Below are 57671 nucleotides of genomic sequence, written 5' to 3'. Positions count from 1 at the left end.
ACCACATCCAATTTGGACTTACAAAAACGGTAAGTACTACACTTAGTAATACCATGACACCAACAATGACTCTAAAATATGTATTTAACATGTTTTCTTTTTTTTAAGTTTAAATAGATTTTTCAATAGGAACCACAACCGCTTTAATAGGATTATTAGTTTCTACATTAGTATTAAATTCTTTTAATAAATCGAATAACGCATCAATATTCTCATCTTCTGCAAATGAGAAAAACAACCGCGATTCATTGCCAAATTGCTCTCCTGGAAACCAACTAGAAGCCATAGTTACAGATGGTCCGGTTTTATAACCATCAATATCGGAACTACTTAGATTCTGAATATTGGCTTTTTTGAATAATTTCAAAACCTCTTTTTGAAATTCTTCTACTGCTGTAACTATGACTAATTTCATGTTGTTTTTGTATTATGTTATTACCGTCACTTCAAGTGATTTTCGATAGAAAATTGTATCGAGAAGTCTTGATTAACATATTCTCGATACAATTTTTTCGTACCTCAAAAACCACTCGAAATGACGACCTGTTATTTATAATTCTTCTTCTCTATCATGTAATACACTAATGGCACCACTAATAATGTCAACACTGTAGAAACAATCGTTCCTCCCATTAATGAAATGGCTAATCCTTGAAAAATCGGATCAAATAGAATAACGAATGCTCCGATGACTACGGTTCCTGCGGTTAGTAGAATTGGTGTTGTTCTCACAGCTCCTGCTTCAATTGCAGCTTGTTTTAATGGTACACCTTCTGCTGTTCTTAGGTTTATAAAATCAATCAGTAAAACAGAGTTTCTAACCATAATTCCTGCTAAAGCAATCATACCAATAAAAGAAGTTGCAGTAAAAAATGCGCCCATAATCCAATGCCCGAGAATAATTCCAATTAACGATAATGGAATTGCAACCATCATTACAATTGGTGCTTTAAAGTTTTGAAACCAACCTACAATTAAGATATAGATTAAGATGATGGCTCCTAAAAAGGCAATTCCTAAATCTCTAAATACTTCCAAAGTAATTTGCCATTCTCCATCCCATTTTACGGTATAATCATCTTCAAATTCTGGCTGACCTAAGTACATTTCGTTAATAGCAAAACCTGGTGGCAATGGAATTTCTTTTAACTTTTCTTCCATTCCTAAAATAGCATACGCCGGACTCTCTAACTCCCCTGCCATGTCTGCCATCACATAAACGACACGTTTTTGATTTTTACGATAAATACTTTTCGCTGCAGATGCTTCTGTAATAGTTACTAAATCCGCGATTGGTACTAAATTCCCTTGCTTAGACTTCACTTTTAATTGTGAAATATCAGTAATCGTCGATTTCTCTTTTTCATCTAAAGCTAACACCAAGCCTATTTGGCTCACCGCATCCTCATCATATAAATTAGTAATCGCTCTGTTAGATAAAGCCATATTCATGGTATAAGCAATTTGCTGTGGTGCTACGCCATATAACATTGCTTTTTCTTTATTAATCTCAAATTGATATTCAGTTTGGTCTGCTTCTACCATCCAATCTACATCGACAACATCAGCTGTATTATTAAGAATATTTTCTACATGCTTAGCCACTTTAATTTGCTCATCGTAATCAGGTCCATAAACCTCAGCAACAATTGTAGACATTACCGGTGGTCCTGGTGGTACTTCTACCAATTTCACATTCGCATTGTATTTAGATGCTATTTTCTGAATATCTGGTCGTAATAACTTAGCAATATCATGACTCTGTGCTGTACGCTCTTCTTTATCAATTAAATTCACTTGAATATCTGCCATGTTAGATCCACCACGTAAATCGTAATGACGTACCAAACCGTTAAAGGTTATTGGTGCAGAAGTCCCAACATAGTTTTGATAATTCACTACTTCTGGTCGTGTAGATAAATATTGTGAAATTTCTTGAGCCACAACACCTGTACGTTCTAGCGTAGATCCTTCTGGCATATCAATCACAATCTGAAATTCATTCTTATTATCAAACGGTAACATTTTTACGGCTACAGAATTGGTGAAAAATAATACCATAGTTCCCATTAGTACCGCAAAAGTTCCTAATAAAAACAACCAACGCATTCCTTTCTTTTCTAAAAGCGGTCTTTCAAATTTGTTATAAATCTTATAAATATGTGTCTCTTCAATCGCAACTTCCGGTTTATTTTCAGCGCCTTTTTTCTCTTTTTCTCTTAAGAAAATATAACCTAAATACGGTGTAATAGTTAAAGCTACAAATAGTGATAAAATCATAGCAATAGATGCTCCTATTGGCATTGGCGCCATATAGGGCCCCATTAATCCTGAAACAAAAGCCATTGGTAAAACCGAAGCAATTACTGTAAATGTGGCTAATATAGTTGGGTTCCCTACTTCATTAATCGCATATAAAGCCGCTTGCTTAAATGGCAAGCGTTTCATTTTAAAATGCCTATGCATGTTTTCTGCAATAATAATCGAGTCATCCACCACAATTCCTGTTACAAACACCAAAGCAAAAAGTGTAATTCGGTTTAATGTGTAGTCCATCATGTAATAACTCAACAGCGTTAAAGCAAACGTAATTGGTACTGATAAAAACACGACCAATCCTCCTCTCCAGCCCATGGCTAACATTACCACAATAGTAACCGCAAAGATAGAACCGATAAGGTGCCACAGTAATTCCGATACTTTATGAGATGCTGTTTCTCCGTAGTTTCTAGTAATTTCTACATGAACATCATCGGGGATCAAAGTGCTTCTTAAATGATCTACTTTATCAATAATCACCTCTGAAATTTTCATTGCATCCGCACCTTTTCGCTTCGCTACAGAAATAGTAACTGCGGGATATTCTGATTTATAATCTGCTGATTTTACACTCCCTTTACCGAAGCCTAAACTCACATAATTTTGTGGCACTTCTGGTCCATCTATAATTTTAGCGACTTGTTTTAAATAAATCGGTTGATTTTGTTGTACACCAACCACTAAATTTTCAACATCCGTAACCGTTTCTAAAAACTTCCCTGTGTTAATTAAAAACTCCGTATCATTTTTATCAAAACTCCCTGAACTCAATTGGCTATTATTAGCCTTAATCATTTCTGAAACTGATAAGAAATCTAAACCGCTTGATGCTAATTTATCTTTATCTAAAACCACACGTAACTGACGGTTTCGACCTCCAATTTTATGGGTAATAGCAACGTCATTCACCTTTTTAATTTCCGCCTCAAGCTCTTGTGCCATTTGGCTTAATTGGTAATCGTCGTAATTCTCACTCCATAGGGTTAATCCCAACATCGGCACATCGTCAATAGCACGTGTTTTTACTAAAGGAAACGTTACACCTGCTGGCATTTGATCCATGTGTTTATTGATTTCGTTGTATAATTTTACAAACGAACGCTCAATATCTTCACCCACATAAAACTGAACAATCACCATCCCTTGTTCTTTCATCGATGTAGAATACACATATTCCACCCCTTTGATATTCGAGATTAATTGCTCTAATGGTTTAATGACTCTTGATTCTACTTCCGTAGGACTTGCGCCTGGATAACCAACAAAAATGTCTGCCATGGGCACATCAATTTGTGGTTCCTCTTCACGCGGAATTAAAAACGAACTATACACGCCAACAACCATAAATACAATCATTAACAATACGGTTAACTTAGATTGTATAAAGATCTTGGCAATTTTCCCTGCGATACCTTCTTTCATTTGACTTTTATTATTTTGAAAAGTTGACAAATGGAACTCGTATATAAGACTTCTTTTTAAACTTTAAAATCCGTTTTACTCGTTTCATTATTTTATCTTTTTTGGGCGTTTTAACAGGCTATTCGTTACAATCTTTTTTCGCCATTTATGGCAGCAAAAAAAGGATTTCTACTTCTATCCTTAACGCGCTTACTCTTATGTGATTTACTCTTATTTATACCTACAAGGTTTCAGAAACCTTGCAGGATACTGCAAACTGCGACTAAAAACTATCTACTGAACATTTATTTTTACTCCATTATAAAGCTTTCCTTCAGCTGAAACGATATAAGTTTCTCCTGCATTTAAACCCGCTAACACTTCTACCTGATCTCCGTAAGTTCTTCCTAAACGCAACCAACGTAATAGTGCTGTATTGCTTTGATTTACCGTATATAAACCGGTTAACTGCCCATTGGTAATAATGCTTTCACTAGGTACTAATACCAGTTCTGATTTCGATTTTCTTTCTACAGGAAATTGAACCGTAGTAAACATTCCCGATAAAATATTTACTTCAGTTTTATCTAAAGCTATTTTTACGAGATATTGACCTCCTGTATTTTTAGCAGAAGTACTTACTTCTGTAACTTTACCTTTAATGGTTTGGTTAATAGATTTTACCAAAACATCTACAGTCGTTCCTTTTTTAATTTCTGAAATTTCTGTTTCAGGCACCATTGCCATCACTTCAAAATTCCCAGGGGTTTCAATACTTATTAAAGGCACACCTGGATTTGCCATATTACCAGCTTCTACATTTTTACTTGTCACTATTCCGCTAAATGGTGCTGTAATATTACTGTAAGTGAATTGTGCATTGACTTCATTTTTCATCTGATTAGCAGATTCTAAACGTGCTTTTGCCATTTCAAAATTAGCCGTCATATCATCCATTTCTTTTTGTGAAGCACTATTTTCTGCAAACAAATTTTTAAAACGGTTATAATCTTTTTGTGCATTATTAAAAGCTGCTGCTGCTTCTGTTATCCCAGCATTAACTTGTGCTTTTTTAGCTTGTAAATCGGCATTATTTATAGACACTAATAACTGCCCTTTATTTACTTTATCACCTACATTAACATGTACTTTATTAACGTATCCCATCATTCTAGTACTTAAATCCGCACTATTTGAAGCTTGAATTTTTCCACTTACACTTAAAAATGGACTATTTCCATTAGTATCTACCTGGCTTATCTTTACAACAATTGCAGGTGAATTATCTACAACGGCTTTTTTGTCTTCGCTGCCACAACTTGTTACAAAAAAGGCTGTTGCTGCTAGCGTTAATACGTAAATATATTTTTTCATTTTGTAATTTGTTTATTAATTAGGTTTCGACTGCGCTCAACCAGACAACATTCTGTCTCCTCGAGCGCAGTCGAGAGGTTTTATTCCTTGGTTAAAAATTGTAAATAAGCTTGTGCGTAATTGTATTCAAAAATGGTTTGATAATATTCGAGTTGCTTCTGTGAATACTGTGTTTCGGCAATTAATAAATCTGATGTTTTTTCTAAACCCTCTTTAAATCTATTGGTTCTTATTCTTAAAGATTCATCAGATTGTTCTAAAGCTAAGGCGGTTAATTTCAATTTGTTTTCAGCATCTACAAAAGCACGTTTCGCTTTGTTAAGTTCTAGGTTACTCTGCGATACGTATTGTTTGTATTCTAGTTTTGACTTTTCAAATTCCGATTTACTTTTTTGAGCTTTACCAAAACGTTTAGACCCTTGAAAGATATCCCAACTCAATTGTGCTCCAAATAAATAACCGCTAGCATCGGCTTGAAAAATTTGATCGTCGTACAACTCATAACTTCCAAAGGCATTTAGTCGTGGTAAAAAAGCCATTTTATCTGCTTTACTCATAGCTTCATAAGCATTTGAAGCCAATTGCATCGCTTTAATATCTGAACGGTTTTCAGAAATTGACTTATCCTCTATTGTTGTTGTAGTTACCTTTAATTCATCTGTTGGTGTGTAAATCACATAGGTGTCATCATTCATTAAAAATGACAAATAATTTGAGGCATTTTGAACATTACTTTTTGCGGATTGTAATTGATTTTGAACTTCCGTAACACGTACTTCTACGTTTAAGACATCTGCACGTTGTAAATACCCTTGTTTAAAACTATTATCTGCTAATTGTTTATTGGCATTTGCAGCTTCTAATGCTGTTTCTAAAACATCGACTGCTTTATAAGCCAACTGTAATTGCATGTAGGCTTTTTCAACCTCAAACGCTAAATAATCTTGTGTACGTTCCGTCTTTAAGGACATCGCTTCCATTTTAGATTTAGCCGCTTTTCGTTGAAACATACCATCGACATTAATTAATGGTTGCTGAATTTCGAATTTTGTAGCGTAGTTTTCTATTTGTGAAGGATCGTTTAATAACGCTGGACTAAAATCGTTTGAGGTCAAAATTTCCTGATTCAATTTAGAGCCAAAAGCCATTAATGGATTTGTTGTTGCCATAGCAGTATGACTTGCTGTAATGTTTGGCAAAAACACCGCATTGGTTTGTCTGTAATCTGCTTTAGCTTGATTGAATTCTTCTTCAGAAATCTTAATAGAAGTATTATTCTCTGAAACTTTAGATAAGACCTCTGTTTTAGTTATAGGTACTAATTGTTGGGCTTGCACCATCAGGTTTAAAGCAAAGCATAACAGTAATATAGAAACAGTTTTTTTCATTGATTGTTAATTTATATGACAAAATTAGCACAATGTATTTGTTAAGTCTGTAACCAATGTTACTTGGCGTTTTTTCCTTTTTTAATTCGTTCTATTTTTTACTTTATTATTTCACTATTAAAAAGTATACTCATAATAAAAAATAGAACTTTCTTAACACTACGTTTTTTGAGTGACAAAATATTCTTAAATTTATTCACTCTATTTTTATGAATATTGTGATTGCTTACACTAAGCGATTTTAATGCAAATTTGCCCAAGTTAATTTTAACTAAACCTGTACAAAAATTCTACTAATGAAAACGTTACTGATAATTGATGTACAAAACGACTTTATGCCAAATGGGTCACTTCCTGTTCCTAATGGACATCAAATTGTACCTATAATTAATAAAATACAACCAAAATTTAATTTGATAATTGGCACACAAGACTGGCATCCTAGTAATCATGTAAGTTTTGCTAGCAATCATAAAGGAAAATCTAATTTTGATGAGATTGAAATTCACGGTAAGCCACAAACCCTGTGGCCAGATCATTGTGTGCAAGGCACAAAAGGCGCTGAATTTCATCCTGATTTAAATACAGAAAGTTTTGAAGCTATTTTTAAAAAAGGAACAAATAAAAATATTGATAGTTACAGTGCGTTTTATGACAATAGACATTTAAAGTCAACTGGATTGGCAAATTATTTAAAAGAAAAAGGAACTACCGAACTCTTTTTATGCGGTTTAGCCTCAGATATTTGTGTTTATTTTTCAATCTACGATGCTTTTAAAGAAGGTTTTAACTGTACTTTTATTGAAGATGCCTCTAAAGCATTAGATAATGAAGGATTTGAAAAACTTAAAACGAAAATGGTCGCTATGGGAATTAATATGGTAACATCAGAATTTTAAATTTAATAAAAATTACGATATCAATCACATAGAATTGGTTAATTATAACTTTTTAAATTCACAAAACACTACAGCATAAATCTTATGCCTAACGCCTTTTATAAAAAAAACTTTATCAACACTCACACACTATCGCTCATATAAATTCATAATATTTATATGTTTTTTATCATGTTTTAAAAAAAAGGAAGACTCTATTTTTGCAAAAGACGTATGCTTTATTTTAAACTATTCATTGATTCCTATTAGAAATGATAACATTAGAATCCGCCAAATTAAACCTGAAACAAAAAGGGTATTTAGATATTGAAACACCAAATATTGATTACGTAAAAGAAATAAAGCGATTAAAAAAAGAGAAAAATGCCATTCTTCTTGCACATTATTATCAGAGAGACGAAATTCAAGAAATTGCCGATTTTGTTGGTGACAGCTTAGCTTTAGCGCAACAAGCAGCAAAAACGGATGCGGATATGATTATTTTTGCAGGTGTACATTTTATGGCAGAAACTGCAAAAATTTTAAATCCAACTAAAAAAGTATTACTTCCTGATTTATTTGCTGGTTGTTCTTTAGCCGATTCTTGTCCGCCAGATAAGTTTTCAGAATTTAAAAAACGATATCCAAACCATGTCGTAGTAACTTATATTAATTGTTCCGCAGAAATAAAAGCCTTAAGCGATTATGTCTGTACGTCATCTAATGCTAAAAAAATAGTGGATTCTATACCTAAAGAACAGCCCATTATTTTTGCACCCGATAGAAATCTGGGTGCTTATTTAAATAAAGAAACAGGACGTAATATGGTTTTATGGGATGGGTCTTGCCTTGTCCATGAAGCTTTTTCTATGGAAAAATTAATAGAACTACATAAAGCACATCCTGATGCTGAGATTATAGCGCATCCCGAATCGGAAGCTCATTTATTAAGAGTAGCTAAATATATTGGTTCTACCGCTGGCTTATTAAACTATGTAAAAAACAGTAATAAAACAAAATTTATAGTAGCGACTGAAGCCGGAATCTTATTTCAAATGCTTCAAGAAAATCCTGACAAAGAAATCATTCCTGCTCCTGCAAAAGAAGATAACACTTGTGCCTGCAGTGAATGTGCTTATATGAAAATGAATACCTTAAAAAAGCTTTACTTGTGTATTAAACACGAATTGCCCAACATTGAGGTTGATGCTGAATTAGCTAAAAAGGCGATTGTTTCGATTGAAAGAATGTTAGAACTTTCAAAATAAGTATATAAAATGGTAAGTGAAAAAAAAATAATAGAATGCGATTTTTTAGTTATTGGCTCTGGAGTTTCAGGCTTAACTTTTGCTTTAAAAATTGCAATTCAATATAAAGATTCTAAGATCATTATTATTACCAAAGATGAAAAAACAGAATCGAATACTAAATACGCTCAAGGTGGTATTGCAACGGTTTATGATAAAACGGTTGATAGCTTTGAACAGCATATACAAGATACTTTAATTGCTGGTGATGGTTTGTGTGATGAAAAAGTGGTGAGAATGGTGGTAAAACATGCTCCTGACCGCTTGCGAGAATTAATAGATTGGGGAACAAAATTTGATAAAAATGATGCAGGCGAATACGATTTAGGTCGTGAAGGTGGCCATTCTCAAAACCGCATTTTACATCATACTGATGTTACTGGTGCAGAAATTGAACGGGCTTTAATTGCTCAAGTTAATGCGCAACCGAATATTGAGTTTTTAGAGCATCATTACGCTATTGATTTTATTACAGAACATCAGGCTAAAAAAACAAAGACCAAGCGCCACTCTAAAATATCTTGTTTTGGGGCTTATGTTTTAGATGAAAAAAAAGCGGTTGTAAAAACCTTTGTAAGTAAATTTACCATGTTGGCTTCTGGCGGTAGCGGACAAGTTTATGAAACAACAACCAACCCAAAAGTAGCAACAGGTGATGGATTAGCCATGGCGTATAGAGCCAAAGCAGAAATTGCTGATGTAGAGTTTATTCAGTTTCACCCAACGGCATTGTATAATCCAGGCGAATACCCAGCTTTTTTAATTTCTGAAGCCGTAAGAGGTTTTGGTGCAAAATTAAGAACCATTGATGGTAAAGCGTTTATGCACAATTATGATGATCGCGAAGAGTTAGCATCGAGAGATATTGTAGCCAGAGCTATTGATAATGAATTAAAGAAAAGTGGTTGGCCACATGTGTACTTAGATTGTACCCATTTAGATTTTGAAAAATTTAAAGCTCATTTCCCTAATATTACCGAAAAATGTGCTTCACTTGGTATCGATATTAGAACAGATTACATTCCTGTTTTACCGGCTTCTCATTACATCTGTGGTGGTGTTAAAGTTAATAAAAGTGCAAGAACTTCTATTAAAAACTTATATGCGTGTGGTGAAGTTACCCGAACCGGGTTACATGGTGGCAACCGATTGGCTTCGAATTCTTTATTAGAAGGTTTGGTTTACGCACATCGAGCTTATCTTCATGTTCATAAAAAATTTAAAAACGTGACGATGCCAAAAGGAATTCCCGAATGGAATGATAGCGGCGTGATTAAAAACATGGAAAACATTTTAATTACACACGATAAAAATGAAGTTAAAACTATAATGAGTAATTATGTGGGTATTGTAAGATCTAACGAGCGTTTATTACGTGCCGAAAAGCGTTTGAGTGTGCTTCATAAAGACAACAAACGTTTATATGACCACTCGGAATTATCTTCTGATTTGTGTGAATTACGAAACTTAATTATCACCGCTTATTTAATCACTAAATTTTCTAAAAAACGAAAGAAAAACTGTGGTGGATTTTATAATATGGATTTGGTTTAAAATTAAAAAAGCACGCATTATAAAAATGAGTGCTTTTAAAAACAACTAAAAAAATCAGATAATCTATCTGTTAATATTTCTTGTGCCTCCATGTCCTCCTGCTACAATAACCATAATTTTTATACTCAAAATTATAAACTTAAAAAACTGGAGAAAAGGATTCATCATTCTAAATCGCATTCTTGGTGATATTCTTTTCATGATATTTTTTTTAATACTTAATTTATTGTTTACTAAATACGGGACTTTATAATTGTTTATTCAGGAATCAACCACCAAAATGGTCTCATTTTAGCTTTGTAAATAAAAGCATAGTGCAACATTAGCTTAAGCCAATGACCTGCTAAACCAATTGCTCCAAATGTTTTTCCTAAATGTCTACCATGAGAATCTGGATATTTTTCAAAATCTGGAACTATTGGAAACGTTGTAATACTTACACCACTTCCTTTCCAGAAACCAAATCCTGCTGAAGCAATACAAGCAGCTCCCATATTCCCCATAGAACCTTTATGATTTAAAGACTCATTACCATTTTTAATGGTATCAATGATATTTTCTGCGACTAATTTTGCGGTGATACCAGACGGCATTCCTGTTCTTGGTGGTGCAGGAAAAATATCAGTTCCGTTTTTACTTTTACGAGGTTTAGAAATGGTATGTGGTGGTGCAAAAGCAATACCTGGTGCAAAAATATTTTTATAACTTGGGTTTTGGTAGGTTTCTGGCCAATCTTTTACACTCCATTCTTCGTAAGGTTTTGGTGTATAATCGGCATCTACAATCATAAATCCTTTGAAGAGTTTTTCTGTAATATCATTTTCATTTTTATCGTAAGCTTTAAAACCATGACCTGAAAATGCAGGAATTAACATCGCAAAATCATAAGATTCTGTTTTATAATCGCCTTCTAAAGTTTCGTAATGTGCTAAGCCATCTTCAATTTTATTAACGGCTGCTCCAATAATCCATTTGATGTCTCTGTCTTCAAAAATCATTTCGACCAATTCACTCGATTTCATAATCATATCACCATAACTCATCAAAACACCATCCATTCCAAAATCACCCAATTCATGCTCATTAGCAATCCAAGTAATTTCAGCCATGTCTCTTACTTTATGCTTTCTAAGTTCTTCTTCAACATTTAAAATATATTCAAAAGCGGCACCCTGACAAGTTGATTTAGCATGCCCCGTACCGATTAATATTTTCGCTTTTTTACCAGCTTTCATTTGTTGAATAACATCGCTTAAACCTTGCCATGCATGATCTGCGTGAGTATAAGTACAAACAGAATAGGTTTTATTCTTTCCAGGAATTAAACCCTCAGTAGCTTCAAAATTTAATTTTGGTCCTGTAGCATTGATTAAATAATCGTAAGTTATTTTTTCTTGTTGACCTTTGTTATCACCAACAACATATTCTGATAACACATAAGGTTTCTGTTCTGTATTATCGCCTTCAGGATGAAACGAAATGGCTTTTGCTTGTTTAAAACCAATCCCTTTCTTTTTATATAAAGGTGCTAATGGGAATAATATTTTTTCAGATTTCATTCTACCAATTCCGACCCAAATATTAGATGGAACCCATTGATAATTACTGTTAGGTGATACAACAACAACGTCGTGCTTTTTAGACAATTTTCTTCGTAAATGTGTCGCTGCCACATGCCCAGAAATTCCTGCCCCTAATATGACTATTTTAGACATTACTTTTAATTTTTATTAAAGGTAATTCTCTAAATAAAAATAAACCGTAACTAAAGTTACATAGCAAAAAAACAACGAATTAGTTATTTTTTATTCATTTTGTTATAAATAAATTTAGTCATAACAAGTCCTAAAACACCACCTAAAGCAGACACTAATAAATTAATAATTAAGCGCACACCATCAAAGTCTCCATCATTCATAATAGACCAAGGATCGAAGCCTAATCTGCCAAATGATTTGATAAGAAAAACACTTCCAAAAACACCAATTAAGGTATTGCCTATAACTCCGAATGAATATTTTTTATAAACATATCCGGTTACGTTTGCTGCGACTATTCCTATTACAATACTTATTAATGCGATTAGTGTTCCTGTCATAATATTATGAATATTCTAATGGCCATAATCCATGTTGTCAATTTTTCCGCTCATTAATCTTTTTTGAATAATAAAGTAAACAACAATCAAGGCAAAGCCTATAATCCCCCAAATTAAAGCTACAGACAACCCATATTCTGATGCAGACGTATTATAAATGGTTAAATCCTCATGCTTATTATTAATTGAAGGTAATATTACTGGAAATAAAGATGCCAATGAAGAGGTAATTCCACCTAAAATCAACAAAGTTGACAACAAAAAAGCATGACTATTCTTTTTAATTTTTTTAACAAAAAATAATCCTATCAATCCTGTTAAATAAATGACAGGAAATAACATTAAATAAGGCTTATGAATAAAATTATCTAATGAATTGGGGTTCACGTTTTGCCATACAACTAAAGAAAAAATGGTAAGAGCTGCCAAAGCGATGTTTAATTTAAAAATAACACCTTTGAGTTTCTTATTTATAGAGGAATTGGTTTTTAGAATGATCCAATTAGCACCATGGATTGCTAAAGTAACTACAGCTATTAAACCAATTATTATAGTAAACCAATCGATAACTCCTGGATGGTCTGTTAATGGACTAAAGCTACTGTCCCATAACGGTAAGAAGAAATAATGCCCTTCGTGAGCAGACACGCCATTTTCTACACTTCCTAGGTTTACTCCTCTAACGATATTACCTAAAGCGATTCCGAAAAACAACGCTAATAACAAACTAGAAACACCAAAGGATTTATCCCAAATATCTTTCCACATTTGATATTTAAATTGCCCTCTAAACTCTAATCCGATGGCTCTAAAAATAATTAACCATAACACAATTATTAGTGGCAAATAAAATCCACTAAAAACAGAGGCATAAAATGTTGGGAACGCCATAAAAAGCATACCTCCTACAGCCACTAACCAAACTTCGTTAGAATCCCAAAATAAGCCTGCAGATTTTGTAATGACTTCTTTATCTTTTTCTTCCTTCGCAAAAAATAAATGAATAATTCCCGCACCAAAATCATAACCGTCTAAAATAAAAAACACGGTTAGGACAATTCCTATTGCTATGTACCAAAATATTTCCATAATTAATGTTTTTGAGGTGTTGGACCGTGGTTAATAGTTTTACCAACTAAGACTAAAAATAACAATCCTAAAAGCATATATAAAGCAACAAAACCGAGTAAAGTAAATAAGGTATTCCCAGATGAAACCGTTGGTGAAATACCATCGCTTGTTTTTAACAAGCCATAAACTAAATAAGGCTGTCTTCCTAATTCTGCAGTGTACCAACCGGTAATATTTGCGATGTACGGAAATGGTACCAAAAACATGATAGTCCAAAGTAAGGCCTTTAAGTTGTATAGTTTTTTACGCCATAAAAAGAAAAGTGATAAAGCCATAACCCCTATAAAAATAGTACCCAAACCGACCATAATATGATAAGAATAATACAGCGCCGGAATATTATCTGGCAATTCATCTTCTTCAAATTGATCCATTCCTGGAATCTGTCTATGCCATTCTTGATAGGTTAAAAAACTTAAGATATTAGGAACGGCAATTTTATTGTCTAACTTTTTTTCTACCATATTGGGTTGACCAATAAGGACTATTTCTGCACCAGCATCTTCTGTTTCAAAAATACCTTCCATTGCTGCAAAAGCTCCTGGCTGATGTTTAGCAACATTTTTTGCATTCCAATCTCCTGTAGGAAAAGCTACTAAAACACTAGATATTAATCCAAAAACAACACCTGTTTTTAAAAATAATCTTCCGTATTCAGAATGCTTATCTCTTAAAATATAAAAAGCTCCGATACTTGCCATCACAAAAGCCGACGTTACAACAGATGCCATTTGATTATGCAAGAAAGCTGGTAATAACCAAGGGTTAGTGAAAAGTGCTGAGAAATTGTCTAATACAAATTTTCCATTATCTAAGATCTCATAACCTACAGGATGTTGCATCCAAGCATTGGTGGCTAAAATAAACCAACCACTTGCCCAAGAACCTAAAAAGACTAAAAAACCAGTTAAGAAATGTAGTTTTTGTCCCATTAATTTCTCACCAAAAATAAATAGTACTAAAAATGAGGATTCTAAAAAGAAAGAAAACATACCTTCCATGGCTAAGGTCTGACCGATAATACCACCTGTTAATTCAGAGAACTTTGCCCAATTGGTACCAAATTGAAATTCCATTGGAATCCCTGTAACGACACCCATTGTAAAATTAATGGCAAAGATTTTCATAAAAAACTTTGCTGCATTGTTATATTTTTCAATTTTATTTCTGAGGTATTTCCATTTGAAATAGACTATCATTAAGGATAATCCCATGGTTAATTGTGGAAATATGTAGTGAAATGTGATAGTAAATGCAAATTGCAATCTATCGTAAAAAATCATGTCTTCCATAAACTTTATTTTGGATAATACAAAGTTATGCTTTTTGAAAGTTTTGCTACGTTACATTTGTTACAATTTTTAAGTTCTATTTAGTTAAAATTACAACGGAAAGATATTTGGTATTAAGTCTAATAACTAAATCTAAAACACAATAATATAAAGCACTCATCACAGTATAAATACATTTATAGTTTTACACCTATAAACCGAATAACGTCTGCGTTTCCTTTATGAAATTCACCTTCTGAGAGTTCTACTATTTTTTCTTCCAAAAATTTAAATTCTAAACCTTTAAACTCTTGTTTTATCTCTTCTATAGAAAATAACATTGCTTCGTTTTTAGGACCACCAGAATTATTTTTTAATTGCGCTTTAGAGAAAGCTTCAAAAATAACTATACCTCCTTTTTTAAGAAATTTTAATAGGTGTTGGTTTGCTTGTTTACGAATATCTATAGGGAAATGCGTATAACATAAACCTATAACATCAAATTGTTTATCGCTTGTATAATCTAATACGCCAACGACATCATAAGCTATTGAAACATTATTTTGTTTAGACAAAAGCAATGCTTTTTCTTTTCCGCTTTTACTGATATCAAAAGCAGAAACATTCCAATTATTTGTAGCGGCATAAACAGCGTTACGACCTTCTCCTTCTGCTGGCAAAAGAAGCGTTCCTGCTTTTAACTTATCTAGCGCTTCTTTAAAAAAGACATTAGGTTGTGTACCATAAACAAATTCTTCGTTATTAAAACGATCGTTCCAAAAATCTGCTGGGTTGTTTTTCATATTGACATCAATTATCTTGTCTTTATGATCTTAATTTTTAGAACGAATAACATCAATTATCTCATTCTTTTGAAGTACTCCAGATTGTCTCCAAACTTGTTTTCCATTTTTAAACAACAGTAGTGTTGGCACACCTCTAACTTGATATTTAGCTGCTAAAGCTTGGTTTTTATCGACATCTATTTTTATAATGGAAACACCATCACTTAAATCGTCTTTAACTTGCTTTAAAATAGGACTCATCATTTTGCAAGGGCCGCACCATTCTGCAAAAAAGTCGACTAAAACAGCTTTATCTTGATTTATTATTTCTGAAAATTTACTCATACCTGACTTGAATTTATTTATCGAAATTAATACTCCAAATTCCTCTAACTTCATTTACATTATAACCAATAGCTTTATCCGTAGGGTATAAACTCTTGATTTTTGTTAATGTTGATTTTTCTATGGTTTCATTTGGTTTTCCGTGACATTGCAGACACATGGCATTTGTCGTAATTGGGTAGTAAACCCTTACTTTATTTTCTAATTCTTTTACAATTGGTTCTACTTCTTTGTTACTAGCAACCATGCTTTTAAAGGTGTTAATATAAACTAATTCTTCTGCATTTGCTTTATTCTTTGGATTTCTTGGTTGATCTGTCACACGTTTAATACTTGCATTATGCACAACCGCCATGCTATCTGTTAAAGGGTATGCTTGTGCATTACAAAAAGCTAATGCTTCTAACACTCCTTTTTTCTGAATGGTTCCCATTAAGTTTTTACCTAAAACAGCCTTTGTTGCTAAAGCATATTTTAAACCACGTTCGCCATATGGTAAATCTTCAAAATTAGATTGAGCTTGTTGCATTCCCTTCTTATTTCCTTGTCCATTACTCATTCCTCTCCCCTTTTGATTTCTATTTCCTTTATTGTAATGTTCTTCAAACCATTCGGGTTGATCTATTTCAAAATCAAACATATATTCTGAAATTTCAGCGATAGTTTCTTCAGGAAAATGCTGTTTAGGCATAACCCCATATCTTTTAACTGCACCTAGCATTTTTGCGTTTTCTTCTAAAGGATTTTTAATCCAAGCTTGCATTGAAGCTGTAAATTGTTCCTTAGTCATTTCATTTCTTAAATAACGTCTTTTTATGGCTATCATCGGTGGTCCTATTCTATCTGTTTCACTAGCTGTAGAACTGTGACAGACATAACAATTGGTCTCCATTAATTTTTTACCTGGGTGATCTGATTCAATTTTATTAACCTTGCTATATGAATTTTCTTCTTTTTTATTAGAATTACAACTCACAGAAACAAGGACTAAAACAAGTATTAAAATACTATTTTTCATTTTACGAAGAAATTTAAATAAAGTTACAAACTTTAAACTTTAAGTTAAGCAACTTATGTTACAGTAATTACCCTCTCTAAAAAGCTACATTTTATACATCTGCTTACATTTTATTGGATAATTACAAATGACCACTTTAATACAATCTTAACTATATAACAAACTTCTATAGCATACTTTAATACTAAAGATTATCTTTGAAAACATTATGGATTCACTCACACAAATCGTATTAGGAGCAGCTGTAGGAGAAGTTGTTTTAGGAAGAAAAGTAGGTAATAAAGCCATTTTATATGGAGCTATTGCAGGTACAATTCCAGATTTAGATGTATTTGCTTCTCACTTTACAGATACAGTTTCTGCTTTGGCAATACACCGTGGATTTACACATTCAATTTTATTTTCTGTGATTTTTGCTCCAATATTTGGTTGGATCGTTTCACGCTATGAAAAATATAAAGATTTTAAAGGTTGGTCTTGGTTATTCTTTTGGGCTTTAATAACACACCCAATGCTAGATGCACATACCACTTGGGGAACACAATTCTTTTGGCCTTTAGATTTAAGACTCGCATTTAAAACTATTTTTGTAATTGATCCTTTGTATACTGTCCCGTTTTTAGTGTTCTTAATTCTAACAATGTTTCAAAAACGAACTTCAGAAAAAAGGCGTTTATACAACGGAATTGGTCTTACTTTAAGTACGGCATATTTAGCATTCACTTTTATTTTAAAAGACTTGGCTATAAATCAGTTTGAAGATGCATTATTAAATCAAAATATCAATTATAAACAAATAGACACCAGACCATCTGCACTAAATACCATTCTATGGAATGCGAATGTTGAAACCGAAAACAACTATTTATTAGGAACTTATTCCTTTTTTGACACTAAACCTATCTCCTTTGAAACCTATCCTAAAAATCACGAATTATTAGGAGATTTAATCAATAATGAAAAGGTAAAACGCATGATTGCGATTTCTGAAGGTTGGTATACGATTACTAAATCTGAAAATAAATTATATTATAATGATCTACGATTTGGGTTATTAAGTACGGAACCTCAATCTCAAAATTTTGTTTTTAAATATTTGATTGATACAGATACCGCAGGAAATATTAACTTTATTGAACAGGAAAAAACACAACGAGACGGCAAAAAATTAATATCAGATTTATGGAAACGGGTTAAAGGAAATTAATTTATAGTCTTTTTACTTTTACCGTTAAACCACTTAAATTCATTGGTTCTAATCACATAACCAACCCTAATCATACTTTGTGATTGTTCATAATTTAACAACCCTTCAGCTTGCCCAACATACCATTCTAACATTAAGTATTGATTAGAGATATTGTTACCAAATGGATTATAATAAACTCTTGCTCTAACCGAACCTTTGGCTTTAAAATTTAAACCTTTTCGCAATCTTAAATCAAAAATTAACTTATCGGGCTGATAAGTATGCGAGATATTTACTTCTCCTAATCCAACATATTCTAAAAGGTCTGGGTTTCCTTCTTTATGAGAAAATGGCACCCATGCTTTAAAACTAGCGACTGTATTTTTAGAAATTCCTGTGGTATATTCTAAACTTATACGATTCCAACTTCGAGAAGCTAAGCTATCTCTACCATTAGATTCGTGCTCAAAAGCTAAAGTACCTATTCCTTTTAAGCGTTCATTTTTATCGTAAAAAACTTTACCTAAAGCAATCGATGGATTAAAATTTATATCATTAAACGGAAATGATTCTTTATAAATATTCCAAAATGCTTTTTGAGTATATGTCATATACAAATAGGTATCTAACGGCAATTTACTTCGAGTTAATATCTGTTTAAAACTAATTTGATATTTAGCATTCGCCGTAGAACTATTTATTGTCTTATTTGTAGGAACACCAGTAACAAAGAAATTATCCTTGTGTATTGAAAAATAAGGTTGTGTAGCCAAGGAATCTTCTAATTCTTGCTTGGTATATGCTTGTGATTGTACTGTAGATATTGTAAAAAATGAAAGAACAATGAAAGCCATTGTTTTAATTAGTCGGTGGTTAAAACTCAATTTAGTCATACGAAATCGAAAATTTTAGATGGTTTAGATTAAAAAACAAAGATCTCTAATTGAACCGAGCTTCATTAACTCATATACGGCTTAAACTAATCTAAAAAGAATTAAAAATGTTCGATTTGTAATCAAAGCAATTAAATATCTTAATGAGCACCTCTTCTATTTCTTCTGTCACTAAATTTAAATTCTGGCATTAAAATCTATGGAGCTTTCAATAATTTTAGTCTTTATTATAATAGGGATAAGTATTATCTTATTTATCACGGAGTTTTTTCCTGTAGATAAAATTGCCTTTTTTATAATAGTTGCTTTGGTATTGCTTCAATTAACAACTCCAGAAGAAGCTATCAGCGGCTTTGCAAACCCTGCAACAGTTACCGTTTTAGCTTTAATGATACTTGCTGTTGGTCTTGAAGAAAATGGAGTGATTCAATTACTTTCTGATGGTATTAAAAAACTAAAGATATTACCTCTCATTTTATTAACTCCAACATTTATGCTTATTTCAGCGAGTATATCTGCTTTTATTAGCACTACAGCTGTCGTTATTATTTTTATTAAAATAATTACAAGACTATCCGAAAAATGTGGATTCTCTTCTTCTCGATTATTAATGCCAATATCTTTTGCTGGAATTTTAGGAGGTAGTTGCACACTTATGGGAACATCAACCAACCTTATCGTTAACGCAATTGCGAAAAAACAAGGTGTTGAATCTTTTACCTTTTTTGAATTCTCATGGTACGGTCTTATATTTTTAGCTATTGGCCTGGTTATAATGACCATTGCCTCTCGCTTCTTACCAAAGAATAAAAAGAACAATCTAAACACGGATTATCATATAGATTCTTATGTTTTTACTATTAAAGTAACTGAAGATTCTCCTTTACTTGGAGAAAAATTTGGAGACATAGAATTTCTAAATCAAGAAGATTCTAAAATCCTTAAATTAATTAGAGATCAGCAAGTGATTAATGATCCTGGTAAATACATAAAATTAAAAGCTAAAGATAATTTAGTGTTAATGAGTAATTTGGAGAACTTTCAATCTATTCTTAAAAAAAATGGATTTGTCCTGAATGAAAAACGACAAAAGCAACAATTAGAAAACGTTAATACAATAGATAATGACACAGAAAAAAATGATGTAACCTACATAGAAACACTTATTCTACCTGGCTCTAACCTAATTGGTAAAACCTTAAAAGACTTGAGAAGGATTTCTTTTGAAGGAGCATTCCCTATTGCCATTAAAAAGCGAAGAAATTTAAGAAATACAAAAGAGCGTTTATTACGAAAAAACATAGAAGACATCAACCTAAAGCCTGGTGATCGTGTTTTATTAGAGATGCAAGAACATAAGATTTCTGATCTATATAATATTGAAAATATAGCGATATTAAATGAACATGAATTTAAACCCAATATTGCTAAGTCTAAAACAACTGTAGCCTTATTAATACTACTTGGAGTGATTGCATTAGCAGCAACAAGTGTACTAACCATATTAACAGCTTCTTTAGCTGGTGTTGCTATGATGCTTTTAACTAATAGTATTAAACTTGAAAGCGTTTATCAAAAAGTAAATTGGCAGATTATATTCTTACTTGCTGGCATGATTCCTCTAGGAACTGCCATGACTAATAGTGGTGCAGATATTTGGTTATCAGAACATTTATTAACCTTAATGAGTAATCAAAATCCAATAGTAGTTTTAGGATTACTTTTTGGAATCACAATACTATTATCAGGAGTTATATCTAACAATGCAACTGCAATTATTATGGCACCTATTGCTATTGCAGTCGCAAGCGGATTAAATTTAGACGTAAAATCTTTCTTACTCGCCGTAATGTTTGGTGCAAATTTTAGTTTTTTCACACCTGTAGGTTATCAAACTAATACACTTATATATGGAACTGGAGCTTATAAATTTAAACACTTCCTAATTATTGGAGGTATCTTATCTACTACATTATGGGTTGTAGGAACTCTACTTCTATCAATAAACTTATAACATAGATTTAGGCACTTTGTATATTTCCCTTTTTAGCTTCTTCAGCAAGCTCTTTTCTCATTTGCTTTACTGTTAACGTGCTTCCATCATGGCTCCAACCTGGAGGTCCAAAGACATACATTAATTTATGATACCAATTTTTAGATTTCTTAGTATCATCCCAAATGTTCTTATACTCATGGGTTAAAATTATAAACACATTATAAGAATCTGGAGGTGTTGAAACACCATATTCAATATCAATAGATTCATCTAATTCTTTCCAAGTTCCAAAAATTCGATCAAAAACATTTAGAAAACCACCATGATTTTTATCCATATACTCCAAATTACGAGCATGATGTACTTGGTGCATTGTGTGGGTATTTAATATCTTTTCTATAAAGCCCATTTTCTTAATGTATTGCGTATGTAATTGAAATTGCCACAGCGCCTCAATTCCTAAACAAACAACAAGCATTTCTGGCGGAAAACCAATCATTATAATCCAAACATAAAAGAAAGGTTTATAAAAAAGAGTAAACCAACCGTTACGAACAGCGGTTCCTAAATTAAAATTATCTGAAGAGTGATGTACAATGTGTGCTGCCCAGAAAAAACGGACCATATGGTTTTGTCTATGAAACCAGTAGTAGCTAAAATCATCTAATAGCATACATAACAACCATACATACCAAGCATAGCCAAACGATTCATATCCAAAAATATTAGTTCTAACACCATTTACTAATGGGTTAAATAATTCATCTGCATAATAAAAAATAGTAATTATAGAAAGTGTCTTTATTAGTGCTGCAAGTACTGCAGATCCTAAACCTAATAATACACTAGATGTTAAATCTTTCCAATCGTAAAGGTTTTTCTTATCATCTGAAGTCTTACTGTATGTAAGCTCTAAGGCAATAAGACCTAAAAAACACGGAACTCCGTATACTAAAGGGTTAGTAAAATCCATTTATTTTAATTTTAAAAAAAGCTATTTATTTAGAAGCATATCCTTTCTGATTCATGTAACCTGAAAATATTTTATAATATTTCAGGGCTTCTAAATTATTGTTAGGGCGTGAATATACAGTATCACTAATAGAAATCCGAATTTTAAATCTAGGTTTTGATTTATTTAATACTTAATCCACTTTATTACTCTCATAATATTTAAACTGATAAGAACAACTTTTATTTCAAAGTAGCATACTTTAAAATAAAAGATAAGAAACTAAAGTCTAAAAACCATAAAAAATACTCTTAAAAAAAGCTTAATGCTTAAACGATATAGCACAGTTTAAAACACTTTATATCTACAATATTAACCCAAATATTTGTAGGATTAACCTTAAACTTCATTATCATGTTAAAAAAAACTTAATAGATTTAAACTCATCTTTGTTCACTTTTAGTATTGTTACCTTAGAAGCTCATCGAAAACCTAAACACATGAAAAGTAAGTATCCAGTTTCAAGACGCGATTTTATAAGACTATCAAGTATGGCCACTGCCGGTGCATTGTTTTTACCTTTAGGAACTAGTTTCTCTGATAAAGCACCTGCACCTATGATGAGACCATTTGGCCGTATGAAAAACAAAGTAACTACTTTAGGTTTAGGCGGACAAGCATCTATACAATGGACAGCAGATGATATCGATCCCGTTAAAATTATTACCAAAGCCTTTGATTTAGGAATAAATTATTATGACACATCAAATGTTTACGATCTAAGTCAAATGCATTATCACTCTGCTTTTGAAAAAATGAACCTAATTCCAGGGAAATCGAATTACGATAAAAAACTTAGAGAATCTATTACCATTACAAGTAAAACATTAATGAGATGGGGAAAACCAGGATGGAAAGAAGTTGAAAATGTAAGAAACAAATCTAATGGTGAAGATGTGCAAACAGCTGCAGACGATATAAGAAGAACTATGACTCAACTTTTTGGTGATGGAAAAGGCTACTATCCAGAAGGTTCTTATGTAGATATCGTTATGGTTCATGCTTTACAAGCTATCGAGGAAAACGATATATTATACAAAGGTATTGAAACACCAATTAAACCAGATGAAAATTTTGGAGCTCTAGTGGTATTAAGAGATTTTAGAGATGGCACCAATCTTACAGGAACAAATCCTAAAAACGAAAAATTATTGAAACACATCGGGTTTTCAGGACATAATAATCCTGAAGCCATGATTGACTTTATGCAACGTGATAAATATGGATTACTAGATGCTTTATTAGTGTCAGTTAATTCGAATGATCACTTGTATTTTAATATGAAACACAATGTAATTCCACTAGCTAAAGCAAAAGGAATAGGTGTTATTGGTATGAAAGTTTTTGGAGCAGGAACCATGTATAAAGAAGTGCCAGGTTTCTCTAGAAAACCAAGTCAAATTTATCGTAAAGTAGGTTCTGCAGAATTGCCAAGTAGCGATCTTATAGAATATGTATTAACCACACCTGGTGTAGATACTTTAATTATAGGAATTGGTAAAATAGATGAAGATCCTCTTAAATGTCAGTTAACTCAAAATTATTATGCATCTCAAGTAAAACCTGATGCAATGTCTAAAGAAAGAAGACTTGAAATAGAAGCTAAAACAGCAAAGGCAGCAGGAGAACGAACAAATTTCTTTCAGCTTGATAAAATAGATATGACAGGACCTAGAGACCTTAAGCAAGAAGTTGTTAATGGAAGAACAAAACTTACTTGGCAAACCGCTTATGCTGCAGAAAACCCTATATCTCATTACGAAATTGTTTCTAATGGAAATATTTTAGGGACTGTTAAGCATCAACCACAAGTTTTAAAAGATAAGCCTTTCACTTTTGAGATAGAACAATCAAATGCTGATGGTTTTAAAGTCTATACTGTTGACGAAAAAGGTAATAAAGCTTAATAATTTAATCATTCAGTAAAAACAAAAATCAATATATGTCAAAATTAGCATTGCTAAAACAATGGTTTAAAGACCATAAAGGAACCGTTACAGCATTTTCTGGAGGTGTAGATTCTTCCCTTGTGTTGTATGTTTCAAAATTAGTGCTTGGTGATGCTGCTATTGGATTAATCTCTAATTCAGAAAGTCTAAAATCTAAGGATTTTAAAATCGCAACGGACTTTTGTAAGACACACAACATAAACTTAGAGGTTATTAAAACTACCGAATTAGAAGATCCTAATTATACAGCAAATCCGACAAATCGTTGTTTTTTCTGTAAAACGCATCTTTACGAAGCTATGGTAGATATTATTCAGGAACGCTATCCTGAATACACCATTTTAAACGGCACTAATTTAGATGATTTAGGAGATTATCGTCCCGGTTTAGAAGCCGCTAAAAATCACCAAATAAAGTCTCCTTTAGCCGAACTTAATATTACAAAAGCAGAAGTTATAGAAATGGCCAACTCCTTAGGTTTAGAAACCGCTTTTAAGCCACCAAGTCCGTGTCTAAGTTCTAGAATTCCTTATGGAACTGCTGTAAATAATGAAAGACTGAAACAAATTGAGCATGCTGAATATGTTTTAAACAGATTTGGCTTCAATAATGTTAGAGTCAGATATAAAGGAGAAGAAGCTTCCATAGAAGTTCCTGTAACAGAATTAGAAGTATTAAAAAGTCAATTTAACCAAATCACTAAAGAAATAAAAGCCTTAGGTTTCTCTAAAGTCACAATAGATGAAGAAGGATTTGTTTCTGGTAAATTAAATAGAGTATTAAATGGATAAAGCCTTTATCATAGATGAAGACAGAAAACGCCGTTTAGGTTTTGAAGAAGTCATCTTCGGAGCCTCAAAAAGCGTGGCATTACTTTCTGATTTATTGAAAGATTATGTTGAAAAAAATAAAAACGTACTCGTAACAAAGCTGCAAGCTAAAAAAGCAAAAGTGTTATTAAAAACATTTAAAACAGCCTTTTATGATGAGGAATCTGAAATTTTTATGCTTTCTCACATAGAAATATCAAAAGACACATCTGCTAAAATAGGAATTGTTTCCGCAGGAAGTTCAGATATTGGTGTTGCCAATGAAGCCTTTTATACTTTAGAATATATGGGAATTAAATCTCGTGTAATTCATGATGTAGGCGTTGCAGGTTTACACCGCTTGTTAGACAAATTAGAAATCTTAAAAACATTCGATATTTTAATTATCGTTGCAGGTTTTGAAGGCGCATTACCAACCGTTGTTGGTGGACTTCTCCCCCAGCCTATTATTGCTGTACCAACTTCTGTAGGTTACGGAACTGCAAAAGATGGAGAAACGGCATTACGTGCCATGCTTGCCAGTTGTGCAAACGGAATTACCGTAGTCAATATTGATAATGGTTATGGAGCCGCCATGAGTGCTTTTAGAATGTTAAAACTAATAGAAAAATGAAAACAATATATATAGAAGCTTTTTCGGGACTCTCAGGGAACATGTTTTTGAGTGCTTTTAGTGAATTGCTCGGTGATTACGACAAATTACTAAATTTACCTAAAGATTTACATTTACCTGATGGTAAAATAGAAATCCAAGAGGCCGATAAAAATGGGATTACATGCAAGTATGTTGAAGTCTTAGATTTAAATGTAGAGGGAGGCACAGCGCATAGCCATGAACATGATGATCATGGACACTCTCATTCTCATGATCATTCACATAGTCACGGTCATGCAGATAGCCATGATCATTCGCATAGTCATGATCACTCGCACAGCCATGACGACCATTCACATTCACATGAACATGAACATGAGCATGAGCATGAGCATTCTCACGATCACCATCATGGAGCACATCGTCATTTAAGTGATATTAAAAAAATAATTGACAATGCACATATCAGCGCTAATGCAAAGAAAATAGCACACGAGATTTTTCTAATGATAGGAGAAGCCGAGTCTAAAATTCACAATATGCCATTAGAAACCATTCACTTTCATGAAATAAGTGGAGTCGATTCTATTATAGATATTGTTGGAAATGCTGTGTTAATTGATAAGTTGAATATTTCAAAAGTATATTGCACACCTATTTGTACCGGTTTTGGAATTGTAAAAACACAACACGGTATGTTACCGGTTCCCGCTCCTGCTACCGCAGAATTACTTCAAGGTATGCCTATTTACCCTGGTAATGAAGAAGGTGAAAAGATTACACCAACAGGTGCTGCTATTTTAAGATATCTTAATCCAGATTTTAAAAGTAAAGCTTACACTCCAATAAAAACAGCTTACGGACCGGGCAAAAAAGATTTTCATAATGCTAATGTGGTTCGTATTTCTTTAATTGAAGATGAAGCTGAGAAAGACACTTACCTTCAATTAGAAGCTTCTATAGACGATATGTCTCCAGAATACTTAGGTAATGACTTTCAAGATGGTTTATTAACTTCAGGAGCTGTAGATTTTAGTATAACACAACAACTTATGAAAAAAGGAAGATTCGCTTTTTTATTAAGTGTTATTCTTCCTAAAGATGAATTAAAAAAAGTATCAAATTATCTATTTGATAATACGAGTACTATTGGACTTCGTTATTTCCCTATAGATCGAATTGAACTGCCAAGAGTACAAGTAAAAAAGCAAACAGCATTAGGTGAAATTGAAGTTAAAGAAACAACGACACCTACAAATCACACAAAAATTAAGCCTGAATTTGACGATGTACAAAGACTGGCTAAAGAAACAAATCAAACGCCTTATCAGGTTATAAGCAAACTCAATATTAACTCTTAAAACTCTAAACAATGAAAAAAGTATTTTCAATTTTATTATTCGTAATAAGTTCTCAAATTTTATTAGCACACCCAGGTGTAGAACATCATTCTCATGACTCTTTTATGGGAGAATGGGCATGGTTAGTTATCCCTGCAATTGCTTTAGTAGCTTTAGTATGGAAATTTAACAGCAACAAATCACAATCTGAAAAAAGTAAAAACAATTAATCGTATTTCTTCATAAAAGAATATTATTAAATAATCACAAAAAGCTCTTATTTGCGAATAAGGCCTTTTTATTTTAACATTCATTCTAAAATATTTTAATTTATAACCATTGCGTATTCATATTAAAAAAACAAACATACACAACTAAACTAGAGCACATTAAGAAACTAAGAAAGCTAAAAAAGACATTAAATACATCTGTCACTTTAATTTCCTTATTTATTCTAAATGAACTTTAGCTATATTTTAACCCCTGTTTATATGTTATTCAACGGAATAATTATATTTTCGCCTTTTCAAATTAAAATTTTAACAAAGAACATATGAAAGAATTAATCGAAAACATCCAAAGTACAATTGAATCATTTCAAACTGATGCAAACTTACAATTAGAAAGCGGAAACAAAGCTGCTGGAACTAGAGCTAGAAAATCATCTTTAGCATTAGAAAAATTGTTAAAAGAATTCCGTAAGGTTTCTGTTGCAGAATCAAAAAAATAAAAAAATACACCTCCCCTTTAGCGATAAAGGGGAGGATTTTATTATTTCTTCTCGTTTAAAAACGGTTATTATATTACAGTCTTAAAAGCTTAATCTAATCAGATTATCTTAAAAATTCCTATTCAGCTTTTTATTTCTCTCTTTAGAAGTATTTTTAATAAGCAAAAAACAACCTTAATCACCTACCAATAAGTCTTTTAATTTTCAAGAATTAAAAATCATAAATTCTTTAGAATTCTCGTGCTTAAAATTAGGTTCATTTTATAAAATATTTATATATTTGCATCCGCTTACCAATACTGCGAGAGTAGCTCAGTTGGTAGAGCGTCAGCCTTCCAAGCTGAATGTCGCCAGTTCGAACCTGGTCTCTCGCTCAAAAAGACTTCATTTTATTATGAAGTTTTTTTATTATTAAATTGAAATATTGAATTAAAATTTTGGGGAGATACTCAAGCGGCCAACGAGGGCAGACTGTAAATCTGCTGACTACGTCTTCGCAGGTTCGAATCCTGCTCTCCCCACAAATAATTTTTAATACAACGTTTTTTTATTAAAACGAAATTTAAAAATTTATCAGATTGAGTGTCATCAATCTAAAAATAAACATGACGATTTTAAATATTGAAATACCATTAATTAAAGTAATTTAATTACAAAATGCGAGAGTAGCTCAGTTGGTAGAGCGTCAGCCTTCCAAGCTGAATGTCGCCAGTTCGAACCTGGTCTCTCGCTCAAAGAGCTTCATATTTCTATGAAGCTCTTTTTTTTGCAATAAAGTGTATACCTTTAGATTCTAAAAGGCGCTTCACTATCTTCGTCATCAAACTCTCTTTGAGATACCAATTTGTTTTCTAAGGGTTCATAGAGTTCAGATTTCATATTACTACCATTAAATTTAGAGGTCCAGTATACCAACTTCTTTAAATTCATATTTCTAAAGTCTTCAGATACTTTTTCAGAAAATTCACAACCGCTAATACTTAATACTTCAAGCTGTTTTAATGATGCTAATTCTACAGGTAAAACAACTTGTTTAAAAATGTTTAGACCTAAAACACGTAGATTTTTCATATGGGCAATCCAAGTCGGAATTTCTTCTTCTTTATGATGTGCACTGATAAAAAGCGTTTCTAAATTTAATTCAGAAATTGATTCAGGATATATACCTCCATTTTCATCTAAACCTTCTAACCAAAGGTGTTTTAAAGAGTTCCAACGCGATATCACTTCAATACTTTCATCGCTAATATGATCACAATGTATCAGTTTTACCGCTTCAATAGTTTCTACTTTTAGATTGTCTATGGTTTTAACAGCCACACTCTGCATTATTAATTTTTTAAGCTGAGGCAATGTTACCGCAGGAAAAGCATCAAAACCTCTGGCTTCAAATACGTCTAAAAATTCAAGGTTTGGTGTATGTGTTAATAAACGCTCTAAAGCTTCAGTAGTTCCGTTATAATTATCAATTTTTAATACTTTTAAATTAGAGTGTTTAAAGGCCGTTAATGCATTGTTATGTTCTGGCTTATTTTTTTTAAACGTAATGGTAAGCTCTTTTAAATTTATGAAGTTTTTAAGTAAGCTATCTAACTGACTCACATCACTGGTAAAATCAAACGATTCAATTTTTTCTGGATGTCTAAAGTTTTCAAAATCTAACACATTATTGACATCATCATTTCTATGCCCAAGATTAAATTTAGCCGCACTAATTACTGCATAAAATTCCTGTAAATTAAGAATTGGTGTGGCTTTAACTTCCAGATGAAACACATCAAACTCTTCTGTTCCTGCTTTTATGCCTTTAATTTCAGAAATAGTTAAATTGGTTATATGCTTAGGTAAATGGTCGGTGTCTACAACTAAAGCACTAGCATTTTTAATCGTCAAGTTTTCTAACTGCTCTATTTTTGAAAATACTGAAGGGAAAATTCTAACAGCTAATTTTATATCTCTAGTATTCGACTCTTGAAACCTGTATAATTCTACATTTTTTAGTTTTGTACATTGCTCAATCCCTTCTAAAAGCCAATCTAGTTTATGCTCTAGTTTGCAATTAAGCGTTGTTAAGTTTTTAAATGCAGCTAACGCTGTTTTATGTGGAATTTCTGGTGCTTCACAATCCACTGTTATAGTCTTTAATTTAGGGAAAAACGACGCGTTATCTAATACAAAATTAAGTAGTTTGGGTGAATCTATTTCTATAGATTCTCGCAGATTTACTTCCGTTATTGGTGTAATATTAGTTTCTTCACTATATGTAATTTCTGTTACTAATTTAGGTCTAGGTACATCTTCAAAACATCTAGACGCATCGCCAAAAAACAAGGTAGCTGATAAGGAATCTATCTTAGGTGCAATAAGCTCAAAATATTCTAATTTTGGTAAATCCTCAAAACCATTTGGTAAGCTATCTATGCTTTTAGATAACATTTCAAACTCTTTTAGTTGCTTTAAATGACTAACATCTTTAGGTAATGCTGTTAATTCATGTAAGTAAAACAATTCTATACGTTTTAAGGTTGCCGGAAACACGACCTGAGACAGGTCTTGGACACCTACATAACGTAGTTTGAATACCTTTAATTTAGTAAGATTTGTAAGCCAATTAAAATTGGTTAGATTCATATTAGGAATAATTTTTCCAATCCAATAATCACCTTCTATATGTAATTTTTTTAAGGATGTTAACTGAGACATTGTACTTGGAAACCTTTTTAAACAAGGCGCAATAAGCTTTAGTTTTTTTAATTTTGATAAATTACCAAAATCCTCTGGTAGTTGTTCATAATCACCTTCTAGATCTATTTCTTCTAAAGACGTTAATTTTGATATCTCATTAAGAATACTATCATAGGTATTGCCTTCTCCTTTTAAATGGATTTCTAAACTTTTTACGCCATTAAATCGTCTTAATATATGAGGATGTTCTAGCAAGCGATCTAAGAAGTCTGTTGAAAGATGAAAAGATCTCATTTCTCTATTCTTTCTCGTCATTAGATCAAATAATTTAAGAAGATCTAAGTCTTTAGATAGCAATCCATATTCTAAAAGAGAAATCATTCTATAGTCGTGCCTTCCTGTTTGTGTTATTTTTTTTCGGCTTTTAAAGGCTAGTTGCAAAGCTTCTGGAGCTTGTTTTTTTATGATGTTAGCACACTCTGCTCTATTTTTTTTATCTGTTGTTGCTTTTGCAATCGTAAAAATTTCGTAATAAAAATCTTCTGGAAAGTTTTTAGACTTTTTAATCTCTTCATAATATTCATCCATTTTATAATAGGTGAATTCAGGGATTTCTGTTGGTTTTACCATAGTAATCGTTAATTTTTAGGGTATAAATTTCTTTTGGAAACAGGGTTTTTAGGTTGCGGTTCACTGTAAATTATTCTTTTTAGCTACACCCTAAAAGGGACTTCACTATCTATATCATCAAAATTACGTTGAGACACCAACTTATTCTCCAATGGCTCATAGAGTTCAGATTTCATATTACTACCATTAAATTTAGAGGTCCAATACACCAATTTTTGTAGGTTAAGGGTTCTAAAGTCTTCAGATACTTGTTCTGAAAATTCACATCCACTAATACTTAATACTTCAAGCTGTGTTAATGTTGCTAATTCTACTGGTAAAACAACTTGTTTAAAATTGTTTATTCCTAATACACGTAAGTTTTTAAGATTGGCAATCCAAGTCGGAATTTTTTCATCTTTATGATGTGCACTGATAAAAAGCGTTTCTAAATTTAATTCAGAAATCGATTCAGGATACGTGCCTCCATTTTCATCTAAACCTTCTAACCAAAGGTGTTTTAGAGAACTCCAATGCGATATAACCTCAATACTTTCATCGTTAATATGATTACAATGTATTAGTTTTATAGCTTCTATAGTTTCCACTTTAAGGTTGTCTATGGTTTTAAGAGCTACACTCTGCATTCTTAACTTTTTAAGCTGAGGCAAATTTACAGCAGGAAAAGCATCAAAGCCTTTGGCTTCAAATATCCCTAAGAATTCAAGGTTTGGTGTGTGTGTTAATAAACGCTCTAAGGCTTCGGTAGTTCCGTTATAATCATCAATTCTTAACACTTTTAAATTGGTGTGTTTAAAGGCCGTTAATCCATTATTATGTTCTGAATTGGCCTTCTTAAATGTAATGGTAAGTTCCTTTAAATTTATGAAGTTTTTAAGTAAGCTATCTAACTGACTCACATCACTGGTAAAATCATACGATTCAATTTTCTCTGGATGTCTAAAGTTTTCAAAATCTAACACATTATTGACATCATTATTTCTATGTCCAAGATTAAATTTAGCCGCACTAATTACTGCATAAAATTCCTGTAAATTAAGAATTGGTGTGGCTTTAACTTCCACATTAAACACATCAAACTGTTCTGTTCCTGTTTTTATGCCTTTAATTTCAGAAATAGTTAAATTGCTAATCTGCTTCGGTAAATGGTCAGTGTCTACAACCAAAGCACTCGCATTTTTAATGGTAAGGTTTTCTAACTGTGCTATTTTTGAAAACACATTTGGAAAAATTCTAACAGCTAATTTTATATCTTTAGTATGCCACTCTTGAAATCTGTATAATTCAATATTTTTAAGATTTGTACATTGCTCTATCCCTTCAAAAAGCCAGTCTAGTTTATGTTCTAGTTTGTAATGAAGCGTTGTTAAATTTTTAAATGCAGCTAATGATGTTTTATGCGGAATTTCTGGTGCTTCACAATCTACAGTTATCGTCTTTAAATTAAGGAAAAACGACGCATTATCTAACACAAAATTAAGTAGTTTGGGCGAATCTATTTCTATAGATTCTCGCAGACTTACTTCTGTCATTGGTGATATATTAGTTTCGCTATATGTGATTTTTGTTTCTAATTTAGGTCTAGGCGTTTCTTCAAAACATCTAGACGCATCTCCAAAAAACAAGGTAGACGATATGGAATCTATCTTAGGCGCATTAAGTTGAAAAAGTTCTAATTTTGGTAAATCTTCAAAACCATTTGGTAAGTTATCTATGCTTTTAGATAAAACCTGAAACTCTTTTAGTTGCTTTAAATGACTAACATCTTTAGGCAATGCTGTTAATTCATCTAAGCAAAAAAATTCTATTTGTTTTAAGGTTGCTGGAAACACAACTTGAGACAAATCTTGAACACCGATAAAACGCAGTTTCAATACTTTTAATTCAGTAAATTTTGTAAGCCAATTAAAATCGGTTAGATTTATATTGGAAGTAGATCTTCCTGTCCAATAAGCACCTATAATATTTATCTTTTTTAAGGATGTTAACTGAGACATTGTACTTGGAAAACTTTTTAAACAAGGAGCAACAAGCTTTAGTTTTTTTAAATTTGATAAATCACCAAAATCCTCTGGTAGTTGCTCAAACTCACCCTCTATATCTATTTCTTCTAAAGACGTTAATTTTGATATCTCATTAAAAATACTATCATACTTATTACCAAAATCTTTTAAATGGATTTCTAAACTTTTTACGCCGTTAAATCGTCTTAGTATATGTGGATGTTCTAACAAGCGATCTAAAAAATCTATCGAAAAATGAAAAAACTTTAGTTTTGTTCCTCTACCAATTAGGTTATTTAATTTAAGAAGGTCTAAGTCTTCAGATAGCAATCCATATTCTAAAATAGAAATCATTCTGGCTACACGCTTTCCTTTTTGTGTTATTCTTTTTCGACTTTTAAAAGCTATTTGTAAGGCTTCTGGGGCTTGTTTTTTTATGATGTTAGCACACTCTGTTCTATTTTTTTTATTAGATGTTGCTTTTGCAATCACAAAAATTTCATAATAAAAATCCTCTGGAAAGTTTTTACACTTTTTAATGTCTTCATAATACTCATCCATTGTATAAAACTTGAAAACAGGTGTTTCTGCTGGTTTTGTCATAATAATCGTTAATTTTTAAAGTATAAATTTCTTTTGGAAACAGTTTTTTTAGATACAGTACGTTGTGCTTTAATTTCTTTAACAGTACAGATCATATTTTTCATATCTGTTATCAAAATCCTCTTTTAAGATTTTATTTTTAGCTAATGCGTAAAATTTAGAGGATTTCATATTGTTTCCATTAAATTTTGAATACCTGTAAATTAAATCCTCTAAATTCAAATTCTTAAATTTATCAGATACTTGTTCTGTAAAATCACAGCCTCTGATACTCATTATTTTTAATTGGGTTAATTCGGCTAATTCTTCCGGTAATGGACAATAATAAAACTGTTCTATTCCTAGAACTCGTAAGGATTTCATTCTGCCTATCCATTTTGGTATTTGTCTTTTAGTTAAAAATCCATCAATAAAAAAGGTATCTAAATTTAAGTCTGCAATGGTCTCCGGGTAGGTTTCAAGAGCTCTACTAATGTTCTGTAACCAAAGAAACTTAAGCGTTTTCCAATGCGATGCCGTAACCATAGCATCGTAACCAAAATTGTCACACGATAAAACTTTAAAAAGTTCTATGTTGGGCACTGTTAAGTTTTCTATAGACTGTATATCATCGCTATAAAATAATTTTAGCGTTTTTAGTTTATTTAAAGTAACCTTAGGAAGATCTACAAGGCCTACACAATCGTAAATTTCTAAAAACTCTAGATGAGGCGTATGCTCTAATAATAATTTAATAACACTAGTGTCACCATTAAAATTTTTAATAGTCAAGTTCTTTAAATTATGATGCGTATAAGCGGTTAAACCATTGTTTTGTTCGGCATTATCTACATTAAAATCAATGGTTAGTGTTTGTAAATTACAAAGTGCTTTTAATGCCTTATCTAAGCCTTTTACATTACTATTAAATATAAAATCTTTAAAGCTTTCAGGGTCTTTAAAATTATCAAAATCTAAAGTCTCATTTTTAACACTATTTACATCGTCTAACTTTATTTTTTTAGCACGTATTACTGAATAAAACTTTTGCAATGCGGTAATAGGTGTATTTATTACTTTTATATGATTTACCTCAAAATTTTCAATACCCGGCTCAATTACTTTTATATCTGTAATGGTAAGACTGTCTGTCTTTATAGGTAAATAATCTGTATTTAAAACAAGTGCTTTTGCACTGTGCACTTTTAAGGTTTGCAAATGCTCTATTCTAGAAAATGACTGAGGAAAATTAGCAACATCAGCGTTTGTTATTTCAGCATCAGCTCCATTATATATACCATAAATAAAAACGTCTTCTAGCTTTTTACATTCGTGAATATCCTCTAAAACCCATTCTAAATGATGCGCTAATCTATACTTAAGGTTTTTAAGTTTTTTAAATGCAGAAAGCGTATGTGCACTTCTTCTTTGTGGTGCTTCACAAGTAATTTCTATCTCTTTTAAATTAGGAAAAGACAAGGCATTATCTAATACAAAACTAAGAAGCTCTGGATGGGTAAAAACGATTCTTTTTAGCTTAGTTACAGGGGTTACTCCATAAGGCATAAACTCTGTATACAAACCTAGTAAACGTTTAATATTTGGTCCAAAAATAAAGGATGCAGGAACTTTTTTTAATTTAGATAAATGAATAACTTCTAAAACCTCTAAGGTTTTAAATTCACTAACAGATGCAGGAAAGTGTTCTAGCTCCCTCATAACACTTAGCCTTAATGTTTTTAGTTTTGGTAAGTGACCAAGTGTTTCTGGTAAAGCGGTTAAATTCTCAAACCTAAAAAGCTCTAATTTTTTTAAACTTGCCGGAAGCTCAACATCAGAGAGGTCTTGTACCGTAAAAGAACCTATTTTTAAATGCTTTAAACTTGTCAGTTCTGTAAGCCAAGTAAAGTTAACGATGTTAGGATTAGGCTCGTCATTACCAAAAGGAAAACTCCCTCTAAACTCCAACATTTTAAGTGCTTTTAACTTGGTCATTCCTACGGGAATCCATACTAAGTTAGGTGCTGTTAGAATAAACTCTTTTAAGTTAACTAATCGTTCTAGTTCTTCTGGTATGTATTTATAATCAATTTCAAGCTCAAGTTTTTCTAATGAAGGAAGTTGCGTTATGTTGTTTACAACGCTACTAAAACCTTCTTTCTGTCTAGAGGTGCTAATTGTTAATTCTTTAATACCATTAAACTGACTTAAAAGACGTGGTGTTTCTATGAAAAGTTCAATAACTTCTTTACTTCTATATTCAAGCGAAAGCGTTAAACGCTTACAAACAAGTGTGTATAGTTTACAAAGGTCTAAGTCTTCTGAAAGTACGCCGTACTCTAATATAGCAATCAGTTTTTTGTTAAAAGATTGAGAATCTTGTATTGTCGTTATTTTTTTTCGACTCTTAAAAGCGAGTTGTAAAGCTTCTGGTGCCTGTTTTTTTATGATATTGGCACATTCGGTTCTAATCTGCTTGTTTTTAGTAGATTTAGAAAGCACAAAAATCTCGTAATAAAAATCTTCTGGGTAATTTTCACACCCTTTAATTTTTTCAAAAGATGCTTCATCTTCATAAAAATTGAAACCAAGTTCGTGTTTAGCAAGTATCATAAGGCCGTTTAATTTTATGTTACAAACCTATTTTAAAACAGGGTGTTATTTGTCACTGTATTCTGTGATATTTAAAACTCCATCTAAATATTTAATTAAAAACATCCCTAAATACCGTGAGTAAAAAAACTTGAATTACTTTTATCTTGCCAACCATTAAGAGTAATCTTTTTTTATAAAGAAATAAATTGAAACAATAATCACAACTCGTCTTAGTAGAGTAAGAGTTTAATAAGAAAAAGTAATGATTCCAATAGAAGAAGCAACTAAATACGTTGAAAAAAATAAGAAACCAGATGTAGATCGGTTTGAATTTCGTGCATTTTCTGAACCTTATCGCGTTTTAGCTAAAATTTTAGGACGTATTGACAAAGGCGAAAGAAGAACCTATTATAGTGCCACCGATTACATTGCGGTTTCTGAAGATGCTATTAATAATAATCCTTGGCGAACTCAAGAAGGTATGCGTTTAGGAATGCAGTTATTTGGTATTATTCAAACGCCGTATTTAGCAGATATGTGGGATTTTATGGATACAATACCTTATCAGAGAGGTTATGATAGAAAAGCATTTAGATCTGTAAAAACAGAAGATACATTACGTAATAAATTACAAGTTTTTACGCATTTTTTAAGTTTAAGCAGAAAGGGGTTTGGCGGATTAACATTACATGAACATTTTCAATACAGCACCTATTTTCCTCACGGAAATAGCTTTTTTTTAGCGACTTTACTCCATAATGGAAATGGAATGTTTGACGAATTGTTAGATGATATTATTCAAAATGAAGATGAAATTGGTGGTATTAGTGCAGATATTATAAAAGCATTATTACTTTCTGAAGACGAAAAACATTGGGAAATGGTAGCCAAGTTATTACTCGCTGCCCAACGTCAAGAAGGTTTAAGACAAACTATTTTAGAAGCTTTAGATGAATCTAGTCTTGGCGCTCTAAAATATATGATTAATATTGTTTTAGAAAACGACTTAACGCGTTTTACTAGTGTAACTCGAGCGGTAAGCACTTGGTTTGGTTTAAATTGGGAAATCCCTAAAAAATCAGTAATTAATCGTGTGCTAGAGTTAGCACAATCTTTAATTTTAGATTTAAAAGAAGTTGATACGCTTCTTAAAAGTAAAGATAACTTAGAAGTTTTAGTGGCCTTATGGTCTATAGCTATTTTAGATGTAGATAAAGCTAATGCAAAAGCTTTAGATATTGTTTATACTTCAGAAGATAGAAATAAAAAAATTCTAGCCTTATATTTTATTTCTTCAACAGATAGAACAAACGATTCTTTAGTCGAATACTTCAAAAATAACTTAGGTAAAGATTACGCTCTAGATCATTGGATGGCAGTAAACCTACCATCAACAGTAGTTATAGATAACACAACCTTCTTAAGGTTATTTGAAGTCGCTAAAACGGCCGAAGACCAAGGGAAAACCTTCGAAAGTAAAATATTCTCTTGGTGGAGTTTTACACCTAACTCTTATTATTTCTACCAGTTTTTAATCAATGGTGCTAATGAAGAACAACTAGAATTAATCGCGAATGATTTAGACATACTTCCAACAGAATTTAGAGAAAGCTACATCCGTAAAGTATTCCCTAAAGATTACAGCTATTCTTTTTACAATTACGAACAAAATACAGAGAAAAAAGAACGTTTAAATTACGATGAAAACTCTTGGAAAAGAGGTTTAGCGAGAAAAGCAATCTACAACAGAAATGAGTTATTAATGGCTACAGGACTTAACTTATTTAGTAGAATGCACTTGTATGATAAAGATTTAGAGATTGCTGAAGATTTATTAAGACGAAAACATAAAAACTTACGGACCTCATTAATTAAATTGTTAGTAGAATTACCAGCCGACCGATTAAGAAACAGTGCTACAAATTTAGTGACAGCAAAAAGTATAGACCAGCGTATAGCAGGTTTAGAGATGTTGACTCTTTTACACGACGAAAATAAACAGTCTAATTTTGTAGAAGACCAAATTCGCCTCTATAACGAACGCCCTAAAATCACCAAAAATGAACAAGTCTATTTAGATAAATTTAAAGATAACGCCGAAGAATTCGACTTCAGTAATGGTTTTGGAGCTATTGATTATGACAACTTAACACCATTATATATTCCACAATCGCGTTTTGAGAAAAAAACGAGTTTCTTCGATAAATTAGGAATTACCACTTCAGAATCTTCAGGGTTTAAATTCAAAGAATTCATAGATGTAAATAAAATTATTAAAGCAGTTAATACGTTAATTGATATTGTAACTAAAAACAGAAATCACGAATATCAAACAGAAGTATATCAAGGAGAAATAGCAACAACTTACATAGAAAAAGGCATTCGTGATATTAAAAGTTTAGGCGATGATGCAACACCAGAAGAACTGTTACATAACATTCCTTTAGCTAAAATTTGGATCGCTTGGCACGAGCAAAGTAAGCTTAATGATTTTGAAATGTATGCTGCAATTCGTTACATTAAGAATCATAATAACCCATTTGGAGATTATAAAGATTTTGAGCCTTTTGCTAGACAGTATTATCCAGATTTAAGTGGCTTAAAATTAGATAAAGAAGATCGGTACAATTCAAAATCTGATGCCTATAACAAAATTTTAATACGTCTGTTTAATGTCTATGCAGAAGAAAGAATTATAGCTAATTTTAAGCTAGATATAATGGAAGATATGATTGCTAATTTTCCTAAAAACCTCAAGGCAATACAGTATCAAACCTCTAATTATCGCTATAATAAAAAAACGTTTAACTGGACAAATGTTATTTTACCACTTGTACCAAGTTTAAGTATGAATAATTTAGAGCTTCTCACAGAAGCACAACTTCAAAAATATTGGGGAACTTATATCTATTTAGTAGCTCAAGATATAGCTTATCCTAATACAACTGACGATGTAAAGGTAATTACAAAACAATTCAGTAGACCAGGAATAGTTCCATATCCAAGTATTGCTGTTACATTAAGACTTTACAAAAAAGGCTTAATTAATGATGATGACATCCTTTTTCAAGCCTTAAATTCTCGTGAGTTAATGGTCATTATGGACGGTGGTTTTAATTACAGAATGAATTATAAATGGATAGAAAGAGATTGCGTACCTAAACACGTATTAGCGCCTTTAAAAACCAATTTATTAGAAACAGAATTAGAACGTGGCGATTTAGAAACCACTGCCACAGGATACATGAATGGTATTCACAGCATAGAAGGTGTAGATTATGTCTTTAGAATTTTAGAACGTTTAGGAAAAGATAATTTTGAACGTGGTTATAGCTATTACGGCGATAGTAAAAAAACAATATTTAGTGGTCTTCTAAAAAAATCGATTTTTAAAGATACTGAAAGTTATGCCGATTTTGCGGCACGTGCAGATGCTTCTAAAGTCACTAAAAAACGATTAATAGAATTAGCATGTTATGCCACGCAATGGACAGGTGTAATTGGTGAATACTTAGGGTTAGAGAAATTAGAAGATGCCGTTTGGTGGTTTCAAGCACACGCTTCAGATTATATGAATTCTGAAAAAGAAACCATTATTTCGCGTTATTCTAACATTCCAAAAAGTGATTTTGCCCTTGGTGCTATAGATGTCGATTGGTTTAATAAGGTGTACAAAACTATTGGGAAAACCAATTGGAAATTATTACACGATGCGGCCAAATATATTACCGATGGAAACGGACATAGACAAGTAAAACTCTATTCTAGCGTCATGCTAGGCGAAGTAAAAATCACCGAAACGTTGAAGAAAATCAAAGACAAACGCGATAAAGATTACGTACGTGCATTAGGTTTAATTCCGTTAAGTAAAACCATACCAGAAAAAGATTTATTAAAGCGATACAACCTGTTGCAAGATTTCTTAAAAGAAAGCAAACAGTTTGGGGCGCAACGTCAAGAAAGTGAAGCTACCGCTGTAGAAATTGGTTTAGACAATTTATCAAGAACCGCAGGTTACCAAGACCGTGTGCGTTTCAGTTGGGCAATGGAAGCGAAAGCTACCCAAAAAATCATGGAAAATGCCGTAATTACCATAGAAGAAACAGAGATAGAATTAATAATTAATGACCTTGGTAAAACAGATTTTAAAGTCACTAAAGCCGGAAAATCATTAAAAAACATCCCTGCTAAATTGCGAAAAGACAAACAAGTTATTGCTTTAAAAGAAAACAAAACATACCTATCTAGACAATACAGCAGAACACGTTTATCGTTAGAAAACGCAATGGTAAACGAAGATGAATTTACAGCACAAGAAATTCATAACATGATGCAACATCCTATCGTTAAAGTGATGTTGAGCAATTTGGTTATGTACGTTCCTGAGAAAGAAATTTCAGGGTTTTATAACGAAGGTATTTTAACAGATGCCACAGGAAAAAAACACCAATTAGCAGAAGACGATGTATTACTTATTGCTCACGCTTCACATTTATACAAAAATGTAGAATGGGATCTTTATCAAAAACACCTGTTTGCAGAACGCTTAGTACAACCCTTTAAACAAGTGTTTAGAGAGCTGTATTTAATTACCGATGATGAACGCGAACACAGCACACGTTCCGAACGTTACCAAGGACACCAAATTCAGCCTAAAAAAACCGTAGCACTTTTAAGAACTCGCGGTTGGACGGTAAGTATGGAAGAAGGCTTACAAAAAGTATATCATAAACGTGGTTTTATAGCAACCATGTACGCCATGGCAGATTGGTATTCGCCGTCTGAAGCCGAAGCACCAACACTAGAAGATGTCTGTTTCCATTCCATAGATACTTACAAAAAAATTCCGCTTACAGAGATCCCATCCGTAGTTTTTAGCGAAATTATGCGAGACGTAGATCTTGTAGTCAGTGTTGCGCATGTTGGTGGTGTAGATCCAGAAGCAAGTCATAGTACCATGCAAATGCGTGCTGCCTTGGCCGAAGAATCTGCAAGATTATTCAAACTTAAAAACATTACCGTTAAAGAACGTCACCTGTTTATTAAAGGAAAACTTGGCGAATACAGCATTCATTTAGGAAGCGGACAGGTTAGCAAAAACGGATTGGCATTATCCATCATTCCGGTACATAGTCAGCATCGCGGTCGTATGTTCTTGCCTTTCGTAGATGAAGATCCAAAATCGGCAGAAATTATTTCTAAAATGAAATTACTTTCAGAAGACAATAAAATCCAAGATCCAACCATTTTGGCACAAATTAATAGTTAATACAAGCATTAGGGCGTTACCTCGCTTAGGCGAGGTCGGGCTTTATGTTGCAAGTCCGCGTGCTAGCGCACTGTGGGCTTTCCACGGCAATCCCTAACGCAAAAAAATCCGTATTCAAATGGAACTAACATTACAACTAAAAAGATTAGGTAAAAAAAAGGTAAAACAAGTCCCTTTTACACTAGAAGAAAACCCGAAAAATTTAGAAGATTTATTAATTGGTTGTGTAAAAAATCAAGTGGAAGCCTTTAATAAAAAACGAACAGAAGTTAATGTCATTGGTTTCCTTAGTCCTGCCGAAATACAAGACAAAGCCCAAACAGGAAAAGTAGAATTTGGCGAATTAGCTAATACCGATTTAGCAAATTTAGAAAAGGCAATAGACAATGTATTGTTAGCTTTTAAAGACGGATTATTTGTTGTTTTTGTAGACGATGATGAAATTACCGATTTAAAAGCACCGCTAGAACTGACTTCAGAAAGTATCATTGCATTCATAAGAATGACGTTTCTAGTAGGTACGTATTGGTAGTTTTTAATATGGAACTCAAAAACATTCAAACTCAATTAGCAGAACACATCGCTAACCATAATAAAAGCTGGGGACATTTATTAGCCAATCTAGATTTTGGAAATGAAGCTTCCAGTTATTGGGATGTTACTTTAGAACCAATCAACATTTCTGTTGAAGTTAATAATAAATCTTTCACTTTTAAAAATGCCAAATTTATATGCGATGTAAATTCGGGTATTTCTTATGGAGATGATGTTAGCATTTTAACGAAACAAGTTTCTGGCAAAGGAAGTTGTCAATTTACAGATGACAAAACAATTCATCTTACAGAACTAAAAATTGAAGCGTAGGATTTAGAAACGAATAGAAAGTTAATGGAAAAACAATTTAAAACTAAAACAGGATTTTGTCATATTTTACCAGATAAAATTATACTCACAAGAGATGGAATTATTGGAAATGTAGCAAAAGTGGCTGTTGGAAAAAGCATCACTCGAGTTTTAATAATTTATGGAGGAATTTCTGCTTTCTTACTTTATTCAGCATTTGATAGCTTTAAAACAGGTCAAGTTCCGACATCAATATTTTATTCAATAATTAGTTTATTTCTTATGTATGGAATATTTACAAGCATTAATAATTCTACAACACCAATAATCGAAAGAAAAGATATTAAAAGTATCAAATTTAAAAAAGCAATATTAGGAATAACGCGTTCTCGATTTGAAGTCCTTTTTAAAGACGTAAACGGAAAAATTAAGAAGCGTATAATTATGTTACCCGGTGCAATGCATCATGGAAAAAAAGAAACAGAAATTGCAAAAAAAATAATGACAGAAGAGAAGTTATTAAATGAATAAAATATGAAGACCACATTTAAATAAAGGTTATAAAAACATCAAAATAAACAAAAAAACATTACATATTATGAAACAGTATACAAATGCAATTATTTTTGGAATAGCAATCGTTGCATCTTCAATCTTCTTAGGAAAAGCCTATACAGATAGAAATAAAGTAGACGGAAAAATTGAGGTTACAGGCTTAGGTAAAACAGATTTCTCATCAGACTTAATTGTTTGGGAAGGTAGTTTCGGATCTGTAAATACCGACTTAAAACAGGCTTACATCTCTTTAGAACAAAAAAAAGCAACTATAAACGACTATTTAACTAAAAAAGGAATTAAACCAGAAGAGCTTATATATAGTGCCGTTTCTACCAACCAAAAAACAAAACAATTATACACCCCTACTGGCGATTATGCAGGTGAAGAATTTGTAGGTTACGAGCTTACACAATCTGTAGAAATAGAATCTAAAGAAGTCGATAAAATAGAAAAAGTATCTCGAGAAATTACAGAATTATTAAATCAAGGCGTTCAGTTTTATTCGCAAGCACCAAGATATTACTACACCAAACTTGCCGATCTCAAGATTGAAATGATCTCTAAAGCTACAGAAGATGCCAGATTACGTGCCGAAAATATAGCTAAATTTTCAGGTGGTAATTTAAGCACTTTAGAATCTGCTAAAATGGGAATCTTTCAAATTACAGGTCAAAATTCAGGAGAAGATTATTCTTGGGGAGGAACTTTTAATACTGCTAATAGAGAAAAAACAGCTTCAATTACTATGAAATTGGTTTATAAAGTAGACTAATCCCCTACTCGATTTATATGTTAAAAAAGGTATGCTTATCCACTAGAATACCTTTCTTTATCTATTAAGTTCAATTAATATAAAGAACAAAAGATAAAACGAATTGAAATGGTTGAAATTACAAAAGCAAACGCAACACATTCTGAACTCATTGTAGAAATAGGAAAACAAACGTTTTTAGAATCTCATGGACATAGTGCTTCTAAAGAAGATATACAGGATTATATTTCTAGAACGTATAATAAAGCAGCCATTCTGAAAGAATTCGATAATACCAATGTACATTATCATCTTATATATTGCGATGGAGTTATTGCTGGATTTTCTAAAATAGAATTGCATACGACCAACAAAAACATAGCAGATACTAATATTTCTAAGTTTGATAGATTGTATATTTTAGAATCGTTTCAGGGCAAAAAATTAGGTGCTCAACTATTTAATTTTAATATCGAATTATCTATAAAAAATAAACAAAATGGCATTTGGCTTGCGGTTTGGACAGAGAACCAAAAGGCGATAAATTTTTATCAAAAAATGGGCTTTAAAATAGCAGGAGCTTTTGATTTCAAAATATCTGAGACGCATAGTAATCCCAATCATATTATGTATTTAAAATATTAATTTTTATCCTACAATAGACTAATTTTCTATTATCAAAAGGAGCTTTTATGCTAAGAATACTTTTTTTTTATAACTCAAAATAACATTTGCTTACTTCTTTAAGTGAATCATTAGCTCTAAAAGTTGTTAGAATAGTAATGTATTTTATAGACAAAGAAAATTAATAATAGTTTTACGAGTTTTTATATCACAGAATACAGTGATAAAACCTATCACATACGCTTATACATTTGTATTAAATTAATTACACATCACTATACTCATGACAGATCAAGAAAAAAAACAATATTTAGCAGAAATAGACCAAGACGTGCAAAAAGCTGTAGATGGAGAATATAAACTTTATCCTGTACTACAACCAGCAAGTTGGCCAGGTGTTAAAAATGGAGCACTCTATAATGTAGAAGTTCTTGAAGATAATGATGATGATAAAATTCCTTTAGTTATTAAATCTTATGCCGTAGAAACGCCAAATGGTTTGGTATATCTATCAAAGAAACATAAAGATTTTTTTGGAAATAGAAACTTATATCAAGAAGCTAGCGACAACTTAGACGAGCTTGAACAAGGATTTAAGTTTGAAAAAGAATTTGATAATAAAGTATTGAGTTCAAATGGAACTCGATTTTCTAATGAAAGAGCTCTTAGTTATACACAGATGCGTATGGCTCATGATTTTTTAGAGTCAGAAGAATTATTTGTATCTATACCTAGACGTGGTAATATCCTTATTATTCCTAAAGATTCGGACAAAGAGCTGTTAGATATGTTTTTATACGTACATAGACACAATTGGAACGATAAAACTAACCATAATGCGCATATCGCTAATATACTTTTATACATAAAAAGTGGTAATAGAGAAGGAATCGTATATCTATAAATCTAAACGCTATGTTATAAATTTGGCAACGTCTTTTATTCATAATAGATAATGATATCAAGGGCTTCAATTCAAAACATTGAAACAATGAAACAATGAAAAGTGCAGGTCTTAAAACGACAACGCGTAATTCCTCAAAAGAAATAAGTGACAAGAATTCGTTCTTTGTCATCAATGTTTTTGGAGCTCCACTCTATGAAAAACCTTCATTAAATTCAAAACTGATAAAACGCATTTCAGTTGGAGAAAGAATTGTTGCAGAGAAAATTATTGAAACAAAACAATCCATACACATTGGTGAAGGCTTTCAACTTCATGGAAATTTTATTAAAGTAAAAAATCAAGTCTGTTCTGGATTTATTCATAGTTCCGATTTAACAACATTTAGACCTCAATTAGAGCCTATTTACAATGGTGTCGTTATTCCTGATTTTAAAGGAAAAATGATACATAAAACTACAGATAAGAGAATTGAAACATGCAACGACAAGCCATTTGAAATTGAAGAAGAGATAGCAACCTATGACCATATCATTCATACCTACACAGATTTTAATGATTGTTTTGAGAACACGTATCTATATAAGGATATGACGTTACATGAAGTCTATCACCAATTACCTGTGCATAATCCTAAAATTGATATCACTTCAAAAGGAAATTTTATTCTCATGCCTAAGTTTATAGAAAAGAAAGACAACCAATACTTTTTTAAAGGCGTAGGAATCACACGTGGTGTAGCAATTAGTAAAAATAAAGATGGGCAATTTTTAATAGCATCACTAGATTGCCCTTAAATATCGTCAGTCTAAAACAGGCTAATTATTACAAATAACTAAGGTGTTCTAATTTATAAGAACACCTTTTCTTTTTTTTAATGAAAAGTAAAAAAAGTACTCTTTAGGCAAACCACTATATTTCATAATAGCTGAATACCGTGATAAAAAAACTGAGATGTATCTCTAATTTTGAAATAAATAAAAAACATATAATCTTATGAGTAATACCATTCATGGCCCAGAAAAAACACCTGAAGAAATAGCTAAAATAGTAGAACAAACAGAGAATAGCGATAAAAAGATTTATCCTATTTTAAAACCTGGCGACTGGGTTGGATTAAAAGCAGGAGCTTTAAGCTCTACTTTAATACCATCTGAAGATGGCGCTGAAGTCGTAATAGGTTACGGTATGAATACACCTGATAACTTTGTGTTTTTAACTAAAAAGCACCTAGAGACTATGGATGCTAAACAAATTACGCAAGAAGCCTTCACCAATTTAGAAAAATGTGATCCAGGATTAACATTTGTTGAAGCTTTAGATAATAAAGCCGTTGGTGCTAACGGAAACGATTTTTCTAGTGAAACCATTCTTTCTAGAACCCATATGTTAAAAGCACATACCATGTTAGACGCTGAAGAATTATTAGTATCTATTCCAAGAAGAACTTGTATGACTATTATTTCAAGACAAGCAGATGAAGATACCATTAATAAGTTTGCTTTTTTACACAATCATACTTGGGGAGATGATAGTTTTGGTAACGCACCAATAACAAATTCATTTTTTATTGTAAAAGATGGTAATATTGTAGGACATATTCCATTATAAATTCAATTAAAAAAAACAGATAAAAAAGGCATTCTTAATTTTAAGAATGCCTTTTTTATGGCTTCAATGCTATATAAATAAGCGTTATAACTAATTAAGTACACTTAGAAATAGCGGAATACCATGATAAAAAATGACAATTGCTACTCTAATTTTGCAGCAAACAATAAACACACAACACTATGAGCGGTACACTTTACGGAAAAGAAAAATCTCAAGAAGAAATAGAAAAAATCATTGAGCAGACTAAAAATAGGGATCAAAAAATCTATCCTATTTTAAAACCAGGTGATTGGGTTGGACTTAAAGCTGGGGCATTAAATTCTAATTTAATAAAAACAGAGGCTGGGCCAAAAGTAGTTATTGCTTACGGTATAGATACGCCTGATAATTTTGTGTTTTTAACGCAACAACATTTAGAAACTATGGACCAAAAGGAAATTACAAATGAAGCTTTTAGAAACTTAGGAAATTATGAAACAGAATTCACCTATTCTAAAGCGTTTCAAAATAAAATATTAACCTCTAGTGGCCATGATTTTTCTAGTGAACGCATTCTTTCTAATGCACATATGCTAAAAGCACACGCTATGTTACATGCCGAGGAATTATTTGTTTCCGTACCAAGGCGTTCTTGTATGATGGTCATTTCAAGAGATTCAGACGACGAGTTGCTTGGCGCGTTTCTAAGTATGCATAAAGATGCTTGGAAAGATGATAGTTATGGTAATGCGCCAATAGCCAATATCCTTTTTACGATGAAAGGAGGACATATTACTGGACACATAGCCTTGGATAATTTGTCTGAATACTAATAAAACATAATGCTTCAATAAAATTCAATATTAAATCCGAACAAAAACAAGAACAACAAAAAGGTATTTACAAAAACGTGAATACCCTTTTTTTATGCATTAAACGGAACAAAATTGATCTTGTAAGATATACCACTAAATAAACAAATGGCTGAATACAGTGACAAAAAAACTTCTATGTGTCTTTAATTTTGTCATAAATAATAAAACAAATAACATGAAAATTAATACACTTAATAGAAAAGAAAATTTAGCCGAGATTAAAACCATCGTGGAAAAAGCAAGCCAAGGAGAATATAAAGTTTATCCTATTGTAAAAGCAGGAACTTGGGAAGGCTTAGATGGTGAAATTCTACAAACCACAGCAATAAAAGGTGATAATGAAGAGGATCCTTCTAAAATAGTTGCTGTGTATGGAATAGACACACCAGATGGTTTTGTGTACTTAACGATGGCCGATTTAGAAATTTATGATGGAACAACACTACTTAATGACGCGTATCAAAACCTAGACGATTTAGAATCTACTTTAGAATATGCCGAAGCGTTAGACAATAAGGCACTTATTTCTATTGATACGTATTTTGCTAGTGAACGCGTCTTTAGCAAAGTAGAAATGACAAAAGCTCACGCTATGCTAGATTCAGAAGATTTATTTGTGTCTACATCCAAATATGGTGAACTAATGATTATTTCACAACACGCAGATAAAGAAACTAAAGATAAGTTTGCTTACCTACATAAGTACAATTGGAATGATGATGAAAATCCTAACGAACGTATCGCAGACCTTGTGTATTCAGTAACAAACTGTGACATTGTAGGACATATCCCTTTATAATTTTCAGAAATCAATAAACAAATAGTTACCTGTGCACACGCATCGGTGACTATTTTTTCAACTTAAAAACACAAAAATTGAAAAATCTAGACTTTAGTATCAACGGCAGAGTACAAAATTTAATGGTGGATGTCTTTGAATCGATTAGTGCTTCAAAAGAAGCAGAAGTTAAAATCAATGAACTTTTAGACACCCGAAGCATTTTTGAACTCGTTTTTGAAATCGTTAAAGAGTCTGGGTTTTACAGTCAGGATGAAAATTTTAGTCTTATTAAAGCTTTAAATATAGATACTGATGAATCTAATATTGAAGACGCTTTGTATGTGACTTGGGTATCGATGGGTGAAAACTTAAATACAGCAAAAACTCAAGAAGAATTTAATGCTAAATTCGCTTTGTTTGTACCTATTATTTTAAAACGTATGGAAGCTATTAACCGAATGTCTGCTTAAAATATCATCGCATTCCTTTTGAATTCTGTTACTAAAAAAATCAACGTTTTACTTTAGAAATTTATACAATGATCTTAGACCCTTCCAACCTTAATCGATATTACAAGCAATTAAAAACGCAACCAAATTATCCAAAAGCTTATCTTTATGAGCTTTTTGCTGTTGGTAAAACTTTAAGAGATCCTATTATTGTTGATGAGATTTCTAAAATCTTAGAAACAAACGGTACCCCAGAACTTCTTAGCGCTTTTAACACCCGTAATAAATTGCCTGCAGATGGTGAAAATTCTGCAGAAGTTTTAAAAGCATTACTCAAATACGGACTTAAAGATCCATTATTTCTTATAGGTAAAATCTACAATGCTTTTCAATTTTCATCACTTTCTATAAGACAGGAAGCGATTGCAGAAACACTAGAAAAGCAACCTGATCTTATTTCACGTTTAAATGGTATTGCTCACCTAAAAGTAAGTGATGTATTTAGCAACGGTTTACCAAAGGAAATTTGTGATATTACCTCTTTATCGACTTTAGAAATTAAAGGCGATTACCAAGCGTTGCCATTTTCTATTGGAAATTTACAACAGTTAGAAAGCGTTACTCTAGAATTAACTCAACTCGCAACATTTCCAGAATCATTTTGGTCTTTAATCAACATAAAGCAACTAGAATTAAGCAATATTACTACAGAATTTCAAGAGTCACTTCAGTTAGAAAAGTTTACAAATTTAGAAGAGTTAGATTTCATTCTAGTCAATTTAAAAAACGCATCTCAACTGCAATTACCAACAAGTTTAAAGGAATTGAATTTTATAAGATTAGAACATTTAACCAAACTACCAAGTAGCATTTCAACACTAATGCATCTCGAAAAATTCAACCTCTTTAAATGTCCAAATCTGAATGAGATACCTAGCGGATTTGATAAATTACACAAGCTTTTTGTATTTAAATTGAAAGCAGTTCCTTTAATTAAAACCATTAAAGACAGTCAAATATTTACTTCTAATTGCGAGTATATTACGTTAGATGACAACATAGAAATAATACCTAGTGCATCACCAATTTCAAATTCTGAATTATTAATCAGAGATGTCAAAATTTTAAATTACGTTTTATTGCACCCTGAACGGTTTACCGATCTAAAAAAGTTAAAAATTCATTACATCACTAATTTCTCTGAGGTTACAGCTAATTTTAGGACAATTAACAACACTTGAATCTATTGATATTCATCAAGGAAGTCATACCGAAACCCTGTTTCAAAATATTGAAAACTGTACGCAATTACGCTATTTAAAATTGTATGGTGTTGCTATTGAAAGCATCCCTGAAGGTTTAAAAGACTTGCAACATTTAGAGTATTTAAGTTTTAACAGTTGTCGTGATTTAGTTTTAGAGGCTATAAATTTGCCTTTTAAGATTAAAGACTTGCACTTATTTGACATTAAAGAATATGTTGCCACAGAAAAATTATTAGAAACAGAACAGGCTTATTTTGGGAATTTAGCGATTGAAGCACCTCAAGTTTTGTTTCAAAATTTAATCACGACATCACTTCATTTTTCGGGTATTAACGAGTGCAAAAACACCCAAGAAGATATAACACAATACTTACCAAAACCGGAAGTGTTAACCACCCTAAAAGCCTATACAAATACAGGTCATTTTCAAAATGTATTGGTCTATTGTACCAACTTAAAGCATTTACATTTAGATAATAATGAAGCTAGCGCTGTGGCTTTAACACCTAAACTCGCGCCTCAATTAAAATATTTAAAATTAGACTTTTATAAAGCTGAAAATTTAGAAGAAATCATTTCTAATATGCCTAATTTAGAAACCTTAAATATGGCGCATTATGAGATTGCTACTACGTTTCCTAAAATCAAGTTGCCACATTTAAAAACATTAGATTTAAGTTACACCAGCTTTAAAAGCCTTGAAACTCTAGAAGCACCCGTTTTAGAATCTCTATATATTGCCTTAAGTTATCAATTTGGAATGGCAGGCTATGCAAAACTAAATCAGTTTAAAGCCTTAAAAAAATTAAGTTTTATGGGCATTGGCGACGATGTCAACAGCATTCCTGAAAGTATTTCAGAATTAAAACTAACCGAGTTTTTAATCAACCATAAGTTTGAAGTGTTGCCAGAATTCATTCAGCAGATTAAAACTTTAAAAACCTTATCCTTAGGCGGAAATGACTTTGTAGATTTACCGACTTGGATAGCCGATTTACCTCATTTAGAACGCTTAGATATTGACAATTGTAAATTTGAAAATGCAGTTCCTGAATATTTTCAGAAACTAAAACTGAAAGAACTAAAATATTACCTCTCTGGTTTTGGCGGACATAATATGAATCCAGAAAAATACAAGAACTTAATAACACCGGGTTATACGGAGTTGAAAAAAGAATTTAGTAAAGAGGCAAATATGTGATTTTTGATGCTATTTAATATTTAAACCAAAGCTATGAATATAGAAAAATTAATTAGAACTCGGGAGCCTTACCAAGAAAGTTTATTTGACAGTTTCTTAATCGAAAATATAAAATCGTACGAGGAACTTATGGAGGTTTATCAAACCTATAAACAAAATCATCCTGACAAGACCATAATCTTAACCCTTGATGATTTAGGTCAAGCCGAATATACTAGTGGGCACGCTTGTGATTACAATTCTCTGCTGGATACAGAAGGTTATGATTTATCTGGACTTGATAAAGCGTGCTATGATGAAGATAACGAGCATTTGGGGCATTTGTCTACACCATCTGAATATTTCATTATAAGAGAAAACTTTTTAAAACAAACAAAAGGAATTGATTTTGAAACCGTTTGTAAAAAAGACATAAGCAATTCTGAAGACGATGTTTTAGATTTAGAAAATATTAATGAATCCCCTTTAGCATTTTTAGACCAACAGGTTGTCCTGAAGATTCTTCCTGTAGAACAACCATACGAAGGACTTACAGGGTTTCCGAATGGATATTTTGATGCCGACTTCAGTCCTTTTGAGAATTACGCGCTATCTAAACACTTATTTGAAACATATAATCTTGAACTTTTTGGAATAGGCGCTTCCTTTTTAGGGTTTATTAAAAGTGCCCCCTTAAGAGACAATGAATTAAAAGCATTGGTAACTGACTTGGCTAGATTGTATAACACCACCGAATCTGAGTTTGAAAAACTAGCAGATATCATTAAAGATAAAAACCATTTGTTTTTAAGATATACTGAATAATTTCAGTTATAAAAAAACTAAAAAGTCCAATTATAAAATTTATAATTGGGCTTTTTTTATTATTTACACTAAGTACCTAAAATTTACTCAGAAAATTGTTTAATAATTTCAAACAAGGTTAATTTAGTTCTCTTTATACTGCCATCATCGTGACGAAATAAATGTACTTTAGTATTATCATAGCAACCAAAAAATAATAAATCACCTTCAGAATTAGCACCAATAGCTTTACCTAAAGCTAATTTTTCTAAACTCCACTTATACCCATCTAAATCATTAAATATAGGATTCATAAATTCACTTAATGTTTTAACATACGGGGTTAATGCGTGAATCTTACTAACTTCCATTCCATCTATGTTGGTAAGCTCCATCATCTTTTCAAAATTATATAACTTAAATTCCTCTTCCTCAAAAATTACAGTCCTTGGTTTTTCAGCAATAAACTCCCTGTAATTTTTTCTAAACATTGGTTTTAGTTCATCTACCGAGGTTATAATTAAATTTTCATTCATAGTTGTAACTTTTTAAAGTATTAGTTCTTAGTATTTTCTTTGGTCTTTGTATCTACAATTTGTAATAGCGTTGGCATTCGGTATTTACCGTGCATACATTCTATGGCGTTACAAACCTCATCTCTATCTGTACCAATAGAGGTCACATACAATGGTTTTTTACTTTCGCCACGAAACACTTCTTTAAATACAGAAGTTTTAGATACAAACTCAGATTTCGCAATTCCAACAACCGGAATTTTATGCTCTAAAGCTTGGTACAAATAGCCACCTAAACCCAAATGTTTTTCTTCTAGAATCACGTAACCATCTACAATAATTAATTCTACCTCATCTAAATTCACTTGTTTTAGTAGACTTAAAATACACGGTAATTCGCGTTTGTAAAAAGATCCTGGCTCGTATGGTGTTACGCCTTCAATAATATCGGTGTAAATTTTTGTTGGTTCGTCGTCTTCCCAATCGTTAAAACTTACCGCTATGGTTTTGGCTTTTCCGTCGTAATAATAAGTGTCAAAAGCGAGTATCATAAGTTCATTTTTTAGTTTTGTTATTAGCTAATAGGCTTAATTAAATCAGCTTTGCTAAGCGTATATTTTATCTCTGGATATGTAAAATCTAGACCTCTATTTTCTTGACCCCGCAATTTGTAAAATTCTTTTTCTTGCGTTTCATTTGCGAGTTCCATTACTGCACCATCTTCAAAATAAGGCTTGTCATTTTTGAATTTAACCAAGGTTTTAGAGGTTCTAAAAGTGATGCCTAACCATTTGTTATCGGCTAATTTTAGTGCTTCGCGGTTTGGGTTTTCTAAAATTATTTTATGTGAATATTTAGCATTCATTTCCACAGAAAACAAAATGAAAGAATGATGCGTAAGCTTAATATCAAATTCTTCCTCGGTAGATTTATCTTTAATTCTGAGAATACGAATGGATACAGCTGTAAGCGTTTCAGGATGTTTATAACATGAAAACAAACCAATATAAGAGTTCTGTTCTAGATCTAAATTTTGATCGGAATGATAGCCCATTTTGGTATAATTCTCGTCATATATTTCAATAAGTCCACAGTTAAAAGCTGTTTTTGGTTGATTTTCGGCTTCTAATGTGTTATTAATATGATTTAAAATATCAAGATGATTTACAGTAAAATAATGAGCAGGAATACTAAACTTCGTTGTTGTTCTTACTACAGGAATACCTTTATCTAAGCACTTTATTATAGTATTTCCAACGCGTCCTTTGCCTAAGGCTTCAAAACTGATTTCTTTAGATAAAGATTCGAAACAATTGGTTTTTAAAGGAAGTGTCGTTTTATAAAACGGATACGTATTCATACAATAATGCTTTCAGATTAATAGATTGGTTTTTTATAATCTCCTGTATTCATACTAAAGTGAACTTTACCATAATCTACACGTTTTACGGTCTTGTTTTCTTCGTAATAAGACGTTCTTAAATCTTCTAGATTTTCGGTAACCATTGGTTCTAACTTAATCCGCTCGTCTTCATTTTTAATATAGGTTTGACCGTTTGTATAAACAGCCTCTAGATTAGAACAGCGTATAACATACCCCATTCTAATCGGAATTAAATCGATATCTAAAACCGATGGTCTTATCTCGTGCGTGTATAATCTGTTGGTAGACAACGGAATTAAAAACACAGAATTCGGATATAAAGTCACCGAAAATTCTTTAACTAAAGTAGCATCGTTTACAGACGATTTAAGTTTGAAAAGTAAGCGACTTAATCCGCTAGATTTGCCATAAACTCTATCAAACTTATTCGTTTTTGATGGACTTAATTTATCCCAATTCGTGTCGTCATAAAAGGTACAGAAGGCAATTAAACCTTCTTTTGGCATATCTTTCGTTTTGTCGGAATGTGCTTTTATCTTCGCTTTTACATCTTTAGGATGGTCTTTATCTTTCTTTTTATTCTCGTAAATCTGAGCTAATACGTGGTTTAATTCGGTCTCTTTTTCAAAATCAAATTTTACCGCTTCATTAATTTTGTTGACTATATAAGTATCTGTAGCTCTAAAATTATCTGTTGGTCCTGTTAAGTTGGTAGAACATCGTAATAATTTAAAATGAAGTTGCTCTTCATTTTTAGTCGATTTTTCTTTGGTGATTTCACTTAAATAAATGCCTTTTCTTAAAGCTACAGATTGTTTGGTCGATTCAGTTAAATGTTGAAATTGATGCTCTGTCTCTATTTTAGAAAAGTAATTCTCGTCTTCAAACAACTGACGATAAAACACACCTGCATTGTGTACATTTATTGGGACTTGTCCTTCACTAATCATCTTCAAATTTGACGTAGAATGGTTTTCGTAATTAGAAGAAAATTCTTTGATAATGAAAACGTCTTCAGATTTAACGTCTAACAAAGTTATATCTCCCAGAGCAAAAATTCGGATTGATTTTTCTGTGTTTTCAATATCAGAAAAACGTGTTACTACACATCCGTTAAAGTTGGCTAACAAGTAATCTAATGCTTCTGATTTAGTCTCTGAAGTACTTAAATTAAGTAAAATATTTTTAGTTTTTGAGAGTGCGTTTTCTATGTACATTATTTTTCCATTTGATGTTCGTAATAACTTAATGCTTCAGCTCTCACTAAATCGGTGTAATTAGCATTATCTGCAATCGATTTTAATAAATCGATGTGTTCTATACGTTCTTCTTCTTTTAAACCATTAATAAACCGGTTCAATAAAAGTGTCGAAGTAATCGTACCGTTTTCTGTATTGAATTTCAGCAATTCAGCATTATAAATTTTGTAATCGGGTTGATCTATAGCTTCTATAAAATGAATGAAAGAGAAATCTTCTTCCAATTCTGGATCTTGACGTTTTAAAAAATCGAAAAGCGTTTGAATGAGTTGCTGCTTTTGTGCATCTGTAAAACGATTTATAGCTTCTAATTGGAAGCCAATAGCATCAAAAAATTCACTAATTTCATAATCTTCAATTTCGTCATTTACTTGGAAGTTTTCAATTAGTGTGATGGTGTTTTCTAAATTCATAATAAACACTTTAAACTATTTGCGTTCTAAATCTGTTATTAATAATGGATTTGTTTCTTTTAATTCCTTAATTAATTCTTCTACTGCAGTTGTTGCAGGGTTTGCTTTTAAACGTTCTACCTCATCTTCGGTAATACCTACAAGTTGTAAAAATGCAACTTCACCATGCGGGGTTTCAATCTTTCCTAATTCGGGGTCAACAGCAAAAACAAAACCTACAATTTTAGTTTCTGTATTGCGTCTAATTGGGCCATTTGCAGGTATAAAATGATTCTCTTCAAACCATTTACCACTGCTAAAAACATAGCGCGCCAAATTATTCATAACTTGAATCGCCCAAATTGGCTCGCCTTTATCCTCTTTAAAAGGTTTTAATCTGAAAGTAAACTCAAAACCCCATTTGCTAAACTCTTCTTCTGTCTTATCTTCATCATAATATAATTCAGACATCCCATAACTCACCAAATGTTTGTGTGCTTCCTGATGATTAGAATCGTAAATACTGGCACCATCTATAGGATCTGTACCGCCTACACTAAAATGAATACCACATAAAGGGCCGTAATGTTTTGGCTCGGTGTCTCCGTAAATATTTTCTAAAGCGTTGTCTATAGCTATCCAACCTACAGCATCTTCTTCTGTAAATTTATTTTTATATGTTGTTTTGTCCATTTTATTCTAAATTATCCTCATTAATAAACCCTATTTCATTATCCATCATCATTTGTAAATAGTCTTCAAAACTATCTGCTATTACTTTAAATTCATCTGGATCGTGAAGAAACCGCACAACTTGTCCTTTTGTTCCTTTTTCGGAAGGACTAAAATCGATAAACAACTGAGACGTTCCGCCATTATTCATACAATCTGAAAAATGAAGCCACTTTAGATTTTCTGATTTATTAGTGATTTTTTCATCAATATCGACACCTTCATAAGCTCTTTCTATATAATCTGAATAATAGCTTGCTGCTACATTTTCATTTTCAATAATTTGTTCTGAAGACAATAAATAATACGGATATTCAGCCATGTCTGAACCTAAAAAGAACAAAATAATATCGTCATCACCATAAGTTCTCCAATACGTGCCATCTACAAACGTTAGTAAATGCAATAGTGCTTCAGGAACCTCAGGAAAGATGAGTTTTACCTGATCTAAATGCTCGGATGCAGCACCGTGTTTTATGCTCTCAAAATGATCCCAAATGTCTTTTCCTTTTGCATTATAATAAGCGCATTTGAGTGTTGCTATGTATTTATTTGCTATCGTATCCATTTTAGATTTTTTAAATTTTTCACTTACTCTCAGTTACGAACTCTAAGGCTTCAGAATTCATAACATGGCTATAAGTTCCGTTTTGAAGTTCTAAGGTATTGATATTAAAGTTTGAAGATTTTATACTATAAACTTTAATATGCCCTCCGTTTCCTTCTTTCACCCAGTCTTGAAAACTTCTTTTCATTGTATTTTGGTTATCCCAAACATATAGTTTTCCTAAAGATTTTTCAATAATTCCAAATTCATTATAATGTGTTGCGTCTAAAGTTCCAGTATTTACAGAGCGAAAAACAAGGTCTCCATCTATAATTTTTTTATCAAAAATTAAATCCATGCTTACATCTTCCTGATGGTTAATAAACAACCAAGAAAGTGCAAGTATGGATAAAATTCCTATAAAAATGGATGTAAATGTGGTTTTCATTTCAAAAATGATGCGTTACATTATTTTAAAACAGGTATAAGGTGTGACCAATTTAAAGCCGTAGCAAAGTCTAAAGCGGTTTTACCTGTATTGGTTTTAGCCGTTTTATCCGCGCCTAATTCCAATAAAATATCTACTGCTGTTTTGTTTCCTGCAATAGTTTCTGTGTGTAATCTAGTAACCCCGTTTTCATCTACAGCCTTTACTACGTCTAGATTAGCTTCAAAATAATCTCTAGCAGGTTGTTCCATTACTTTACTCATTGGGTGTTCAATAAGGTTTTCTTCATTGTCTTCTTGCTGATAAGCCACTAGAATATGGTTAGGGTCTCCAAAATCTAATCCCCAAGCCTCATCGTGTTGCTTTCTTGCTTCTTCCGTCATATCCGAACGTAAGACTTGTATGGTGTAACCGCCATAAGTTTTTCGGTCTATAGCTAGCATCCAATCTGATATTTCTGAAATTTTTCTAGTTACCGTATCACCTTCTGCAACATTGGTTAATAGGTTAGGTGAATTCATTAAAACACCAGTAATATGTTCTCCATCAAAAGCTATTTCGCTAATCCACATATGTTCTACAGTAGGTTGGTCATCACCT

The 57671-nt window shown here is 32.0% G+C and carries 53 protein-coding genes and 3 tRNA genes (2 of these 56 cut by a window edge); 29 read left to right on the top strand and 27 right to left on the bottom strand.

The features are described from left to right. The 5 genes from H0I32_RS15180 to H0I32_RS15160 all read right to left on the bottom strand — a co-directional run. A protein-coding gene (locus H0I32_RS15180; protein WP_179314430.1) for a DUF2892 domain-containing protein crosses the window boundary here: on the bottom strand, positions 1-91 show its 5' end (the start). Its footprint begins 119 nt before the window's first position; 91 of the gene's 210 nt are visible here — the first part of the coding sequence; it begins with the start codon at positions 89-91; the stop codon falls past the left edge of the window. Between the two features lie 18 nt (positions 92-109). Then, the gene (locus tag H0I32_RS15175) at positions 110-415 is read right to left on the bottom strand and encodes a hypothetical protein (protein WP_179314429.1); all 306 of its coding nucleotides are present in this window, start codon (positions 413-415) and stop codon (positions 110-112) included. Between the two features lie 131 nt (positions 416-546). After that, a complete protein-coding gene (locus H0I32_RS15170; RefSeq protein ID WP_179314428.1) occupies positions 547-3741 on the bottom strand; it encodes an efflux RND transporter permease subunit in 3195 nt (1064 codons plus the stop codon). A gap of 273 nt (positions 3742-4014) precedes the next feature. Beyond that, complete coding sequence (locus tag H0I32_RS15165) at positions 4015-5094, bottom strand: efflux RND transporter periplasmic adaptor subunit (protein WP_179314427.1); 1080 nt, start codon at positions 5092-5094, stop codon at positions 4015-4017. Positions 5095-5174: 80 nt separating this feature from the next. Next, positions 5175-6482 (bottom strand): TolC family protein, encoded by a 1308-nt coding sequence (locus H0I32_RS15160; protein WP_179314426.1) that lies wholly within the window; start codon positions 6480-6482, stop codon positions 5175-5177. A gap of 296 nt (positions 6483-6778) precedes the next feature. On the opposite strand from H0I32_RS15160, the gene pncA reads away from it, so the two are divergent. The 3 genes from pncA (at position 6779) to nadB (ending at position 10221) form a co-directional block, all read left to right on the top strand. After that, a complete protein-coding gene (gene pncA, locus H0I32_RS15155; RefSeq protein ID WP_179314425.1) occupies positions 6779-7381 on the top strand; it encodes a bifunctional nicotinamidase/pyrazinamidase in 603 nt (200 codons plus the stop codon). Positions 7382-7632: 251 nt separating this feature from the next. Further along, positions 7633-8628, top strand: coding sequence for a quinolinate synthase NadA (gene nadA, locus H0I32_RS15150; protein WP_173588678.1), 996 nt, complete (start codon positions 7633-7635; stop codon positions 8626-8628). A gap of 9 nt (positions 8629-8637) precedes the next feature. After that, positions 8638-10221, top strand: coding sequence for an L-aspartate oxidase (gene nadB, locus H0I32_RS15145; protein WP_218841361.1), 1584 nt, complete (start codon positions 8638-8640; stop codon positions 10219-10221). A gap of 63 nt (positions 10222-10284) precedes the next feature. Here the strand turns inward: nadB and H0I32_RS15140 are convergent, their stop codons facing one another. The 8 genes from H0I32_RS15140 to H0I32_RS15105 all read right to left on the bottom strand — a co-directional run bounded on the left by H0I32_RS15140 (position 10285) and on the right by H0I32_RS15105 (position 16869). After that, positions 10285-10422, bottom strand: a complete 138-nt coding sequence (locus tag H0I32_RS15140; RefSeq protein ID WP_179314412.1) for a hypothetical protein — start codon at positions 10420-10422, stop codon at positions 10285-10287. Positions 10423-10478: 56 nt separating this feature from the next. Beyond that, entirely contained in the window at positions 10479-11936 is a 1458-nt protein-coding gene (locus H0I32_RS15135; RefSeq protein ID WP_179314424.1) for an NAD(P)/FAD-dependent oxidoreductase, read from the bottom strand. 83 nt (positions 11937-12019) lie between these two features. Next, positions 12020-12319 carry a hypothetical protein gene (locus H0I32_RS15130; protein ID WP_179314423.1) on the bottom strand — a complete coding sequence of 100 codons (300 nt, stop codon included), beginning with the start codon at positions 12317-12319 and terminating at the stop codon, positions 12020-12022. A 15-nt stretch (positions 12320-12334) separates the two neighbouring features. Further along, a complete protein-coding gene (gene cydB / locus H0I32_RS15125) occupies positions 12335-13408 on the bottom strand; it encodes a cytochrome d ubiquinol oxidase subunit II (protein WP_179314422.1) in 1074 nt (357 codons plus the stop codon). Positions 13409-13410: 2 nt separating this feature from the next. After that, positions 13411-14742 carry a cytochrome ubiquinol oxidase subunit I gene (locus tag H0I32_RS15120; RefSeq protein WP_179314421.1) on the bottom strand — a complete coding sequence of 444 codons (1332 nt, stop codon included), beginning with the start codon at positions 14740-14742 and terminating at the stop codon, positions 13411-13413. A 176-nt stretch (positions 14743-14918) separates the two neighbouring features. After that, positions 14919-15524 (bottom strand): class I SAM-dependent methyltransferase, encoded by a 606-nt coding sequence (locus H0I32_RS15115; protein WP_173588674.1) that lies wholly within the window; start codon positions 15522-15524, stop codon positions 14919-14921. A 30-nt stretch (positions 15525-15554) separates the two neighbouring features. Further along, positions 15555-15851, bottom strand: a complete 297-nt coding sequence (trxA, locus tag H0I32_RS15110) for a thioredoxin (protein ID WP_179314420.1) — start codon at positions 15849-15851, stop codon at positions 15555-15557. A gap of 13 nt (positions 15852-15864) precedes the next feature. After that, on the bottom strand, positions 15865-16869 hold the full coding sequence (locus tag H0I32_RS15105; protein WP_173588672.1) for a DUF3365 domain-containing protein: 1005 nt from the start codon (positions 16867-16869) through the stop codon (positions 15865-15867). Positions 16870-17077: 208 nt separating this feature from the next. Here H0I32_RS15105 and H0I32_RS15100 point away from each other — a divergent pair, with 208 nt between their 5' ends. Then, positions 17078-18076: a metal-dependent hydrolase gene (locus H0I32_RS15100; protein ID WP_173588671.1), complete on the top strand. Its 999-nt coding sequence runs from the start codon at positions 17078-17080 to the stop codon at positions 18074-18076. On the opposite strand, the gene H0I32_RS15095 is transcribed toward H0I32_RS15100, so the two are convergent. Next, positions 18073-18912: a phospholipase A gene (locus H0I32_RS15095; protein WP_179314419.1), complete on the bottom strand. Its 840-nt coding sequence runs from the start codon at positions 18910-18912 to the stop codon at positions 18073-18075. The genes H0I32_RS15100 and H0I32_RS15095 overlap by 4 nt on opposite strands. A 238-nt stretch (positions 18913-19150) precedes the next feature. On the opposite strand from H0I32_RS15095, the gene H0I32_RS15090 reads away from it, so the two are divergent. After that, complete coding sequence (locus H0I32_RS15090) at positions 19151-20965, top strand: SLC13 family permease (RefSeq protein ID WP_173588669.1); 1815 nt, start codon at positions 19151-19153, stop codon at positions 20963-20965. A 7-nt stretch (positions 20966-20972) separates the two neighbouring features. Here the strand turns inward: H0I32_RS15090 and H0I32_RS15085 are convergent, their stop codons facing one another. Then, positions 20973-21920 carry a sterol desaturase family protein gene (locus H0I32_RS15085; protein WP_179314418.1) on the bottom strand — a complete coding sequence of 316 codons (948 nt, stop codon included), beginning with the start codon at positions 21918-21920 and terminating at the stop codon, positions 20973-20975. Between the two features lie 479 nt (positions 21921-22399). On the opposite strand from H0I32_RS15085, the gene H0I32_RS15080 reads away from it, so the two are divergent. The 9 genes from H0I32_RS15080 to H0I32_RS15040 all read left to right on the top strand — a co-directional run bounded on the left by H0I32_RS15080 (position 22400) and on the right by H0I32_RS15040 (position 28135). After that, positions 22400-23866: an aldo/keto reductase gene (locus H0I32_RS15080; protein ID WP_179314417.1), complete on the top strand. Its 1467-nt coding sequence runs from the start codon at positions 22400-22402 to the stop codon at positions 23864-23866. A gap of 35 nt (positions 23867-23901) precedes the next feature. After that, a complete protein-coding gene (gene larE / locus H0I32_RS15075; RefSeq protein ID WP_179314416.1) occupies positions 23902-24699 on the top strand; it encodes an ATP-dependent sacrificial sulfur transferase LarE in 798 nt (265 codons plus the stop codon). Continuing rightward, positions 24692-25351, top strand: coding sequence for a nickel pincer cofactor biosynthesis protein LarB (gene larB, locus H0I32_RS15070; protein ID WP_179314415.1), 660 nt, complete (start codon positions 24692-24694; stop codon positions 25349-25351). Before larE ends, larB begins: the two co-directional genes overlap by 8 nt. Continuing rightward, complete coding sequence (larC, locus tag H0I32_RS15065) at positions 25348-26694, top strand: nickel pincer cofactor biosynthesis protein LarC (RefSeq protein ID WP_179314414.1); 1347 nt, start codon at positions 25348-25350, stop codon at positions 26692-26694. Before larB ends, larC begins: the two co-directional genes overlap by 4 nt. 11 nt (positions 26695-26705) lie before the next feature. After that, on the top strand, positions 26706-26903 hold the full coding sequence (locus H0I32_RS15060) for a hypothetical protein (protein WP_179314413.1): 198 nt from the start codon (positions 26706-26708) through the stop codon (positions 26901-26903). A gap of 323 nt (positions 26904-27226) precedes the next feature. Further along, the gene (locus tag H0I32_RS15055; RefSeq protein ID WP_173588662.1) at positions 27227-27403 is read left to right on the top strand and encodes a histone H1; all 177 of its coding nucleotides are present in this window, start codon (positions 27227-27229) and stop codon (positions 27401-27403) included. 301 nt (positions 27404-27704) lie between these two features. Beyond that, positions 27705-27777: transfer RNA gene (locus tag H0I32_RS15050), tRNA-Gly, on the top strand. A 65-nt stretch (positions 27778-27842) separates the two neighbouring features. Beyond that, a tRNA-Tyr gene (locus tag H0I32_RS15045) sits at positions 27843-27924 on the top strand. A 138-nt stretch (positions 27925-28062) separates the two neighbouring features. Beyond that, positions 28063-28135, top strand: a tRNA-Gly gene (locus H0I32_RS15040). Between the two features lie 54 nt (positions 28136-28189). On the opposite strand, the gene H0I32_RS15035 is transcribed toward H0I32_RS15040, so the two are convergent. From H0I32_RS15035 to H0I32_RS15025, 3 genes are all read right to left on the bottom strand, one after another. Next, positions 28190-30718, bottom strand: coding sequence for a hypothetical protein (locus tag H0I32_RS15035; protein ID WP_179314245.1), 2529 nt, complete (start codon positions 30716-30718; stop codon positions 28190-28192). Between the two features lie 83 nt (positions 30719-30801). Then, positions 30802-33324 carry a hypothetical protein gene (locus tag H0I32_RS15030; protein ID WP_179314246.1) on the bottom strand — a complete coding sequence of 841 codons (2523 nt, stop codon included), beginning with the start codon at positions 33322-33324 and terminating at the stop codon, positions 30802-30804. Between the two features lie 78 nt (positions 33325-33402). After that, the gene (locus H0I32_RS15025) at positions 33403-35916 is read right to left on the bottom strand and encodes a hypothetical protein (protein WP_179314247.1); all 2514 of its coding nucleotides are present in this window, start codon (positions 35914-35916) and stop codon (positions 33403-33405) included. Between the two features lie 244 nt (positions 35917-36160). On the opposite strand from H0I32_RS15025, the gene H0I32_RS15020 reads away from it, so the two are divergent. The 15 genes from H0I32_RS15020 to H0I32_RS14950 all read left to right on the top strand — a co-directional run bounded on the left by H0I32_RS15020 (position 36161) and on the right by H0I32_RS14950 (position 51815). After that, positions 36161-41167, top strand: a complete 5007-nt coding sequence (locus tag H0I32_RS15020; protein WP_179314248.1) for a DUF4132 domain-containing protein — start codon at positions 36161-36163, stop codon at positions 41165-41167. Between the two features lie 118 nt (positions 41168-41285). Next, the gene (locus H0I32_RS15015) at positions 41286-41699 is read left to right on the top strand and encodes a hypothetical protein (protein ID WP_173588657.1); all 414 of its coding nucleotides are present in this window, start codon (positions 41286-41288) and stop codon (positions 41697-41699) included. 8 nt (positions 41700-41707) lie between these two features. Further along, the gene (locus tag H0I32_RS15010) at positions 41708-42031 is read left to right on the top strand and encodes a hypothetical protein (RefSeq protein ID WP_179314249.1); all 324 of its coding nucleotides are present in this window, start codon (positions 41708-41710) and stop codon (positions 42029-42031) included. A 24-nt stretch (positions 42032-42055) separates the two neighbouring features. After that, positions 42056-42541, top strand: coding sequence for a phosphoribosylaminoimidazolesuccinocarboxamide synthase (locus tag H0I32_RS15005; RefSeq protein WP_179314250.1), 486 nt, complete (start codon positions 42056-42058; stop codon positions 42539-42541). A gap of 67 nt (positions 42542-42608) precedes the next feature. Continuing rightward, complete coding sequence (locus H0I32_RS15000) at positions 42609-43340, top strand: SIMPL domain-containing protein (RefSeq protein WP_179314251.1); 732 nt, start codon at positions 42609-42611, stop codon at positions 43338-43340. Positions 43341-43448: 108 nt separating this feature from the next. Further along, positions 43449-43964, top strand: a complete 516-nt coding sequence (locus H0I32_RS14995) for a GNAT family N-acetyltransferase (protein WP_179314252.1) — start codon at positions 43449-43451, stop codon at positions 43962-43964. Positions 43965-44226: 262 nt separating this feature from the next. Next, complete coding sequence (locus H0I32_RS14990; protein WP_179314253.1) at positions 44227-44847, top strand: hypothetical protein; 621 nt, start codon at positions 44227-44229, stop codon at positions 44845-44847. Positions 44848-44942: 95 nt separating this feature from the next. Beyond that, positions 44943-45644, top strand: a complete 702-nt coding sequence (locus H0I32_RS14985) for a hypothetical protein (protein ID WP_179314254.1) — start codon at positions 44943-44945, stop codon at positions 45642-45644. A 199-nt stretch (positions 45645-45843) separates the two neighbouring features. Next, a complete protein-coding gene (locus tag H0I32_RS14980; RefSeq protein ID WP_179314255.1) occupies positions 45844-46458 on the top strand; it encodes a DUF1444 family protein in 615 nt (204 codons plus the stop codon). A gap of 182 nt (positions 46459-46640) precedes the next feature. After that, positions 46641-47273 (top strand): DUF1444 family protein, encoded by a 633-nt coding sequence (locus tag H0I32_RS14975; protein WP_173588650.1) that lies wholly within the window; start codon positions 46641-46643, stop codon positions 47271-47273. Positions 47274-47490: 217 nt separating this feature from the next. After that, positions 47491-48114, top strand: a complete 624-nt coding sequence (locus H0I32_RS14970; RefSeq protein ID WP_179314256.1) for a hypothetical protein — start codon at positions 47491-47493, stop codon at positions 48112-48114. 77 nt (positions 48115-48191) lie between these two features. Next, entirely contained in the window at positions 48192-48566 is a 375-nt protein-coding gene (locus tag H0I32_RS14965; protein ID WP_246293631.1) for a hypothetical protein, read from the top strand. 68 nt (positions 48567-48634) lie between these two features. After that, the gene (locus H0I32_RS14960; RefSeq protein WP_179314257.1) at positions 48635-49786 is read left to right on the top strand and encodes a hypothetical protein; all 1152 of its coding nucleotides are present in this window, start codon (positions 48635-48637) and stop codon (positions 49784-49786) included. Between the two features lie 82 nt (positions 49787-49868). Further along, positions 49869-51011, top strand: coding sequence for a leucine-rich repeat domain-containing protein (locus H0I32_RS14955; RefSeq protein WP_179314258.1), 1143 nt, complete (start codon positions 49869-49871; stop codon positions 51009-51011). A gap of 33 nt (positions 51012-51044) precedes the next feature. Further along, positions 51045-51815 carry a hypothetical protein gene (locus H0I32_RS14950; protein ID WP_179314259.1) on the top strand — a complete coding sequence of 257 codons (771 nt, stop codon included), beginning with the start codon at positions 51045-51047 and terminating at the stop codon, positions 51813-51815. 83 nt (positions 51816-51898) lie between these two features. Here the strand turns inward: H0I32_RS14950 and H0I32_RS14945 are convergent, their stop codons facing one another. The 9 genes in view from H0I32_RS14945 to H0I32_RS14905 are tightly spaced (at most 23 nt apart) and all read right to left on the bottom strand, a layout consistent with a single transcriptional unit that may run on beyond the window. After that, a complete protein-coding gene (locus tag H0I32_RS14945; RefSeq protein ID WP_179314260.1) occupies positions 51899-52330 on the bottom strand; it encodes a hypothetical protein in 432 nt (143 codons plus the stop codon). 20 nt (positions 52331-52350) lie between these two features. Next, positions 52351-52860 carry an endonuclease V gene (locus H0I32_RS14940; protein WP_179314261.1) on the bottom strand — a complete coding sequence of 170 codons (510 nt, stop codon included), beginning with the start codon at positions 52858-52860 and terminating at the stop codon, positions 52351-52353. Positions 52861-52883: 23 nt separating this feature from the next. After that, positions 52884-53669 carry an alpha-ketoglutarate-dependent dioxygenase AlkB gene (locus tag H0I32_RS14935; RefSeq protein WP_179314262.1) on the bottom strand — a complete coding sequence of 262 codons (786 nt, stop codon included), beginning with the start codon at positions 53667-53669 and terminating at the stop codon, positions 52884-52886. A 17-nt stretch (positions 53670-53686) separates the two neighbouring features. Further along, on the bottom strand, positions 53687-54910 hold the full coding sequence (locus H0I32_RS14930; RefSeq protein ID WP_179314263.1) for a hypothetical protein: 1224 nt from the start codon (positions 54908-54910) through the stop codon (positions 53687-53689). Beyond that, the gene (locus H0I32_RS14925) at positions 54910-55365 is read right to left on the bottom strand and encodes a hypothetical protein (protein WP_179314264.1); all 456 of its coding nucleotides are present in this window, start codon (positions 55363-55365) and stop codon (positions 54910-54912) included. Before H0I32_RS14925 ends, H0I32_RS14930 begins: the two co-directional genes overlap by 1 nt. Before the next feature lie 15 nt (positions 55366-55380). Next, positions 55381-56037 carry a suppressor of fused domain protein gene (locus H0I32_RS14920; protein WP_179314265.1) on the bottom strand — a complete coding sequence of 219 codons (657 nt, stop codon included), beginning with the start codon at positions 56035-56037 and terminating at the stop codon, positions 55381-55383. Position 56038: 1 nt separating this feature from the next. Continuing rightward, positions 56039-56644 carry an SMI1/KNR4 family protein gene (locus H0I32_RS14915; protein WP_179314266.1) on the bottom strand — a complete coding sequence of 202 codons (606 nt, stop codon included), beginning with the start codon at positions 56642-56644 and terminating at the stop codon, positions 56039-56041. A 19-nt stretch (positions 56645-56663) separates the two neighbouring features. Then, entirely contained in the window at positions 56664-57071 is a 408-nt protein-coding gene (locus H0I32_RS14910; protein WP_173588639.1) for a hypothetical protein, read from the bottom strand. Between the two features lie 20 nt (positions 57072-57091). After that, positions 57092-57671 carry the 3' portion of a DUF2314 domain-containing protein gene (locus H0I32_RS14905; RefSeq protein ID WP_179314267.1) on the bottom strand. It continues 176 nt past the right edge of the window, so the window shows 580 of its 756 coding nt (coding positions 177-756); its start codon lies off the right edge, out of view; its stop codon occupies positions 57092-57094.

This window comes from Winogradskyella sp. HaHa_3_26, from assembly GCF_019278425.1.
In the GTDB taxonomy this organism is placed as follows: domain Bacteria; phylum Bacteroidota; class Bacteroidia; order Flavobacteriales; family Flavobacteriaceae; genus Winogradskyella; species Winogradskyella undariae.
The sequence above is the reverse complement of the archived record's forward strand: the minus strand, read 5'-3'. Positions and strand labels throughout refer to the sequence as shown.

Excerpts from the sequence above, each read along its gene's own strand:
- H0I32_RS15175 (WP_179314429.1), bottom strand. The coding sequence starts at position 415 with ATGAAATTAGTCATAGTTACAGCAGTAGAAGAATTTCAAAAAGAGGTT.
- H0I32_RS15170 (WP_179314428.1), bottom strand. The coding sequence starts at position 3,741 with ATGAAAGAAGGTATCGCAGGGAAAATTGCCAAGATCTTTATACAATCT.
- H0I32_RS15165 (WP_179314427.1), bottom strand. The coding sequence starts at position 5,094 with ATGAAAAAATATATTTACGTATTAACGCTAGCAGCAACAGCCTTTTTT.
- H0I32_RS15160 (WP_179314426.1), bottom strand. The coding sequence starts at position 6,482 with ATGAAAAAAACTGTTTCTATATTACTGTTATGCTTTGCTTTAAACCTG.
- pncA (WP_179314425.1), top strand. The coding sequence starts at position 6,779 with ATGAAAACGTTACTGATAATTGATGTACAAAACGACTTTATGCCAAAT.
- nadA (WP_173588678.1), top strand. The coding sequence starts at position 7,633 with ATGATAACATTAGAATCCGCCAAATTAAACCTGAAACAAAAAGGGTAT.
- nadB (WP_218841361.1), top strand. The coding sequence starts at position 8,638 with ATGGTAAGTGAAAAAAAAATAATAGAATGCGATTTTTTAGTTATTGGC.
- H0I32_RS15140 (WP_179314412.1), bottom strand. The coding sequence starts at position 10,422 with ATGAAAAGAATATCACCAAGAATGCGATTTAGAATGATGAATCCTTTT.
- H0I32_RS15135 (WP_179314424.1), bottom strand. The coding sequence starts at position 11,936 with ATGTCTAAAATAGTCATATTAGGGGCAGGAATTTCTGGGCATGTGGCA.
- H0I32_RS15130 (WP_179314423.1), bottom strand. The coding sequence starts at position 12,319 with ATGACAGGAACACTAATCGCATTAATAAGTATTGTAATAGGAATAGTC.
- cydB (WP_179314422.1), bottom strand. The coding sequence starts at position 13,408 with ATGGAAATATTTTGGTACATAGCAATAGGAATTGTCCTAACCGTGTTT.
- H0I32_RS15120 (WP_179314421.1), bottom strand. The coding sequence starts at position 14,742 with ATGGAAGACATGATTTTTTACGATAGATTGCAATTTGCATTTACTATC.
- H0I32_RS15115 (WP_173588674.1), bottom strand. The coding sequence starts at position 15,524 with ATGAAAAACAACCCAGCAGATTTTTGGAACGATCGTTTTAATAACGAA.
- trxA (WP_179314420.1), bottom strand. The coding sequence starts at position 15,851 with ATGAGTAAATTTTCAGAAATAATAAATCAAGATAAAGCTGTTTTAGTC.
- H0I32_RS15105 (WP_173588672.1), bottom strand. The coding sequence starts at position 16,869 with ATGAAAAATAGTATTTTAATACTTGTTTTAGTCCTTGTTTCTGTGAGT.
- H0I32_RS15100 (WP_173588671.1), top strand. The coding sequence starts at position 17,078 with ATGGATTCACTCACACAAATCGTATTAGGAGCAGCTGTAGGAGAAGTT.
- H0I32_RS15095 (WP_179314419.1), bottom strand. The coding sequence starts at position 18,912 with ATGGCTTTCATTGTTCTTTCATTTTTTACAATATCTACAGTACAATCA.
- H0I32_RS15090 (WP_173588669.1), top strand. The coding sequence starts at position 19,151 with ATGGAGCTTTCAATAATTTTAGTCTTTATTATAATAGGGATAAGTATT.
- H0I32_RS15085 (WP_179314418.1), bottom strand. The coding sequence starts at position 21,920 with ATGGATTTTACTAACCCTTTAGTATACGGAGTTCCGTGTTTTTTAGGT.
- H0I32_RS15080 (WP_179314417.1), top strand. The coding sequence starts at position 22,400 with ATGAAAAGTAAGTATCCAGTTTCAAGACGCGATTTTATAAGACTATCA.
- larE (WP_179314416.1), top strand. The coding sequence starts at position 23,902 with ATGTCAAAATTAGCATTGCTAAAACAATGGTTTAAAGACCATAAAGGA.
- larB (WP_179314415.1), top strand. The coding sequence starts at position 24,692 with ATGGATAAAGCCTTTATCATAGATGAAGACAGAAAACGCCGTTTAGGT.
- larC (WP_179314414.1), top strand. The coding sequence starts at position 25,348 with ATGAAAACAATATATATAGAAGCTTTTTCGGGACTCTCAGGGAACATG.
- H0I32_RS15060 (WP_179314413.1), top strand. The coding sequence starts at position 26,706 with ATGAAAAAAGTATTTTCAATTTTATTATTCGTAATAAGTTCTCAAATT.
- H0I32_RS15055 (WP_173588662.1), top strand. The coding sequence starts at position 27,227 with ATGAAAGAATTAATCGAAAACATCCAAAGTACAATTGAATCATTTCAA.
- H0I32_RS15035 (WP_179314245.1), bottom strand. The coding sequence starts at position 30,718 with ATGGTAAAACCAACAGAAATCCCTGAATTCACCTATTATAAAATGGAT.
- H0I32_RS15030 (WP_179314246.1), bottom strand. The coding sequence starts at position 33,324 with ATGACAAAACCAGCAGAAACACCTGTTTTCAAGTTTTATACAATGGAT.
- H0I32_RS15025 (WP_179314247.1), bottom strand. The coding sequence starts at position 35,916 with ATGATACTTGCTAAACACGAACTTGGTTTCAATTTTTATGAAGATGAA.
- H0I32_RS15020 (WP_179314248.1), top strand. The coding sequence starts at position 36,161 with ATGATTCCAATAGAAGAAGCAACTAAATACGTTGAAAAAAATAAGAAA.
- H0I32_RS15015 (WP_173588657.1), top strand. The coding sequence starts at position 41,286 with ATGGAACTAACATTACAACTAAAAAGATTAGGTAAAAAAAAGGTAAAA.
- H0I32_RS15010 (WP_179314249.1), top strand. The coding sequence starts at position 41,708 with ATGGAACTCAAAAACATTCAAACTCAATTAGCAGAACACATCGCTAAC.
- H0I32_RS15005 (WP_179314250.1), top strand. The coding sequence starts at position 42,056 with ATGGAAAAACAATTTAAAACTAAAACAGGATTTTGTCATATTTTACCA.
- H0I32_RS15000 (WP_179314251.1), top strand. The coding sequence starts at position 42,609 with ATGAAACAGTATACAAATGCAATTATTTTTGGAATAGCAATCGTTGCA.
- H0I32_RS14995 (WP_179314252.1), top strand. The coding sequence starts at position 43,449 with ATGGTTGAAATTACAAAAGCAAACGCAACACATTCTGAACTCATTGTA.
- H0I32_RS14990 (WP_179314253.1), top strand. The coding sequence starts at position 44,227 with ATGACAGATCAAGAAAAAAAACAATATTTAGCAGAAATAGACCAAGAC.
- H0I32_RS14985 (WP_179314254.1), top strand. The coding sequence starts at position 44,943 with ATGAAAAGTGCAGGTCTTAAAACGACAACGCGTAATTCCTCAAAAGAA.
- H0I32_RS14980 (WP_179314255.1), top strand. The coding sequence starts at position 45,844 with ATGAGTAATACCATTCATGGCCCAGAAAAAACACCTGAAGAAATAGCT.
- H0I32_RS14975 (WP_173588650.1), top strand. The coding sequence starts at position 46,641 with ATGAGCGGTACACTTTACGGAAAAGAAAAATCTCAAGAAGAAATAGAA.
- H0I32_RS14970 (WP_179314256.1), top strand. The coding sequence starts at position 47,491 with ATGAAAATTAATACACTTAATAGAAAAGAAAATTTAGCCGAGATTAAA.
- H0I32_RS14960 (WP_179314257.1), top strand. The coding sequence starts at position 48,635 with ATGATCTTAGACCCTTCCAACCTTAATCGATATTACAAGCAATTAAAA.
- H0I32_RS14950 (WP_179314259.1), top strand. The coding sequence starts at position 51,045 with ATGAATATAGAAAAATTAATTAGAACTCGGGAGCCTTACCAAGAAAGT.
- H0I32_RS14945 (WP_179314260.1), bottom strand. The coding sequence starts at position 52,330 with ATGAATGAAAATTTAATTATAACCTCGGTAGATGAACTAAAACCAATG.
- H0I32_RS14940 (WP_179314261.1), bottom strand. The coding sequence starts at position 52,860 with ATGATACTCGCTTTTGACACTTATTATTACGACGGAAAAGCCAAAACC.
- H0I32_RS14935 (WP_179314262.1), bottom strand. The coding sequence starts at position 53,669 with ATGAATACGTATCCGTTTTATAAAACGACACTTCCTTTAAAAACCAAT.
- H0I32_RS14930 (WP_179314263.1), bottom strand. The coding sequence starts at position 54,910 with ATGTACATAGAAAACGCACTCTCAAAAACTAAAAATATTTTACTTAAT.
- H0I32_RS14925 (WP_179314264.1), bottom strand. The coding sequence starts at position 55,365 with ATGAATTTAGAAAACACCATCACACTAATTGAAAACTTCCAAGTAAAT.
- H0I32_RS14920 (WP_179314265.1), bottom strand. The coding sequence starts at position 56,037 with ATGGACAAAACAACATATAAAAATAAATTTACAGAAGAAGATGCTGTA.
- H0I32_RS14915 (WP_179314266.1), bottom strand. The coding sequence starts at position 56,644 with ATGGATACGATAGCAAATAAATACATAGCAACACTCAAATGCGCTTAT.
- H0I32_RS14910 (WP_173588639.1), bottom strand. The coding sequence starts at position 57,071 with ATGAAAACCACATTTACATCCATTTTTATAGGAATTTTATCCATACTT.